This is a genomic window from Wocania arenilitoris, from assembly GCF_021728535.1.
Taxonomy (GTDB): domain Bacteria; phylum Bacteroidota; class Bacteroidia; order Flavobacteriales; family Flavobacteriaceae; genus Wocania_A; species Wocania_A arenilitoris.
Genome location: NZ_JAKKDU010000008.1, coordinates 1 through 57,671, shown reverse-complemented (window position 1 = coordinate 57,671; position 57,671 = coordinate 1). Strand labels below are relative to the sequence as shown.

The 57,671-nt window shown below is 32.3% G+C and carries 46 protein-coding genes, 1 tRNA gene and 1 pseudogene (1 of these 48 running past the window's edge); 36 read left to right on the top strand and 12 right to left on the bottom strand.

Going from position 1 to position 57,671, the window contains the following annotated elements; translation table 11 throughout:
• The 3 genes in view from L3X37_RS08025 to L3X37_RS08015 are tightly spaced (at most 38 nt apart) and all read left to right on the top strand, a layout consistent with a single transcriptional unit that may run on beyond the window.
• Window positions 1–542: the 3' portion of a PhnA domain-containing protein gene (locus L3X37_RS08025; protein WP_237239655.1), read on the top strand. Its footprint begins 37 nt before the window's first position; the window shows 542 of its 579 coding nt (coding positions 38–579); the start codon falls outside the window, past its left edge; its stop codon occupies window positions 540–542.
• Window positions 543–580: 38 nt separating this feature from the next.
• Window positions 581–1,165, top strand: coding sequence for a hypothetical protein (locus L3X37_RS08020; protein WP_237239654.1), 585 nt, complete (start codon window positions 581–583; stop codon window positions 1,163–1,165).
• 16 nt (window positions 1,166–1,181) lie between these two features.
• The gene (locus L3X37_RS08015; protein ID WP_237239653.1) at window positions 1,182–1,775 is read left to right on the top strand and encodes a hypothetical protein; all 594 of its coding nucleotides are present in this window, start codon (window positions 1,182–1,184) and stop codon (window positions 1,773–1,775) included.
• 69 nt (window positions 1,776–1,844) lie between these two features.
• Here the strand turns inward: L3X37_RS08015 and L3X37_RS08010 are convergent, their stop codons facing one another.
• Complete coding sequence (locus tag L3X37_RS08010; protein ID WP_237239652.1) at window positions 1,845–2,693, bottom strand: AraC family transcriptional regulator; 849 nt, start codon at window positions 2,691–2,693, stop codon at window positions 1,845–1,847.
• Window positions 2,694–2,772: 79 nt separating this feature from the next.
• Here L3X37_RS08010 and L3X37_RS08005 point away from each other — a divergent pair, with 79 nt between their 5' ends.
• The 6 genes from L3X37_RS08005 (at window position 2,773) to L3X37_RS07980 (ending at window position 8,610) form a co-directional block, all read left to right on the top strand.
• Window positions 2,773–3,786 carry a dihydrodipicolinate synthase family protein gene (locus L3X37_RS08005; RefSeq protein WP_237239651.1) on the top strand — a complete coding sequence of 338 codons (1,014 nt, stop codon included), beginning with the start codon at window positions 2,773–2,775 and terminating at the stop codon, window positions 3,784–3,786.
• Between the two features lie 220 nt (window positions 3,787–4,006).
• Window positions 4,007–4,273, top strand: a complete 267-nt coding sequence (locus L3X37_RS08000) for a DUF1272 domain-containing protein (RefSeq protein ID WP_237239650.1) — start codon at window positions 4,007–4,009, stop codon at window positions 4,271–4,273.
• The gene (locus tag L3X37_RS07995; RefSeq protein ID WP_237239649.1) at window positions 4,270–5,853 is read left to right on the top strand and encodes an aldehyde dehydrogenase (NADP(+)); all 1,584 of its coding nucleotides are present in this window, start codon (window positions 4,270–4,272) and stop codon (window positions 5,851–5,853) included. Before L3X37_RS08000 ends, L3X37_RS07995 begins: the two co-directional genes overlap by 4 nt.
• Window positions 5,854–6,864 (top strand): 4-hydroxyproline epimerase, encoded by a 1,011-nt coding sequence (locus L3X37_RS07990; protein ID WP_237239648.1) that lies wholly within the window; start codon window positions 5,854–5,856, stop codon window positions 6,862–6,864.
• Window positions 6,865–6,982: 118 nt separating this feature from the next.
• Window positions 6,983–7,345: a four helix bundle protein gene (locus L3X37_RS07985; RefSeq protein ID WP_237239647.1), complete on the top strand. Its 363-nt coding sequence runs from the start codon at window positions 6,983–6,985 to the stop codon at window positions 7,343–7,345.
• Window positions 7,346–7,365: 20 nt separating this feature from the next.
• Window positions 7,366–8,610, top strand: a complete 1,245-nt coding sequence (locus L3X37_RS07980) for an NAD(P)/FAD-dependent oxidoreductase (protein ID WP_237239646.1) — start codon at window positions 7,366–7,368, stop codon at window positions 8,608–8,610.
• Between the two features lie 43 nt (window positions 8,611–8,653).
• Here the strand turns inward: L3X37_RS07980 and L3X37_RS07975 are convergent, their stop codons facing one another.
• The 3 genes from L3X37_RS07975 to L3X37_RS07970 all read right to left on the bottom strand — a co-directional run bounded on the left by L3X37_RS07975 (window position 8,654) and on the right by L3X37_RS07970 (window position 9,516).
• Window positions 8,654–8,791, bottom strand: a complete 138-nt coding sequence (locus tag L3X37_RS07975; RefSeq protein ID WP_237239645.1) for a GNAT family N-acetyltransferase — start codon at window positions 8,789–8,791, stop codon at window positions 8,654–8,656.
• A gap of 161 nt (window positions 8,792–8,952) precedes the next feature.
• Window positions 8,953–9,081: a hypothetical protein gene (locus tag L3X37_RS15250; RefSeq protein WP_262910797.1), complete on the bottom strand. Its 129-nt coding sequence runs from the start codon at window positions 9,079–9,081 to the stop codon at window positions 8,953–8,955.
• Window positions 9,082–9,084: 3 nt separating this feature from the next.
• Window positions 9,085–9,516, bottom strand: coding sequence for a YybH family protein (locus L3X37_RS07970; RefSeq protein ID WP_237239644.1), 432 nt, complete (start codon window positions 9,514–9,516; stop codon window positions 9,085–9,087).
• 309 nt (window positions 9,517–9,825) lie between these two features.
• Between L3X37_RS07970 and L3X37_RS07965 the strand changes: the two genes are divergently transcribed.
• A complete protein-coding gene (locus L3X37_RS07965; RefSeq protein WP_237239643.1) occupies window positions 9,826–10,134 on the top strand; it encodes a hypothetical protein in 309 nt (102 codons plus the stop codon).
• Window positions 10,135–10,138: 4 nt separating this feature from the next.
• On the opposite strand, the gene L3X37_RS07960 is transcribed toward L3X37_RS07965, so the two are convergent.
• The 5 genes from L3X37_RS07960 to L3X37_RS07940 form a co-directional block, all read right to left on the bottom strand.
• Window positions 10,139–11,239: a DUF4407 domain-containing protein gene (locus L3X37_RS07960; protein WP_237239642.1), complete on the bottom strand. Its 1,101-nt coding sequence runs from the start codon at window positions 11,237–11,239 to the stop codon at window positions 10,139–10,141.
• A 59-nt stretch (window positions 11,240–11,298) separates the two neighbouring features.
• On the bottom strand, window positions 11,299–13,134 hold the full coding sequence (locus tag L3X37_RS07955) for a M56 family metallopeptidase (RefSeq protein ID WP_237239641.1): 1,836 nt from the start codon (window positions 13,132–13,134) through the stop codon (window positions 11,299–11,301).
• A 3-nt stretch (window positions 13,135–13,137) separates the two neighbouring features.
• Entirely contained in the window at window positions 13,138–13,503 is a 366-nt protein-coding gene (locus L3X37_RS07950; protein ID WP_237239640.1) for a BlaI/MecI/CopY family transcriptional regulator, read from the bottom strand.
• An 82-nt stretch (window positions 13,504–13,585) separates the two neighbouring features.
• The gene (locus L3X37_RS07945; protein WP_237239639.1) at window positions 13,586–14,446 is read right to left on the bottom strand and encodes a DMT family transporter; all 861 of its coding nucleotides are present in this window, start codon (window positions 14,444–14,446) and stop codon (window positions 13,586–13,588) included.
• A gap of 172 nt (window positions 14,447–14,618) precedes the next feature.
• Complete coding sequence (locus tag L3X37_RS07940) at window positions 14,619–16,007, bottom strand: dipeptidase (protein ID WP_237239638.1); 1,389 nt, start codon at window positions 16,005–16,007, stop codon at window positions 14,619–14,621.
• Window positions 16,008–16,108: 101 nt separating this feature from the next.
• On the opposite strand from L3X37_RS07940, the gene L3X37_RS07935 reads away from it, so the two are divergent.
• Window positions 16,109–16,190 (top strand) — tRNA-Leu (locus tag L3X37_RS07935).
• 592 nt (window positions 16,191–16,782) lie between these two features.
• Here L3X37_RS07935 and L3X37_RS07930 read toward each other — a convergent pair.
• Complete coding sequence (locus tag L3X37_RS07930) at window positions 16,783–17,688, bottom strand: LysR family transcriptional regulator (protein WP_237239637.1); 906 nt, start codon at window positions 17,686–17,688, stop codon at window positions 16,783–16,785.
• Window positions 17,689–17,769: 81 nt separating this feature from the next.
• Between L3X37_RS07930 and hutH the strand changes: the two genes are divergently transcribed.
• The 10 genes from hutH to L3X37_RS07880 all read left to right on the top strand — a co-directional run bounded on the left by hutH (window position 17,770) and on the right by L3X37_RS07880 (window position 35,527).
• Window positions 17,770–19,260: a histidine ammonia-lyase gene (hutH, locus tag L3X37_RS07925; protein ID WP_237239636.1), complete on the top strand. Its 1,491-nt coding sequence runs from the start codon at window positions 17,770–17,772 to the stop codon at window positions 19,258–19,260.
• Window positions 19,261–19,267: 7 nt separating this feature from the next.
• Window positions 19,268–21,265 (top strand): urocanate hydratase, encoded by a 1,998-nt coding sequence (hutU, locus tag L3X37_RS07920; protein WP_237239635.1) that lies wholly within the window; start codon window positions 19,268–19,270, stop codon window positions 21,263–21,265.
• Window positions 21,265–22,503, top strand: coding sequence for an imidazolonepropionase (gene hutI, locus L3X37_RS07915; protein WP_237239634.1), 1,239 nt, complete (start codon window positions 21,265–21,267; stop codon window positions 22,501–22,503). The genes hutU and hutI overlap by 1 nt, the downstream gene beginning before the upstream one ends.
• Before the next feature lie 9 nt (window positions 22,504–22,512).
• Complete coding sequence (hutG, locus tag L3X37_RS07910) at window positions 22,513–23,511, top strand: formimidoylglutamase (RefSeq protein ID WP_237239633.1); 999 nt, start codon at window positions 22,513–22,515, stop codon at window positions 23,509–23,511.
• Between the two features lie 221 nt (window positions 23,512–23,732).
• Window positions 23,733–27,776: an FG-GAP-like repeat-containing protein gene (locus tag L3X37_RS07905; protein WP_237239632.1), complete on the top strand. Its 4,044-nt coding sequence runs from the start codon at window positions 23,733–23,735 to the stop codon at window positions 27,774–27,776.
• 172 nt (window positions 27,777–27,948) lie between these two features.
• On the top strand, window positions 27,949–29,325 hold the full coding sequence (locus L3X37_RS07900) for a TlpA family protein disulfide reductase (protein WP_237239631.1): 1,377 nt from the start codon (window positions 27,949–27,951) through the stop codon (window positions 29,323–29,325).
• Window positions 29,326–29,342: 17 nt separating this feature from the next.
• Entirely contained in the window at window positions 29,343–29,867 is a 525-nt protein-coding gene (locus tag L3X37_RS07895) for a protein-disulfide reductase DsbD domain-containing protein (protein WP_237239630.1), read from the top strand.
• 17 nt (window positions 29,868–29,884) lie between these two features.
• Entirely contained in the window at window positions 29,885–31,372 is a 1,488-nt protein-coding gene (locus L3X37_RS07890; RefSeq protein WP_237239629.1) for a hypothetical protein, read from the top strand.
• 280 nt (window positions 31,373–31,652) lie between these two features.
• Complete coding sequence (locus tag L3X37_RS07885) at window positions 31,653–32,612, top strand: hypothetical protein (protein ID WP_237239628.1); 960 nt, start codon at window positions 31,653–31,655, stop codon at window positions 32,610–32,612.
• Between the two features lie 128 nt (window positions 32,613–32,740).
• The gene (locus L3X37_RS07880; protein WP_237239627.1) at window positions 32,741–35,527 is read left to right on the top strand and encodes an alpha/beta hydrolase family protein; all 2,787 of its coding nucleotides are present in this window, start codon (window positions 32,741–32,743) and stop codon (window positions 35,525–35,527) included.
• A 30-nt stretch (window positions 35,528–35,557) separates the two neighbouring features.
• On the opposite strand, the gene L3X37_RS07875 is transcribed toward L3X37_RS07880, so the two are convergent.
• Window positions 35,558–36,208 carry an RNA polymerase sigma factor gene (locus L3X37_RS07875; protein ID WP_237239626.1) on the bottom strand — a complete coding sequence of 217 codons (651 nt, stop codon included), beginning with the start codon at window positions 36,206–36,208 and terminating at the stop codon, window positions 35,558–35,560.
• Between the two features lie 97 nt (window positions 36,209–36,305).
• Here L3X37_RS07875 and L3X37_RS07870 point away from each other — a divergent pair, with 97 nt between their 5' ends.
• The 4 genes from L3X37_RS07870 (at window position 36,306) to L3X37_RS07855 (ending at window position 43,959) form a co-directional block, all read left to right on the top strand.
• On the top strand, window positions 36,306–37,487 hold the full coding sequence (locus L3X37_RS07870; protein ID WP_237239625.1) for a FecR family protein: 1,182 nt from the start codon (window positions 36,306–36,308) through the stop codon (window positions 37,485–37,487).
• 113 nt (window positions 37,488–37,600) lie between these two features.
• Window positions 37,601–41,236 (top strand): SusC/RagA family TonB-linked outer membrane protein, encoded by a 3,636-nt coding sequence (locus tag L3X37_RS07865; protein WP_237239624.1) that lies wholly within the window; start codon window positions 37,601–37,603, stop codon window positions 41,234–41,236.
• 12 nt (window positions 41,237–41,248) lie between these two features.
• Complete coding sequence (locus L3X37_RS07860; RefSeq protein WP_237239623.1) at window positions 41,249–42,688, top strand: RagB/SusD family nutrient uptake outer membrane protein; 1,440 nt, start codon at window positions 41,249–41,251, stop codon at window positions 42,686–42,688.
• A gap of 92 nt (window positions 42,689–42,780) precedes the next feature.
• Window positions 42,781–43,959: a TlpA disulfide reductase family protein gene (locus tag L3X37_RS07855; RefSeq protein WP_237239622.1), complete on the top strand. Its 1,179-nt coding sequence runs from the start codon at window positions 42,781–42,783 to the stop codon at window positions 43,957–43,959.
• Between the two features lie 216 nt (window positions 43,960–44,175).
• On the opposite strand, the gene L3X37_RS07850 is transcribed toward L3X37_RS07855, so the two are convergent.
• Complete coding sequence (locus tag L3X37_RS07850) at window positions 44,176–44,862, bottom strand: MORN repeat-containing protein (RefSeq protein WP_237239621.1); 687 nt, start codon at window positions 44,860–44,862, stop codon at window positions 44,176–44,178.
• Window positions 44,863–45,206: 344 nt separating this feature from the next.
• On the opposite strand from L3X37_RS07850, the gene L3X37_RS07845 reads away from it, so the two are divergent.
• The 11 genes and pseudogenes from L3X37_RS07845 to L3X37_RS07800 all read left to right on the top strand — a co-directional run bounded on the left by L3X37_RS07845 (window position 45,207) and on the right by L3X37_RS07800 (window position 57,582).
• The gene (locus tag L3X37_RS07845; protein ID WP_237239620.1) at window positions 45,207–48,017 is read left to right on the top strand and encodes a M16 family metallopeptidase; all 2,811 of its coding nucleotides are present in this window, start codon (window positions 45,207–45,209) and stop codon (window positions 48,015–48,017) included.
• 144 nt (window positions 48,018–48,161) lie between these two features.
• Window positions 48,162–50,150, top strand: coding sequence for a protein-disulfide reductase DsbD family protein (locus tag L3X37_RS07840; RefSeq protein ID WP_237239619.1), 1,989 nt, complete (start codon window positions 48,162–48,164; stop codon window positions 50,148–50,150).
• Between the two features lie 6 nt (window positions 50,151–50,156).
• Window positions 50,157–50,492 (top strand): hypothetical protein, encoded by a 336-nt coding sequence (locus tag L3X37_RS07835; protein WP_237239618.1) that lies wholly within the window; start codon window positions 50,157–50,159, stop codon window positions 50,490–50,492.
• Between the two features lie 313 nt (window positions 50,493–50,805).
• The gene (locus tag L3X37_RS07830) at window positions 50,806–52,191 is read left to right on the top strand and encodes a DUF2705 family protein (RefSeq protein ID WP_237239617.1); all 1,386 of its coding nucleotides are present in this window, start codon (window positions 50,806–50,808) and stop codon (window positions 52,189–52,191) included.
• A complete protein-coding gene (locus L3X37_RS07825) occupies window positions 52,188–53,492 on the top strand; it encodes an ABC transporter permease subunit (protein ID WP_237239616.1) in 1,305 nt (434 codons plus the stop codon). Before L3X37_RS07830 ends, L3X37_RS07825 begins: the two co-directional genes overlap by 4 nt.
• A gap of 3 nt (window positions 53,493–53,495) precedes the next feature.
• Window positions 53,496–54,197 carry an ABC transporter ATP-binding protein gene (locus L3X37_RS07820; RefSeq protein WP_237239615.1) on the top strand — a complete coding sequence of 234 codons (702 nt, stop codon included), beginning with the start codon at window positions 53,496–53,498 and terminating at the stop codon, window positions 54,195–54,197.
• A 25-nt stretch (window positions 54,198–54,222) separates the two neighbouring features.
• A complete protein-coding gene (locus L3X37_RS07815; protein ID WP_237239614.1) occupies window positions 54,223–55,713 on the top strand; it encodes an aminotransferase class V-fold PLP-dependent enzyme in 1,491 nt (496 codons plus the stop codon).
• Between the two features lie 11 nt (window positions 55,714–55,724).
• On the top strand, window positions 55,725–56,675 hold the full coding sequence (trxB, locus tag L3X37_RS07810) for a thioredoxin-disulfide reductase (RefSeq protein WP_237239613.1): 951 nt from the start codon (window positions 55,725–55,727) through the stop codon (window positions 56,673–56,675).
• A gap of 123 nt (window positions 56,676–56,798) precedes the next feature.
• Window positions 56,799–56,948: pseudogene (locus L3X37_RS15525) on the top strand (IS982 family transposase); the annotation flags it as partial.
• Window positions 56,949–57,107: 159 nt separating this feature from the next.
• Window positions 57,108–57,269, top strand: a complete 162-nt coding sequence (locus tag L3X37_RS07805; RefSeq protein WP_237239612.1) for a hypothetical protein — start codon at window positions 57,108–57,110, stop codon at window positions 57,267–57,269.
• Between the two features lie 16 nt (window positions 57,270–57,285).
• Window positions 57,286–57,582 carry a hypothetical protein gene (locus tag L3X37_RS07800; RefSeq protein WP_237239611.1) on the top strand — a complete coding sequence of 99 codons (297 nt, stop codon included), beginning with the start codon at window positions 57,286–57,288 and terminating at the stop codon, window positions 57,580–57,582.
• Window positions 57,583–57,671: the final 89 nt, after the last annotated feature.

Here is a 57,671-nt window from a genome sequence, read left to right as displayed (position 1 = left end):
TAGTTTGTGAGTTATGTTCATGTGATGAAAACCTTCAAGTGTATCTAGTGCCTCCATTAAAAGACGAGAATTTAGAAAACGCACTTATGGTTTGTAAAACTTGTGTTGAGCAAATAGAAAATCCAGAAGCTACAGAAGCAAACCATTGGAGATGCTTAAACGATAGCATGTGGAGCGAGCATAAACCAGTACAAGTAGTAGCTTGGAGAATGCTTTCTAGATTACGAAAAGAAGGTTGGCCACAAGACCTCTTAGACATGATGTATTTAGATGAAGAAACCCTTGCATTTGCAAAAGCAACAGGTGAAGGTGAAGACGACCCAAATAAGATAATACATCGTGATGTAAATGGTGTGGTTTTAGAAGCTGGAGATTCTGTGGTGCTTATTAAAGATCTTAAAGTAAAAGGATCAAGCATGATAGCTAAACAAGGTACCGCTGTTAGAAACATTCGTTTAGATAAAGATAACGAAAAATACATCGAAGGAAAGGTGGGTCCAACGCAAATCGTTATTATTACAGATTACGTTAAAAAGCTTTAAACCTTCCTCAACTTTATTTTATATAATTATTTATTTTTATGAGAAAATCAACACTAGTAACTTTTTTAATAATCTTTTTTATATCTGTTAACATATATTCTCAAGACAAAACCTTTGCAATAAAATTTGGATATGGCATATCTAATGCCTATGCACCTAATGGTGAACTTCTTTTATATACGGATGGAAGTGCAGGACAAGGGAATGACTCGTTCGAATATACTTCAGGTTTTCAAGTAGGGGTATCAAAATTACTTTTTTTGAAAAGTGAAGAAAACTACCTGTCAATTAATGCCCAATATGTAACTAATGGATATAAAGATAATCTATACACCATTGATCTTGACTATATTGAATTAGATGCTACTATAATTAATGAATTTGGAAGAAACTATGATTTTTTTGTAGGAATTGGGGGAGGCCCAGCTTATCTAGTAAATCATAGTGAAGAAATTGACGTTAAAAACAATCTAGACCTTAGAATAAATTTAATGCTTGGTTACAAGATATCAGAAACTTTAAAACTATATTTTCAAGGTAAAGCGGGATGGATTGGGTTATCTAAAGATAATAAAATTAAAAGTTACATGATAACTTTTAATACAGAGTTTATGTTGTTTTAGGTAAAAATTATATTCAATGAAAAAGGTAATTCTTATTTCTTTTCTTTTTATAAATACTCTTATTTACGGTCAGACTATCATTTCCAATAGCGCAACAGTATATCTTAAAAACAAAAAGGTGCTAAATGGTGAAATGAGAATGGGACTTAAAGGTCTTAGAATTAAACATAATTCCAAGAAATTTAAAGTCTATATGGGTAAAGAAATTGATAGTGTCCATATTTCAACAGAAAATGAAGTATACAAGTTTGAATACATTCCTCTAAAACATTCTAAAGGTAACTTTAAAGATTACAAGCTCATGCAACCTGTGTTTGTAGGTAAAAAGATTACTCTTTACAATTATAGTGAAGCTGTATACATGAGCAATGGATTTGGTATGTATGGAAAAACAGGTGGTAGTTTCTCATTTTTATATGCTATTAGGAATAATGAAAAGATACCTACTCGCATAGGAAGTAATTTCGGTTTCCACAAAGGTTTTAGAAAAGAAGGACCTAAGTATTTTAAGGATTGTCCGGATTTAGTATCTAAGATTAATAATGATATTTTTACAAAAGAAAATATTATAGACGCTTTTAAATTTTATGAAACTACTTGTGCTAAGTGAATTTAAACGGTAGCTAAACATTAATCTAGGTCAGAATATTTTCGTTATGCTTAACTTATTTTCTTTTTCTTATCGATAACTGTCTTTCTTAAATAATGAAGGACTGTTTTTTTTCACAACCTTAAACTGTCTATTAAAATTTGACATATTATTAAACCCCGATTTTTCAGCAATTTCTATAATGCTCAAATCTTGGTTTGATAATAAAAGTTTACAAGCATTTTCAATACGTAACTCGTTTAAAAATGTAAAATAAGTTTTGTTAGTCCGCTTTTTAAAGTATTTACAAAATGCATTTTTAGTCATAGCCGACACTTGAGCAACATCATCTAGACTAATTTGTTGATTATAGTTTTGCATGGTAAAATCCATAACATCTCGCATGCGTTTTCCTTCACTATCCGTGTATTTTTTGTCATAAATAAAAGAAGATAAAGGTTGAGTTTTCGATTTAGAAAGCGCTTTTAAAACTTCCAGTAGTAATATAAAACGTTGCAACTTACTACTTTCATGCAATTGCTTAAAAAGCGTTTCAATTTTTTTTGATTTTGGAGATACCTTAAAACCATAATTTACCTTTTTGAAAAAAGGTCTTAGTTCCCTTAATTCTTCCAATTCAAAAAAAGTTGAACCAAATGCATCATTTGAAAAAAAAAGTGTCAACATTTCCGATTGGATATTAGTACTTATATCGCTTTTAAAAACATGAGGTAGATTACTTCCAAGGGCAATTACATCGCCTTTTTTATAGTAATTAATAGTATCTCCAACCACAAGAGCGCCTTCGCCTTCAGCGATAAAACTCACCTGAATTTCTTCATGTTGATGAAACTTATCATAGAATATTAATTCCTTATCTTCTTGATAAATTAGAGCGTCATGCTCAGGTTTTGGTATTTGAAATGGTAAAACTTTCATATAACAAATATGCAAATAATATTCAATATATTATTTATTTAACAAAAAAAGGATAATATAATACAATATATGGATAAAAATGCATTATTTTCTAGCTGAATTCTGTATTACTTTTATCAAAATAAAATTAATTACAATGAGTTTAAAATGGGAAGGCGTTATGCCAGCTGTGTTTACATGGTTGAAAGAGTCAAAATCTGGCGCTCTTGAAATGGACCCTGATGCAACACAAAAATACGCCGCAGGGATTTTAAAAGTTCAAGGAAAAGGCGGAAGCAGAATGAACGGACTTGTTGGTTCTGGAACTCTGGGTGAGAATAGCTACTTGAGCACAAAGCAGCGTCTTTCCTTACTTAAAGCCCTTTCTGAGGTTGCTAAAGAATACAATGTCCCGTTGATTAGCGGAGCTGCGGCAGAAACAAAGGAAGAGCTTGCCAAAATCGTTGAAGGACTTGCTAAAGTTGGGGTGGATACCGTAATGGTTATGCCGCCAAAAACTAAGGAACTTCCTTCTGATGAAGACATGTATTCGTACTATGAGCTTGCAGAATTCACTGCAAGAGGTGCAGGTGTATCAGTAATGCCTTATAACAATCCTGATGCAGCTGGTTATCATGCGCTTTCAACCGAGCTTCTTCTAAAACTTGCTGAACTACCCAATATAAATGCCCTTAAAATATCTACAATTGATGTTTCAATTATTGAAACGATGATGTTGGCAAACAAAGATTTAAAAATTTTGGCAGGTGTTGATACCGTAACGGTACATGCAGGACTTGCTGGTGCATGTGGTGGAATTACAGGAGTTGGTTGTATCTTTCCAAAAGCTAGTGTTAGCATGCAGGAATATGTTTCAAACGGACAATGGGCTGAAGCAAATAAAATTTCTCAGGCAATGAATTCCATCTCGTATTTAGATGCTCAGCCATTACTTATGGAATATCTTAAGCTTGCTATGGGAATTCATCATAATGATGTTGCTGGAGGACTTCGTACCTTTGGTAAGAAATTAACTCAACAGCAAATTGATGATGTCCATACAAGATATATTCTGGCAAAAGAAAGACTTGAAATTCTGGATTTAATAGATTAAGTCCTTTAAATATTAAAAAAGAGAAAGCTTCTTTTTTATAGAAGGTATAATAAAAACATTTAAAAAATATGTGAAGATGATTACAGGAAAAAACCAGATAGTAAATGCGCTTTTGCTAGGCCAAAGAGCTTCAACAGAACCTCAATCACTAACACAGAAATTTCTGCGAAAATAAAAATTTCAATAACTTTAAAACGTATTTGAAAACGATATAATATACATGCTAGAAATAAGACCAACATGCGAACATTGCAACAAATCATTGCCACACGATTCTAGTGAGGTAATGATTTGTACGTTTGAATGTACTTTTTGTAAAAACTGTGTTGAAAATGTATTGAAGCACATTTGTCCAAATTGTGGAGGTGGTTTTGAAAAACGACCAATTAGACCAAAAAATTTACTCGAAAAATATCCAACTTCAATAAAAACAGTTCATAAACCTGTCGATATTGAAACTCACCTAAAAAGAATTGAAAATCAATGATTACAGGAAAAAATTATATAGGAAATCAATTATCAGCCAAAGGAAGCAAAACGTTCAAAACGTTTAATCCTTTATTGAATATAGAAAATCAATGGGAAATCACTGAGGCTTCTCAAGAAGATGTTAATCAAGCTGCTGAATTAGCAGCAGAAGCTTTTAAAACATACTCCAAAACTTCAGGAGTAAGAAAAGCTGAATTTCTGAGAGCAATAGCAGACGAAATAGAAGCACTAGGCGATGAATTATTACAGGTTTATTCTTCAGAAAGTGGGTTACCAAAAGGAAGAGCCATGGGAGAAAGAGGAAGAACACTTGGGCAATTACGTGCCTTTGCAAATCATGTAGAAGAAGGCAATTGGGTAGATGCATCAATTGATACAGCTCAACCAGATAGAAAACCACTCCCAAAAGTAGACTTACGTAAAATGAATGTGGCTTTAGGACCAGTTGTAGTTTTTGGAGCATCAAACTTTCCATTTGCATTTTCAACAGCAGGAGGAGATACAGCAGCAGCCCTTGCAGCAGGATGCCCTGTAATTGTAAAATCACATCCAATGCATGCAGCAACAGGCGAAATGGTTAGTAGTGCAGTTGTTAGAGCTGCTGAAAAAACCGACATGCCTAATGGTGTGTTTTCTAATCTTAATTCTAGTGGAATAGAAGTTGGACAACAATTAGTAATGCATCCTAAAGTTAAAGCAGTTGGTTTTACTGGGAGTATTCGTGGTGGTCGAGCATTATACGATTTAGCTGCAAAACGTGAAGAACCAATTCCTGTATTTGCAGAAATGGGAAGTATTAATCCAGTTGTTATTTTGCCACAAGCATTAAATAATAGAGCTGAAGCAATTGCTAAAACCTATGCGGGCTCAATTACATTAGGAACAGGACAGTTTTGTACAAACCCAGGGTTGATTATTGCTGTGAAATCTGAAGGGTTGACTAGTTTTGTTAATACTTTAGCTGAAGAAATTGTAAAAGTTGAACCATCATGTATGTTGCACCCAAATATTGCAGGAGCATACGAAACCAATAAATCTAAAGCACTGTCACAAAGCGGAATAAAAGTATTGGCAGGTTATGAAAATGATGTAGAACCTAATTATGCCAGACAAGTTGTAACAACTGTTGAAGGTGATACGTTTTTAAATAATACAACATTGCATCACGAAGTTTTTGGACCATTTTCGTTGGTTGTACAGTGTGAAGACAAGCAACAATTAGAAAAAATCATTTCTAGTTTAGAAGGACAATTAACAGGGACAATAATTTCTGATGATAATGAAATAGCTAATCACGCTAATGTTGTTAATGCATTGCAAAATAGAGTTGGGCGAATTATTTTTAATGGAGTCCCAACTGGTGTTGAGGTTTGCCCTTCTATGCAACATGGAGGACCTTATCCTGCCTCAACAGACAGTCGTTTTACAGCGGTTGGTGTAGATTCAATCAAGCGTTTTGTTAGACCATTTAGTTTTCAAGATTGGCCAAACCACCTACTTCCAGATGAATTAAAAAATGAAAACCCTTTGGAGATTACTAGACTAGTTAATGGTGTTAAAACTTCAACTAAAATTTAAATGGCACGCACAAAATTTGTTTGCATAGATGCACATACTTGTGGTAACCCAGTGCGCGTAATTGTTGAGGGAAATCCAAATTTGGTTGGTAAATCCATGAGCGAAAAGCGCCAGCATTTTTTAAAAGAATACGATTGGATTCGAAAAGGCTTGATGTTTGAACCACGTGGTCATGATATGATGAGTGGTAGTTTTTTATTTCCACCTCACAATCCAGAAAACGATTTTGCCATTTTATTTATTGAAACTTCGGGCTGCTTACCTATGTGTGGCCATGGTACAATAGGAACTATTACTATTGCTATTGAAGAAGGTTTAATTACACCAAAAATACCAGGAAAAATTAGAATGGAAGCTCCTGCTGGTTTGGTTGAAATTGATTATCAGCAAACCAATGGAAAAGTAGAGTGGGTAAAACTTACTAACGTAAAAAGTTATTTGGCTGCTGAAAATTTAACTGTTGAATGCCCAGAATTAGGAGAAATTACTTTTGATGTAGCTTACGGAGGAAATTATTATGCTATTGTAGATCCGCAGAAAAACTTTTCTGGAGTACATGATTTTACAGCTTCAAAAATTATTCAGTATTCTCAGGTAGTACGAGAAAGAATTAATGAAAAGTATTTTGAAAAGTTTGTACATCCAGAAAATGAAACGATTAAAGATGTGACTCATATGTTGTGGACAGGTAATCCAATCGATCCAACTTCTTCTGGAAGAAATGCTGTGTTTTATGGCGATAAAGCTATCGATAGAAGTCCTTGTGGAACAGGAACATCTGCACGTTTAGCGCAGTTGTACACTAAGGGAAGGTTAAAGCTTCACGAGCCATTTGTACATGAAAGTTTTATAGGTAGTAGATTTATTGGTTGTGTTGAAAAGGAAACAACTTTGGATGGTAAATTAGCAATTATTCCTAGTATCCAAGGTTGGGCAAAAGTATATGGTTATAATACTATTTTTATAGATGATGAAGACGACCCCTATGCACATGGTTTTCAAGTCATTTAAAACATTGAAATAATGAAATAATGAGTTAATGAAATAATGAGTTAATGAAATAATGAGTTAATGAAACAATGAAAAAGTGAAATAATATAATGCCAATTGAATAATAAATTATTGAGGTATGAATAAATCTGAATTTGTTGAAACTTTAAAAAAAAGAACAAAAAAATTAGCCGTAGATATCATCTTGTTTTATGATAATATTAAAAAAACAGATACAACAAGAATTATTGGCAGGCAACTTATTCGTTCAGCTACTTCAACGGCAGCTAATTATAGAGCAGCTTGTATTGCGAGATCTCAAAAAGAGTTTTTTTCTAAAATATCAATTGTTGTTGAGGAAGCAGACGAAACACTATTTTGGCTAGAGGTTTTGAAAGACACGAAATTTGCTTCAGAAGAATCAATACAACTACTTATGAAAGAAACTCTTGAAATAGTGAAGATTGTATCAAAAGCCAGAAAAAATGTTGGTAATAATTAAATCATTTAATCATTAATTCAGTGAAAAATTGTATAATTATTGGTGGCGGAATTATCGGATTATGTTCTGCGTACTACCTTCAAAAAGAAGGGCATCAAGTTACTATTGTTGATCAGTCTAATCTGGACTCAGGTGCTTCATATGTAAACGCAGGCTATTTATCACCAAGCCATATTATTCCTTTATCTGCTCCAGGTGTTATGAAAAAAGGATTGAAGTGGATGTTTAATAAATCGAGTCCATTGTATATCAAACCACGACTAGATTTAGATTTTTTAAAATGGACTTTGGCCTTTAATAAATCGTGCAACGCAGCGCACGTAAAAAAGGCAATACCTGCAATTAAGGCCATTTCTCTTTTAAGTCAAGAGTTGTATGATGATATTAAGCGTGATGAAAACTTTTCATTTCATTATGAGAAAAAAGGTTTGCTCATGTTATGTCAAACCAATAAAGCATTAGAACAAGAAATACAAACGGCAAATTTGGCAAAAGCTGAAGGTTTAGATGCTAAAGAAATAAATCTTGAAGAACTAAAACAATTAGAGCCAAATACATTGCTTAACGTAAAAGGCGCAACGTATTACAAATGTGATTTTCATACAACACCACATGAATTTATGAATGAAATGAAAGCACATTTAAAAGCTAAAGGTGTTGTTTTTTATATAAATGAAAAGGTTGAAGATTTAGAGGTTAAAAATCAAAAAATTTCAGCAGTTAAGACCGATAAGCAACTATTAAATGCAGATGAAGTTGTTTTATCGGCAGGATCTTGGAGCTCTTTTTTAAGTAAAAAGTTAGGCTTAAAACTATTGCTTCAAGCAGGGAAAGGCTATCGAATTAATACTGAGAACGAAACAGGAATAACCATTCCAGCAATTTTAACTGAAGCTAAAGTAGCAGTAACGCCTATGAATGGTTTTACTAGGTTTGCTGGAACAATGGAAATAGCTGGTATAAACCACAATATAAATAAAACACGCGTTGAATCAATAGCTAATGCAGCAACTCGATATTATCCTCATGTTAATTTAACTTCTGAAGAAAAAAGTAATGCAGCAAGTGGTTTAAGACCTGTATCGCCAGATGGCTTGCCATATATAGGTAAATCATCTAAATGCAAAAATTTAACTATTGCAACAGGACATGCTATGATGGGTTGGAGTATGGGAACAGCAACAGGTAAATTGGTTTCGGAAATTATTTCGGAACAAAAACTATCATTAGAGTTAGCTAATTACAATCCTGACAGAAAGTTTTAAAATAGTTTATAGTCCCAATTTTCAATATTTAAACACATATTGATCATATGTTTTTAAAACCTGCTTTTTTATAGGCTTTGATTGCTGATGGGTTGTTTTCGTAAACATCTAGTCGTATTTCGTTTATGTTTTTAGTCTTACACCATTTTAAAAGAGCATTTATAATAAGACTATTATGCATTACCTCTATGTTTTTCTGGAACAAACATAAAACCTAAATACCCTTGTTTAGTGTGCTTTAAGTAATGCCTATCTTTTTTAATTTTGGCATAGCCAGATGCAACAATTTCTGAGCTATTTAATTCAACAACTAGTAATTCATAATTGTCGTTTTTTATAAATTCAGTAATAGTTTATTTTACCTTCCTTAATGGTAGAGTCCATAGGTCGTTCAGCCTCAATAAGTCCTTGTTCAAACTTTAATAAAACAGGAATGTCTTTTAAAGTCGCTTTTCTAACTACAGGATGCATAATTTAACTAGAAGTATCGGCAATAATTTTCCACTTGCCATTAATTTTTTTGAAAACAAGCATAAAAATACCAGTGGCATTTCCAACATTCCGTTTTAAATGATATTCGCCCAAAACAAAGTACGCACCTTCGTTTATTTTAGAGATATCATTAATTTTAAAACTTAAAGTTCCTGTGTGATCTTCAGTTGGATATGCTTTTTTGTAACGATCTAAAGTGTTTTGCCAACCATAAGTAACACCATTACTACCATAAAATTTAAGCGAATCACTTTTCCAGTAGCCTTCCATAAATTCTTCAATATTATTTTTAGACCATGCAATTCTTTGCTTTTTTAAAACTTTCTCGATATTTTTTACGTCTTGATCTTTATTTGTTTGCGCAGTGCTGTAACAAAATGTAGTTAAAAATAGAAGCAATATAAAGTGTTTCATGTGTTTATATTTATTTTTTTTATTGGTCACATGCAGCTTCCATGTAGTCATTCCCTAAGGTATCGAGATTTCGTTATGGAAGTTTCATAATAGTATCTTACTGTATAAGATAAAAGTAAAAATAGCAAAATCTTAGTTTAATTGAGGTCGCTCATCGATTAATTTGACATTTAATTTTTTTTATCTAAAGTTAAAATCTATTCATCGATTAAATGATACAAAGTTGTTTTATTTAGATACTTTTATTGTGTAATCTATATGATTATTCTCCCTCAAATTTATTGTTTAACCATTTAATACCTTGTAATTATGGAATTAGAAATTACCGGCTACAATAACTTTTTTAAAATGAAAGGCATTCTAAGCAAACGCAATTTGGATGTTTTTAAGAATGAATTTAAAAATGTTTTTGATAGATTAGATACTCTTACTATTAGCATTGAGAATATTGAGTGGATGGATAAATATGGTGTAGATGCCTTTGCAGAATTGCATTACGAAGCCTTATCTAAAAACAAAAAAATGGCTGTAATTGGTTTAGGTTGTAAGGAATTGTACGAACATTTTAAATCTTCTGATGTAACGAATACTCAAAGTAAGTCATTTACTGCTGCATAGATTATTATAATGCATTTTTTTGATTCTTTAAAAAGGCATCTGCTTGAAGTTGCATAAGTTCCCTCGCTTTTTTGCGCTTATATGTATATAATTCTTCCTCGTTTTTTAAATCGCTATAAATTTTGTCGTTAATAGCATGATCTGTTTTTAATAGGGCTTCTCTTTGGTTTTTATTTTGAAGTACTGTTGTTTTTATAGCGGTTTCCTGATCTTCAAATTTAAAATCGTACGCGCCTTTTGGTGATAATAATTTGGCAAAAATAGGAGAGGTTTCAATAGCTAAAAACAACAGAAATATAAAAAAAGAAGGTAACCAAGGTAGTTTGCCTAAAGCGTTTACACGTGCCATTAAGCCATCAAAATTGCTAATTATGGGTTGCGTATCTACAATTTGTTTTTCGTAATCGCCTTTTAGTTTGGCTATTTCGTTTTCTGTGGCTGTAATTTTGGCTTTGTTTTCAGCTTTTAATTCTTGTAATTCGGCTAATAAAGCGTCATGTTTCTCTCTTTTTTCTTTATAAACAGGTCCTTTGCCCAAAAGTTTTGTGCCTGCTGTTCCTTCGGCTTCTGCTATGTAGGTGTCGTAAAGTGCGTTAACCTCTGCTTCTTTGGTGTCTATTTGTTGTTGTAAACTTGTTATTTCACTTTCGAGGGAAGTGATGTTTGGTGTGAATTGTTCTGCTATTTGGTTTTTATTGGCTAAAGTGAGTTCATTTTTTTGTTCTAATAATACTTGATTAATTTCTTTCTCAAAAATCTTTAATTCTAAAGGTTTTGAAATTACAACGGCTATAATTATGGCTAAAATTATTCTGGGTGACGCTTGAATGAGTTCGTCAATAACATTCCCTGTTTTTTTGATTGTTGAAACGATATAACGATCTAAATTAAAAATAAGTAAACCCCAAATAACACCAAAGAAAATGGCTGTATAAAGATTATCGAAAACTGTGTAAAGGGCATGGCTAGAAGCAATAAAAGCCATAACAGCAGTAAAGAAAACGGTGGCGCCAACACCAGCATATTTATTTTGTTCACCTATCGAACAGGTTTCTAAAATATCGGTATCAGAACCTGAACAGATAATAAAAAAACGCTTTAGCATAATAAGATTGATTTTGATTGATTGTCTATTAGAACGCTAAAAGTATGATTTTGTTACAATTATTTTTTAATTAAAGGATTATCTGAAAGTTCAACAACATAATTGTTATTATTTGAACGTCTTGTTGAAATAATATTTTTTTTGTTTTTGGTTAAAATATTTTTAGCTTTTTTGGAAGATATTTCCTTTTTGTTGTAAAAAAATTTTGCTCCTTTTTTTGCCATATCATTAATATAGTCAATCGGGTTTTTAGATGGTAATGGCGGTGCTGGAGTTTCAACAATTTCTATTAATTTAGGCGAAGGTTCTTCAACAATTTCAATAACCTTTATAGGTTTTGGTGCTGGGTTAGGCGAAGATACTTCGATTACTTCAACAATTTCAACAGGTGTTGGCTCAGTCTCAAGAACTTCAACTATTTCTATTTTTACAGGCTCTGGAGGCGGAGATACATTCACTTCAACTACTTCTATTGGCGTAGGTTTTTTAGCAGGTGGTGGCGGTGGCGGTAATAAAGATAAATCTGGATAAGATTCTGCTTTTTTCTTTTGGCTATTACTCATTAATTTATAAAGTAGTTTAAGCCGCATTATCTGTTTGAGCTTAACCATACCTTTATTTGCTATTTGCTTTTTAATGTGTTTTGCAAGCTTGTTATATTCTGCGATTTGTTTTGGAGTTGCTTGTTGTTGAATATTTGGTTTTTTGTGATTAGTGTTCCACCCTAATTTATCTACGTTTTTGGTCTTTAAAGTTCCAAAACTATTTAAAATATCTATAGCTAGAGAAGTATTACTTTTAGAACTCTTTTTGTGAATTAATAGTTCAATTTCCGTTGAATCAGATTTAGCTTTGTTGTGAAATGCATTAAAATTGCGTTTTAGGGTAGAAACAGAATACCATCCATTAGGCAATAATACCAAGCCATCTTTATCTAAAAAAGTTATTATTCTATAATGTTTCTGGGGTTTAATGTCTGCGTCAGTAGCAATTTTGTTTGGCTCTATTTTTACAATTTCTTTTTCGCTAAAACCATAAATTAATATAGCTAGAATGGGTAAAATAAGTATCCCTTTAAGCCAATAGACTTTTTTTGATGTTTGTGTTTTCATAACTGTAAATCGTTTTTTGATTAATGAATAATTGATGGCATTTGCTAGCTGATTAGTTCTAGCATCCTGATAGCTATCGGGAGATGAGTATGCGAGTAATATATTTTGATAGTTTTTGGTATTAATGCCATGTTTTAAAACCGCTTGATCTGCTAAAAACTCATGGTTTAATTTGACGTCTTTTTTTATAAAATAGAGTAACGGATTAAACCAAAATACAATTTGAAGTACTTCTAAAAACAAAATATCTAATGCGTGTTTTTGTTTGGCATGGGTTTGCTCGTGTAATAAAACTTCGTTTGGGATAAGGTTGTGTTCGTATTTGGTTTTGTTTAAAAAGATGTAATTAAAAAAAGTGTGTGGATGTATTAAATCGATTAATAATACATTGATAAAGGGTTGATTTTTAAACTTAGGATTGTTCTTTATTTTTTTAATTAATTGAACAATATTTTTTATAAATCTTATTGAAAACACAATAAATCCTAGCGCATAAATACTCCATAAAATAGTTGGGATATAATCTTGCCATGTTGTTGTTACTTCTTGATTTAAAACTTCTGAATTTGAAGGTTCTAAATATTGAAATGGAATAGAATTTTGAGTAGTTTCAACTTCAATATATTGTGTAAAAGTTATAAACGGAATAACTATAGAAACAAATAAAGCCCCTAAAAGATAAAAGCGTTTAAAGTGATGAATGCTTTCTTTTTCAAGAAATAACTTGTAAAACAACATAAACACAGCTAAACATGCACTGGATTTTAAAATGAGCAATAACATAACTTATTTCTTTTTAATTTCGTTATCAATAAGAGTTTTTAAATCCTCTAATTCTTCTTTTGTAAGGTTAGTTTCTTTGGTAAAAAACGATGCAAATTGACTTGCGGAATCGTTAAAAAAGTTTTTTATGAGTCCGTTTACATGTTTAGAGAAGTAGTCTTTCTTTTTAACCAAAGGATAGTATTCGCGAGACTTTCCGAATAAATTGTAAGCAACAAAGCCTTTGTCGGTCATTCGTTTTAAAAGTGTAGCAATAGTAGTAGTTGCTGGCTTTGGTTCTGGATATGCCTCAAGTAAATCTTTCATAAACCCTTTTTCAAGTTTCCATAAATGATTCATTAAATCTTCTTCGGTTTTAGATAGTTTCATGCGCTACATTATTAGAATTAACTCTACAGATGTAGAATAAATATTTTAATTCTACAAACGTAGAGTAGTTTTTAAGAAATAATTATGATTTTCTAGATCGAATACTTTCTATAACAACGGTAGAGAGAATTATAAGTCCACCAAAAAAAGTATTCCAAGTAGGTATTTCGTTTAAAAATAAAAAGGCAATTATAATACCTAATATGGGTTGAATACTACTAATTATACTTGCCGTACTTACCGAAAAATGTTTTAAACTATTAACTAACATGGTATGCCCAATGGCTGTGGTAACTACTGCTAAAATAATAACATATGGAAACTGACTAGAAATACCCGATGTATCCATTAAAAACATCACAGGTGATAACACAATGCTAATAATACCAATTTGATATAGCATAATGGAGGTACTATTGTAGTTGCTAACAAGTTGTTTTGAAATGATATTACGAAGAGCGTAAAATAACGCCGAGGCTAACCCGAATAAAATACCTTTTACATGAGTACTTTCTAAACTAAATTCTGGTGCTAATATGTAAATGCCTATTAATACCATAACACCAAGAAGAATATAAATAGGATCGAATTTTACTTTAATAAATAAAGGCTCTAAAAAGGCGGTAAATATTGGGTAAACAAATAGCGAAAGCATACCAATTGCTACGTTTGATAGTTTTAATGCATAGAAATAAGTAATCCAATGTACAGCTAAAAATAGACCACTAATTATAAAAGGAATGATTTCTTTTTTTGATTTTATTTTAAGATTAATTTTTTTATATCTGCAAAAGGCATAGAGTAAAACGGCAGCAATAATAGAGCGCCACCAAATAATAACTGGAATAGACATGTTGATGTATCTGCCTAAAGCTCCAGAGGTACTTATAAAAAGGGTTGCTAATAAAAGTAATAAAAGGTGTTTGCTGTGTTGATTGTTCATTTAGTTACGCCTTTTGTGTTAGCGATTGAAACGGTTAGCTTTTGGCGAGGCGAGCATCGAGCCAAAACTAGTAGTGAAACATTTATGTTCATGAATTCCAATTTATCAAATAATAAATTATGAATAAAAGCGCGACCCCGCCATTAAAAGGGGGGGGTAAACACCCAAAAAATTACTTTGAAAGCTCTGTAAAATATTTATAAAATAACGGAATGGTTTCGATACCTTTTAAGTAGTTGAAAATTCCGAAATGCTCATTGGGAGAGTGAATAGCATCGCTATCTAGCCCAAAACCCATTAAAATGGTTTTACTTTTAAGTTCTTGCTCGAATAGCGATACAATTGGAATACTGCCGCCACTACGTTGTGGGATTGGGGTTTTGCCAAACGTGTCTTTGTAAGCTTTACTTGCTGCTTGATAGCCTATGCTATTTATGGGTGTAACATAACCTTGCCCACCATGATGAGGTTTTACTTTTATGGTAACTCCATCTGGAGCAATACTTTCAAAATGGGTTTTAAATAATTGGGTAATTTCTTCCCAGTCTTGATGCGGAACTAAGCGCATAGATATTTTGGCATAGGCTTTACTTGCTATAACGGTTTTTGCGCCTTCTCCTGTGTAGCCGCCCCAAATGCCGTTAACATCTAAAGTTGGACGAATGGAATTGCGTTCGTTTGTGGTGTATCCTGCTTCGCCGTAAACGGCATTAATATCTAATGCTTTTTTATAGTTTTCTAAACTGAAAGGTGTTTTAGCCATGTCAGCACGTTCTTCTTTTGAGAGTTCTTCCACTTTATCGTAAAATCCAGGAATGGTAATGTGATTGTTTTCGTCGTGAAGCGATGCAATCATTTTGGCTAATATGTTTATAGGATTTGCTACAGCACCGCCATATAAGCCAGAGTGCAAGTCGCGGTTTGGTCCTGTAACTTCAACTTCTACATAACTTAACCCTCGTAATCCTGTAGTAATAGAAGGAACGTCTGAAGCTATCATTCCCGTATCAGAAATAAGAATAACATCATTTTTTAACTTGTCTTGATTTTCTTTTACAAATATGGCAAGGTTTGAGCTTCCTACTTCTTCTTCACCTTCTATCATAAATTTCACATTGCATGGTAGCTGATTGGTGCTCGTCATAAATTCCAATGCTTTTACGTGCATATACATTTGCCCTTTATCATCACAAGCACCACGTGCAAAAATGGCACCTTCAGGATGTTTTTCGGTTTCTTTTATAACAGGCTCAAAGGGTGGTGAGTGCCATAAATCTAACGGGTCTGGTGGTTGTACATCGTAGTGTCCATAAACTAAAACTGTTGGTAGATTTTTATCTATTATTTTTTCGCCATAAACAATAGGGTAGCCATCGGTTTTACAAATTTCAACATGGTCGCAGCCCGCTTTTTTCAAGCTAATTTTAATCTCATCAGCAGTTTTTAAAACATCATTTTTATAAGCTGAGTCTGCACTAATAGATGGGATTTTTAATAGCTCAATGAGCTCGTTTAAAAAGCGTAGTTTATGTTCTTTAATGTATGAATTAACGTTGTTCATGGTGAATTTATAAAGTTCTTACCAAAAGTATAAAAAAAGAATGTTTTTAATGATAAACAGGTTTGCAATTTAAAAATGTTGTTTATATTTGCAGTCCTTTAGCGGGCGTGGTGGAATTGGTAGACACGCTAGACTTAGGATCTAGTGCCGAGAGGTGTGGGAGTTCGAGTCTCCCCGCCCGCACAAAAAGTCGAAGAGAAATCTTCGGCTTTTTTTGTTTAAAATCGTTAACAATTTTCATTCAGGTACAACATTAGGTACAACATTTTGCTATTTTCGCTGACTTAATTTGAAATGATGAGTTTTTAATATATTTAATATCAAAAACTAATATCTTATTCTGCTATTGATATTTTTTCGAAAAATTAGAGTTTTTCTTCGTATCAAACTCTTAAATTTAGTAGCTCAAATATTTTATGGTTTATAACTAATTGAAAGTGTTAAACTCATAACCCGAAGGTTACTGGTTCGAGCCTAGTTCCCACTATTTGTAGAACCTTCTACCTTTTAGGTTGGAGGTTTTTTGTTTTTCAGTTGGTTCAGATAAATTTCGTTAAATGTTTCACTATTATTTCACTTAATTAAATTAGTATTTGAAAAAGTAAAGTAAATGGTGGTATAATGGAAGTGGGTTTAAATCTGGGGTGAATTTATAGCTTTTACAGATGGGAGAGATGGAAAGATACGGTTTAAACGTCAACATATCCATAAGGAAAAATACTCAAACCTAAAAAGGGTTTAATGATGAAGAATTGCGCTTCAATTTTGCTAGTCTTTACTGCAAATTGAAACCTTTATTTTGATTAATGGTTTTTAAAAAAGGTGCAAGAGATGGGTTTCTGTTTTTTTTATTCCATACTGCTGAAAGAATAGTTTGATGTTTAATATTTTTGAGCTCAATAAATTTAACCTTCATGTTATAGCCCATTTGCAATGATTTAGGAACTATTGAAATACCAAGATTGTTCTCAACTAATCTATATATAGAACTGGCATGTATGGTGTTATGTGAAACAATAGGCGTAAACCCACTATCATCAAAAATTTGCATAACTTTTTCGTAGTATGATGGACTATAAGAGGGGTCAAACATAATAAAAGCTTCGTGCTTTAATTGACTCATGCTCTTAAAATTCTGGGGATCTATAGAATGGTTTTTAGGTAATACCAAACAAAAATTTTCCTTTAAAACAGGAAGTGATTTTAAGTTTTTAGGAATTCTTTCCAATCGCACAAAACCCACATCAATGTCTTTAGATAACAATCCATCAATTTGTCTATGATTATCCATTTCTTTTAAATCAAAAACAATAGTTGGATGCTCTTTTTTAAATAGCAATAATAAATTTGGAATTAGCTGTTGTATGGCAGAACCTACATATCCTAAGTTTAAATTTCCATCAATGCCATGATGCAATAATTTTCCATGATTTAATATATGATTTAACTCTTTTAAATTGCGAGAAATTTCAGCTTTTAGATAAGCTCCTGCTTTCGTTAATTCTACTTTTCTATTATGCCGCTCAAACAAAACAACTCCTAAATCATCTTCCATTTGTTTTATTTGCCTACTTAATCCTGGTTGAGATATAAACAATTTTTCTGCTGCTTTTCTAAAATGTAACTCATCTGCAACAGCTAGAAAATATTTGAGATGACGTAACTCTAATTGATGACTCATGGTTATTAAATGTTATATATAATGATATTATAAAGCATCAAAATTAATGATAACTTTACAGAAAGTAAAATTAAAAATAAAATGTTTGCATACGGAACAGAACAACTAACAGTAGCTAAAGTAATTGCGATAGCTAAAGGAATTTTAAAAGCAGGTTTAACACCAGAAGTTATAGATAAAGTAAACGCCTGTAGAAAAAAGGTAGAAATAATGGCCGCTTCAGATAAAGCGGTGTATGGTATCAATACGGGTTTCGGACCTTTATGCGATGTTCAAATAACACCTGAGCAAACGAGTAAACTACAAGAAAATTTATTAATTACACATGCGGTAGGTGTTGGAAATCCGATAGAGAAAGAATTGTCTAAAATCATGATGATATGTAAAGTACATGCTTTATGTCAAGGTTTTTCTGGAGTACGACTTGAATTGATAGAACGTATCCTTTATTTTATTGAAAACGATTTACTTCCTATTGTTCCTGAGCAAGGTTCTGTAGGTGCCTCTGGTGATTTAGCACCATTATCTCATTTATTTTTACCGTTACTTGGTGAAGGCGATTTTTGGATTGGAGATGATATTATTCCTGCAAAAGAAGTGCTCGCTAAACACAATTTACAACCTATGCAATTACAAGCTAAGGAAGGTTTAGGTTTAATAAACGGAACACAATTCATACTTGCGCACGCGATCAAAGGCTTGCATAAAATGGAATACTTGCTTGACTTAGCAGACGTTTCTGGTGCAATGAGTTTGGAAGGTTTTCAAGGAAGTTCATCGCCATTTAAAGAAGCATTGCATACAATTCGTCCGTTTAAAGGGAGTTTAAAAGTAGCAGAACGTATACGTATGTTATTGACAGATTCTCAAAATGTAGAAAATCATTTAGATTGTGAAAGAGTTCAAGATCAATACTCTATACGTTGTATGCCACAAGTACATGGAGCTTCGAGAAATGCATACTATCACTTAAATGAATTAGCAGAAATTGAAATGAATTCAGTAACGGACAATCCTATTGTACTAAGTGAAACCGAGGCGATTTCTGGCGGAAACTTTCATGGACAACCTTTAGCAATGGCATTAGATTACGGTTCAATTGCTGCTTCAGAATTAGGGAATATTGCAGACAGACGCTGTTATTTGTTATTAGAAGGAAAGTACGGATTGCCAAGGTTATTAACTTCTGGCGGTGGATTAAATTCTGGTTTTATGATTCCACAATACACAACAGCGGCTTTGGTTACAGAAAATAAATCTTTGTGTTTTCCTCCTTCTGCAGATAGTGTTCCAACATCTTTAGGACAAGAAGATCATGTTTCTATGGGAAGTATTTCTGGGAGACAGTTCAATCAAATATTAGGAAACATTGAAAAAATATTGGCCATTGAATTGATGTATGCTGCACAAGCATTGGAATTTAGAAGACCAAATACTTTCTCTGGTATTATTGAAGAAAACTTCAAAATCATCAGAGAAAAAGTAGACAAATTGGAAGATGATAGAATATTAAAAGACGATATCTACGCAATGATCACTTTAGTAAAAAACAAATCTTTAATAGTTAAATAAAAGAGATATGACATTTAAAGAACAAATCATACAAGGAATTCCAACTAAATTACCATTGAAAAGAGAATATCCTGCAAATGTAAATAGAGCTCCTAAACGAAAAGATATATTATCAAAGGAAGAAAAACAATTGGCAATTAGAAATGCTTTACGCTATTTTCCTATAGATTGGCATCAAGAATTGGCAGTAGAATTTTCGGAAGAATTAAAAGGTTATGGGCGCATCTATATGTATAGATTCAAACCAGATTACAAAATATATGCAAGAGATATTGCTGAATATCCTGCTAAATCAACTCAGGCAGCAGCAATTATGTTAATGATTCAAAACAATTTAGATCCTAAAGTTGCACAACATCCAGAAGAATTAATTACCTACGGAGGAAATGGTGCTGTATTTCAAAATTGGGCACAATATCTATTGGTAATGCAATATCTAGCAACCATGACCAATGAGCAAACTTTGCATATGTATTCTGGACATCCTATGGGGCTGTTTCCATCTTCAAAAAATGCTCCAAGAGTTATTGTTACAAACGGAATGATGATTCCGAATTACTCTCAACCAGACGATTGGGAAAAATTCAATGCCCTTGGTGTTACACAATACGGGCAAATGACGGCAGGTTCATTTATGTATATTGGGCCACAAGGAATTGTACACGGAACAACGATTACTGTAATGAATGCTTTCCGTAAAATATTAGCTAAAAATGAATCTTCTAAAGGAAAAATATTTTTATCAGCTGGTTTAGGAGGAATGAGTGGAGCACAACCAAAAGCAGGAAATATTGCAGGTTGTATTACTATTTGTGCCGAAGTAAATCCTAAAGCGGCAACAAAAAGGCACGAACAAGGTTGGGTAGATATTTTAATAGATACTATAGATGATTTATTAATTAGAGTACGACAAGCACAAGCAAATAGCGAAGTAGTTTCTATTGCCTATATTGGTAATGTGGTTGAAATTTGGGAGCGCTTTTATGAAGAAAATATCTTTATTCATCTTGGTTCAGATCAAACTTCATTACATATTCCTTGGACTGGTGGGTATTATCCTATTGATATTTCTTATAAAGAATCCAATAGATTAATTCGAGAAGAACCAGAGATATTCAAACAAGAAGTACAAAAAACATTATGTCGTCATGCAGCAGCTATTAACAAGCATACAGCAAGAGGAACTTATTTCTTTGATTACGGAAATGCCTTTTTACTGGAGGCTTCCAGAGCTGGTGCAGAGGTAATGGCAGAAAACGGTATAGATTTTAGATATCCATCTTATGTACAAGATATTTTAGGCCCTATGTGTTTTGACTATGGTTTTGGTCCTTTCCGTTGGGTTTGTGCTTCAGGAAAATCAGAAGATTTAGATGCTACTGATCAAATTGCTGCGGAAGTATTGCAAGAAGTTATGGAAAATTCTCCTGAAGAAATCCAGTTGCAAATACAAGATAATATCACTTGGATTAAAGATGCCAAGAAAAATAAAATGGTTGTAGGTTCACAAGCACGAATTCTATATGCTGATGCTGAGGGTCGTTCCAAAATTGCAGAAGCGTTCAATAATGCGATTGCCGTGGGAAAAATAGGACCTATCGTTTTAGGTAGAGATCATCATGATGTAAGCGGAACAGATTCTCCATATCGTGAAACTTCTAATATTTATGACGGTAGTAAATTCACCGCAGATATGGCAATTCACAATGTGATTGGAGATAGTTTTAGAGGTGCAACTTGGGTTTCTATTCACAATGGTGGTGGCGTAGGTTGGGGCGAAGTCATGAATGGTGGGTTTGGCATGTTACTAGATGGAACTCCAGAAGCCGAAGTACGTTTAAAATCGATGTTATTTTATGATGTAAATAACGGCATAGCTCGTAGAAGCTGGGCAAGGAACCATGAAGCTTTATTTGCAATTAAAAGAGAAATGGAAAGAACACCAAGTTTAAGGGTCACCATTCCTAATCTTGTCGATGATGAAATTATAAATAATTTATTCTAATGGCTACACTTTTTAAAAGCATAAAGGAGTTAATTCAAGTTCGTAATGAACCTATTTCTTTTATTTCTGGAAAAGAAATGAATGTGTTACCTACCATTGAGGATGCTTTTCTTGTGGTAGAAAATGGATTAATAGTCAATTTTGGATCTATGGACGACTGCCCTACTGATTCTTATGATAATATCATTGATGCCACAGGTAAAATGATCTTACCTTCTTGGTGTGATTCTCATACACATATTGTCTATGCTGGAAATCGCGAAGGGGAATTTGTAGATAGAATTAATGGATTGTCATATGAAGAAATTGCCAATAATGGTGGCGGAATTTTAAACTCGGCTAAAGAACTACAAGAAACCTCAGAAGAAGGTCTATACCAACAAAGTAGCAAACGACTTGAAGAAGTAATTCAACTCGGAACTGGTGCTATAGAGATTAAATCTGGATATGGATTAACTACGGATGCAGAAATAAAAATGCTACGGGTTATCAAGCGACTAAAAGAGAATTACCCAATTCCTATCAAAGCAACATTTCTAGGTGCACACGCAGTTCCAACAAATTTCAAAAACAATAAAGAAGGCTATCTACAATTATTAATTGATGAAATTATGCCAAAAGTAGCAGATGAAAACCTAGCTGATTATGTTGATGTATTCTGTGAAACAGGTTATTTTTCAGTTGCAGATACTGAATTAATTTTAAAAGCAGGAAAACAATATGGACTCGTACCTAAAATTCATGTCAACCAATTCACAGCAATTGGTGGTGTTAAGACAGGAGTTAAATACGATGCACTTTCAGTAGATCATTTAGAAGAAATGAGAGAAAAAGATATTGCTATTTTAAAAGGAACAAAGACAATGGCCGTAGCTTTGCCAAGTTGTTCCTATTTTTTAAGCATTCCGTATGCGCCTGCACGCAAGATGATTGACGCTGGACTTCCACTAGCATTGGCAACAGATTATAATCCAGGATCTACACCTTCAGGAAATATGAATTTTGTGGTAGCAACAGCGTGCATAAAAATGAAAATGACACCAGAAGAAGCGATCAATGCAGCAACGATTAACGGTGCGTATGCAATGGGCCTTGAAAAAGAAGTTGGTTCAATTACCAAAGGAAAACGTGCCAATTTACTATTGACAAAATCCATTAATTCTTATGGTTTTATTCCGTATTCATTTGGTGCACATCAGATAGAAAAAGTATACTTAAACGGTGTAGAAATAAAATAATTTTTAGATTTGAAAAAAAACAGCTATCAACAAACAAATATTGATTATCAATCTGGACAAAAAATCTATTGGACTGGAAGAAAATCAAATCCAGATTTAGGGAAACAATATTGGCATCAAGAGATCGAGTTAATCGACTTACATCACATAAAAAAAGAAAACAATATCGATATTGCTTTATTAGGTTATGTGTGTGATGAAGGTGTACGACGAAATTTAGGAAGAATTGGTGCCGCACAAGGTCCAAAAATGCTAAGAGAAAGTTTAGCAAAATTGCCTATTCATTTTGACGGAAAACGTGTAGTAGATGCTGGAGATATTATTTGTATTGAAGAAGATATGGAATCTTGCCAACAAGCATTTGCCAATACCATTTCCCAATTAATCTCTCAGCAAATTTTTCCTATTGCAATAGGTGGAGGACACGATATGGCTTATAGTCACTTTATGGGAATTCGTGATGCTGTAAAAAACACTTCCAAAAAGAAAATTGGAATCATCAATTTCGATGCACATTTTGATTTACGTCCTGTTGAGAAAAAATCAAATTCAGGAACACCTTTCAACCAAATTATTTCTGAATTAGAAGCAACTAATGAATCTGTAGATTATTTTGCAATTGGAATTCAGAGACAGTCAAATACCAAAGAACTGTTTGAAATTGCAAAAAACGAGAAAGTAGATTACGTCGTCAATTATGATTGTGAATCTTCCTCTGAGGAAATGAAAGTATTGAAGGAACGATTGATTCCATTTATTGCAAATAATGATTATTTATACATTACCATTGATATGGATGGGTTTTCATCGGCCTATGCTCCTGGCGTTAGCGCTCCTTCTCCATTGGGTTTTACGCCATATTTTGTGTTTAAAATGTTACTTTTTTTATTCGATACCAAAAAGGTGATTTCATGTGACATTGCTGAATTGAACCCTACATTGGACAGAGATAATGTAACGGCTAATTTGGCAGCGAAATTGGTGGATTTTATTGTAATGCATAAATAAAGGAACTGTCATTAATGAAAAAGAAAAAATTATCATTTAAAAATTGAAAACACCGACCAAAAAGCTTTTAAAAAAAATCAACCCTTTGGAGATGATACAGAGGCGTATCTGTAATAGAATAAATAAGTTTATTGTAATTTGTTATTGTTTTCAATCTTTTACTAGGGTAAACATCATTTATCGCGTAATATTATTGTAATTAAATAGTTTCAAATTGAATTATGAGTCATTATAATATCAAACCTTTTCTTATTGGTACAATAATATTTCATTTTTTCATCCTATTTGGGTACGCACAAACTTTCACTAAAACAAGTAACAGATTTGGTGGTGCCGAATTCGAGGACAATGTTGGGGTTTCTGTTGCTGATTATGATAATGATAATGATTTAGATTTATTTGTAGTTTCCAGTTCTTTAGATGAGGATGGAAAACCATTTACACATAGTAGATTATTTAAAAATAATAACAATGGCACATTTTCAGACGTCACACTCGAAGCCAGATTAAATAATTTATATAGCGAAGCTATAGGTGAAGTAAATCAGATACCTGCATATATAGGATACAAGTTTGGTGCTTCATGGGGTGATTTTAACAATGATGGATATCCAGATTTGTTTTTAACGAATGCTTACAAAGTACAATTGTATAAGAATAATGGGGATGGAACATTTGCAAATGTTACCACCAGTGCAGGTTTCCCATCAATTGACAACTGTGCAAATACTACCGCCACTTGGTTTGATTATAACAATGATGGATTTTTAGATATTTACATAGCAGACTTTAAATCTGGTTGTGGCAACAGGTTGTATAAAAACTTAGGTAATGAAACATTTGCAGAAACTACTGAAAATGTTAACCTGCATAATGAAGACAAAAACTCTTTTATGGCTATTCCTATTGATGTTAATAAAGATGGTTATATGGATTTATACGTTACAAATGATTTTTCCCAAGGAAATGATTTATACATAAACTATAATGGCAGTTGGTTTATTGAAAGTTCCAGTAGCTATGGGTTAGACATAAATATTGATGCCATGGGAATTGCCGTTGGAGATTATAATCTTGATAATATTTTAGATTTTTATATCACAGACACTGTAACAAACACAATTGTTGAAGGAAATTCAGATAACACTTTTCAATATTTCGGAACTTCAAATATTTATTTGCCTACAGATTGGGCTTGGGATACTCGATTTGCAGATCTTGATAATGATGGCGACGATGACCTTTTAGTATGTACTGGAGAAACAATACTTGGAGAAAAGGTAAATGTAATTTACAAAAATTTATACGCAAACGGTGTAAACAGTTTTGAAAACATTACAGCAGCATCAGGTATAGGTATTGAAAAAACAGTATCATATTCCTCAGAAGTTTTCGATTATGATAATGATGGTGACCTTGATATATTTTTTTCAAATAGTTACTTCAATACTCCTTCTTCATTTTATGACAATAAATTGATTAATGGTTTTCAAGAAACAAATTTAAATTGGATTAAAATTAAACTAAAAGGGGTTTCTTCTAACAGAGATGGTATAGGTACCAAGTTAAAAATAACAACAACTAATGGCTCTTTTATAAAGTACTACTCAGGCATGGGATTGTATTCTCAGAGCCTACAATCTATTCATTTTGGTTTGGGAGAAACAGAACAGGTAACTTCTTTAAGTATTGAATGGCCTTCGGGAATTATTGATAATTATTCTAACATTAATGCTAATTCCCATATACAGGTTACCGAAGGAGTTGATTATCAATACTTAGGAATAACACCTAGTATAAAAACCATCGGTTGTACCGACCCAAACAGTTGTAATTATAATCCATTAGCCACATTAGAAGATGGTTCTTGCTCTTATTTAGAATCTAAATTAATTACAGGCAGTGATACAAGTTATTTTTTAAGTGAAGAAAATTACACCTATCCACTAGGTTCAAATTCTACTATAGTATGGCAAGCAGAAGGAGGACACATACTAGAAGGACAAGGAACTAATACTGTAAAAATCAAATGGAACGTTGCCAGTACGGGTAAAGTAATAGCTACAGAAACAGATGGCTGTTCAACTTTGCCAATAGAATTGAATGTTTCATTGTCTTCTGCAAATGTATCGGTTAATGGAAATGCATCTGTTGCAAGACTTTGGAACGAAGTCTTACTTGAGGCCATAAGAAATGATTATGCTAGGCCAACTGTACATGCCAGAAATTTATTTCATGCCAGTATTGCTATGTACGATTCTTGGTCTGTTTATGACACTTCAGGAAGAAGTAAAACCTATATGTTGGGCAATCAATTAGGTAATTATACTACTTCTTTTGCCGGATTTACGAATACAGGTAATCTTGATGAAAATAGGCTAAAAACATTAAGTTATGCCATGTATCGCCTTTTAAAACATCGTTTTGAAAATTCGCCAGGAGCAGATGAATCATTTATTTTATTTGATTTACTTATGGATGAAATGGGCTATGATAAGGCATATACATCTACAGACTATAGTACCAACGATGCTGCAGCACTAGGTAATTATATTGCATCAAATCTTATTAATTTTGGTTATGTAGATGGATCTAGAGAAACAACAGGCTATGACAATGCATATTATGCACCAGTAAATCAACCTTTACCAACAGACCTACCAGGAAATACAACAATAACAGACCCTAATAGATGGCAGCCATTAAGTTTAGAAACATTTATTGACCAAAGCGGGAATTTAATTCCAGGATCTACACCAGATTTTTTGAGTCCAGAGTGGGGAAATGTTGTTCCGTTTTCATTACAAAATAGCGATAAAAGTGTGTTTTCAAGAAGTGGGTCATCTTACAATGTGTACCACAACCCAGGAACACCTCCTTTACTAGATATTAATACCGAAACCGTTTCTGGAAATAATTATAAATGGGGATTCTCTTTAGTCTCTATTTGGGGATCACATTTAGACCCAACAGATGGTGTTATGGTAGATATTTCACCAAAATCTTTAGGTAATATCGCTATTAGCCAACTCCCTACAAATGTAAATGATTATCCAGATTTTTACAACACGTTTAACGGTGGTGATATAGGTAGTGGCTATGCAATAAATCCACATACAAATGCGCCATATACAGAACAACTTGTACCAAGAGGAGATTATGGAAGAGTTCTAGCTGAGTTTTGGGCAGATGGTCCAGATTCAGAAACACCACCAGGGCATTGGTTTACACTTTTAAATTATGTAAGTGATCATGAGTTATTAGTAAAAAAGTTTGAAGGTGAAGGTGAGGTGCTTTCAAATTTAGAATGGGATATTAAAAGTTATTTTACGTTAGGAGGCGCTATGCATGATGCAGCTATTGCAGCATGGGGAATAAAAGGTTGGTATGATTATTTAAGACCAATTTCAGCGATTAGATATATGGCAGAAATGGGGCAAAGCACCAATAATGCCTTAAGCAATTTTAATGTTGCTGGAATTCCTTTAGAAGATGGTTTTGTTGAAATGGTAGAAACAGGAGATCCTTTAGCAGGAAATAATAATGAACATGTTGGAAAAATTAAATTATTTACATGGAAAGGACATAGTTTTATTGCAGACCCAAGTACAGATATTGCAGGTGTAGGATGGATTTTAGCAGAAAACTGGATGCCTTATCAGCGCCCAAGTTTTGTAACACCACCATTTGCTGGTTATGTATCTGGGCATTCAACATACTCAAGAGCAGCAGCAGAAGTTTTAACAAGAATTACAGGTGACGCTTATTTTCCTGGAGGTATGGGAGAGTTTGTTGCTAAAAAAGATGAATTTTTAGTTTTTGAAAATGGGCCTTCTCAAGATGTTACGCTACAGTGGGCAACTTATAGAGATGCTTCAGATCAATGCAGTCTATCTAGAATTTGGGGAGGCATTCATCCACCAGCTGATGATATTCCTGGTAGAATTATTGGAGAGCAAATTGGGCTAGATGCTTTTGATTATGCCAAGGGTTATTTTGATCATACCCTTTCAACCAATAATTATAATGTTATAAAAAGAAATGTTTTTCCAAACCCTGTTATAGAAGATTTTATAAGGATTAGTAATACATTAGAAACCGATAAATTTTCTTTGGTAGATGTGAACGGAAAAAGTATTAAAATTCCTCTTAAAGAATATAACTCATCAAACAAAATAACAGAAATGCACATACCAAAAAGCCTATCTAAAGGTATCTATTTTTTAAGTGTAAATAAAGAGAAATATAAAATTATACTCTTATAAAATAAAAAAAAGAGGCACTATACTTAAAATAAGTATAGATAGATTAAAATTAAAACAACATTTTCTATTCTTTAAAAAGCCAATTTTATGTTAAAGAATAAAATTTTAATAGGGTAAACATGTTGTTTTTTGTAATAAAAGCATAAATAATTAAAAATAGATACTTACCAAAATGAAAAACTTACTCTTATTTCTATCAGCAATTGTATTAATTACATCATGTAAAAAAGAAACTCCCATTGATTATGCTATTATTTCTGGCAAAATTTTAAACTCTGATGCTAAAGAACTTTCAATTTCTAGTGCAGACAGAAAAATAAAAAAGAAGCTTAAAATTGATAGCGAAGGAAATTTTAAAGACACTTTAAAAGTAGATGCTGGAATGTTTAGTTTCTACGATTCTAAAAATTACAATAGCTTTTATGCAGAAGCAGGTAATACTATACAAATAAATTATGATGCTAAAGACTTTAAAAACTCTTTAAATTTTTCTGGATCTGGTAGTGACGTTAGTAACTATTTAATTGAAAAAAACAAAATATCTTCAGAATTAACAGGAGAGAGGAAAGAGTTGTTTATATTAGAAGAAGCCGCATTTAAAGCTAAATGTAACGAGGTTAAAAAAAGTTTAGAAAATTTACTTTCAACTACTAACATTGCTTCTACATCTTTTAAAGCTAATGAAATAAAAGATATTAATTATAACTATTTGAATTATATAAGCATGTATGAAAGATCGCATGCGTACTATGCTAAAATAGAAGACTTTAAAGTATCTGAAGGCTTTGAAGATGAATTAAAAAATATAGATTATAATAACGAAAATGATTTTAAATTTTCTTCTATATATAAAGGTTTAGTAAGTGCTCATTATAGAAAATTAAATTCAGATTTAATAAAGAATGACTCTGTAGACAGAACCCTTTCTTATTTAAAAACAGTTTCAAAGGCTCCAAATGAAAACATTAAAAACACTTTATTGTTTGATGAGGCTGTATATAGCATAAAGTATGCAGACGACGTTGAGACATACTATAAAATATTTACAGAAGCGTCTACAGACACAGAAAACAATAAGACCATAACAGAAATTTACAATAATTTGAAGCATTTATCTAAAGGGAAAGTGTCTCCTAAATTTGTAAATTACACGAATTATGCAGGAGGAAGAACATCTTTAGATGATTTAAAAGGAAAATATGTTTACATAGATGTTTGGGCAACATGGTGTGGGCCTTGTAAATATGAAATTCCCTTTTTAAAGGAAGTTGAAAAAAAATATCATGGAAAAAATATTCATTTTGTAAGTCTTTCGGTTGATAAAATTAAGGACAAGGAGAAGTGGATGAACATGGTTAAAGATGAAGAGCTTACAGGCATCCAATTATTGGCTAATAATGATTTCAATTCAGACTTTGTTAAAGGCTATATGATTAATGCTATACCTCAATTCATTTTATTAGATCCTGATGGTAATATTGTAGATAAAAATGCACCAAGGCCTTCTAGCAGCCAATTAACTGAATTATTTAATGAGCTAAATATATAGTAAGGAATTTATTGATAATGGTTTTTAAGACAATTAACAGATATAACTTTTTAATCCTTGCCCTGATTACTCAAATAAGTTTTGCTCAAAGCACAAATATATCTTCAGAGTTTAAGAAGAAAGTGGAAGTAGCTTCATCCGAGCTTTTTACATCACCATCGGATCCTATGAATCCTGTATCTGTAAATGCCACACTTGTTTGGTCTGAAGACAAAACGCAAGTAGCTATTGTGCTGAAAGCTAATATAGGTAATGAGTGGCATATTTATGCATATGTTCCAGAAAACCAGCCATATATTGCATCTAGATTAGAATTAGAACTTCCTTCTGGAATTAAAGCTATAGGTGAATGGGAAAAACCATATAGTGAATCTTATGGTGATGATATTTATGTATATCGTGGAGCACTGGTTTTTGTGCAATACTGTTCTGTAGGTTATTACACAAAAGGTTCTAAAATTAATTGCGGTCTGCATTATCAAACCTGTAACCTTAGAAAGTGTTTTCCGCCACAAACAAAATCAAAATCATTTAAACTATAATTTAACAATAAACAGAAATGAGGCGTCTTTTTAAAAGTGTAATTTTAATAACCTTAACAATTACAATAACTGTACCTTCATTTGGGCAGGACAAAAAATCTGATTTAAAAATTTTATATGTTGGTGCTAATCCTGACAAACCTTTATCTGAAAGAGAAAAAAGGTATGCACTCAATCCAGAAAGAAAATTGGAACTCCAAAAAAGAAGGGCAACAGATTTTAACAATTTTCTAAAACAATACTTTCAATTTGTAACTGTGATTTATGGAGATGAATACACAGAAACTATGTCGGCTGATTTTGATGTAACAATAATTGACACTTACCTAAAGCATTATGGAGGGGGCTATGAAAGAGATTCAACAGGACAAGTAACAGGTTATAAACCACGAAAATATTTAACAGAGAACTTTGACTATGCGACCATTATGATAGGAGAGCCTTCGGCTTTTATAGGTGAAGGCCGACAACTTAAAATAGATCATTTATGTCTTTGTTTAGATGCTCATGCTCATAGCATGAAAACAGAGCATGTAATTTTCAACAAGCCATTTAAAGTTGATATTTCTTATGAAGAACGTGAAACACCTGGAAGTTTCAAAGCAAGATATAGTGGAAGAAATTTAGGAAAAAAAATGAAAATGTGGCGCATTCAAACCGAAGGGTATTTAGACGGTAAAGGATTTCCCATTGGTTTGGTATCAACAGGGTATGGTTTTGAAAATGGTATAGATGCAGAGTGGATTTCGGGAGGTGTTAACTCCAAAGGAGTAATTGCAACTGCACTAGGGCGTCATGCTAATTTCTTTCATTGGGGATTTGCTGCCGCACCAGAGTATATGACTTCAAGCGCTAAACTTGCTTTTATAAACGCTATACACTATATCGCACAATTTAAAGGTGAGCAACAAATTACTAGAAAAATAAAAATGATGCCGCTGCGTCAATACGAAAGAGAGCAACAATGGACAGTTTCTGATCGTGGTTCTGAAGCTTGGTTACATTACGTTAATAAAGATACCCTTAGACAACGCCTAAATAAAGAGAAGGCACAAAAGAAGCAAAAAGCCGGCGAGAAACTGAATGAATTAGAAAAAATACACTTACAAATGCCTATTAGAAAAGAAACTCGTGAGTGGACCATTCGCCATGAACCAGATAAAAGAAAAGAAGCTTTTGGCAAAGACTGGGTGAAGTATGAGAATTTCTATAAAGAGAATATGGGGTACTTATATCCAGTAACATATAAGCACTATTATAAAACTGATGTTGATAAAGACGCCAAGGCTTTAGGAATTCCAAATAATGATATTAAACTTCTAGATACAGCTGTAAACATGCTACTAAAAGGTGATCGTGTAGACATGGCAAAACGTCTGTTAATAAGGTACACCGGCGAATCTTTTGAATCGGTCAATGATTGGGAAAAATGGCTTAAAAAGAACCGCAGTAGGCTTTATTTTTCTGAAGGTGATGGCTACAAGTACATTGTTCTACCAGATTAAAACCCCTTCAAAAGTAAATGCAAAATATAAGTTGGTAGAACAATGTACTTGTAGCTAAAAGTTATGGGGTTCCTCATTTACCAACTACATTTTTGATAGATAATAACAACACCATTCTTTTAAGAAATCCAACCAAAGATGAATTGGATACTAAGTTAAAGAGGGTCTTCGGATATTAATGAAGAAAAAAACAAAAAATCTTATAGGGTATTTTAAAATTCTACGTATTTATAATAATAAACCACAGAACAACATAAATTAACAACTAACAATTCTAATTATGAAAAGAGAAATAATTTTTAAATATTTTTTATTTTTTAGTGCCATTTTTTTACTAAACTCTTGTGATGAAAGTGATGATTCAGTAATTGAAGAAGTAGTTAACTGGAAAGAACAAACGAGAATTGCGTTCACTCCAGTTGAAGATAAAGAAACTTTTATTTGGTATCACGATTTGCTAACAAATGAAGACTATTGGGCAACCGATGAAGTAGAAATAAACATGAGTCTAAAATCTAATGTTTCAGCAGAAAACTTTTCAAAAGTAGATTTTTATCTTACTGTTGAAGAAAAAGATGGTTATAATTACACCGCTCCATTTAATACAACTGGTAAGATGATAGGCTCAGTAAATGTTCCAGAGTCAGGAGAATTTACCTTTAATATTAAAGGTGATGATGCTTACGGACTATATTTAAATGACTTTAAAAATAGTAGATCTAGTGTTTTAGCTAGAGAAGGTGATATATTTTTACTATATTATGTGATTACAGCCAAGGATGGTACTACATTAGATTCTAGAAAATCCACTAAAGTGGGTAACCGATTTGGAATGAAAGTTAAAGTTGAAGATTACGCACCACCAGTATGGGAAGGGACTTTTGATTTTGAATGGATTGAAGTTAGTGGAGGAGCCGCAACTTATGGAGGTGTTTTTGTGGGTAAAACAGGATCTGTTAATATAACCCATTTGGGCAACCAAGTTTATAGTATGTCAAATCTTTTGTGGGACTATAAATATGGTACCTCAGGTAAAATATTCTTCGACTTTTTATCTGGAGAAACCTATGTTTCAGGTAACTCTTCAGAGCATTGGACGATTTCAAATATCAATGGCTCTTCTATGGATATTGAATTTTGGTATTCTTACTCCGATGACTATGATGAAACAGGAACAGTTAGATTTACAAGAACTGATGGAGCGGATTGGCCTTCTAACATCTATTCTAGATCTAGATAATAGATTAAGATATTAATTATCATATGGGGAGCTATTATCTCCCCTTTTTTTATACTCAAATTTCAAAATTAAAAGCTTACCAAAATAAAGTTGTAAACCTATAAATAAACCATTAAAATAAAAACATTATGTTTAACAACACACCTCTAAAGTTATTGATTTTTAATTTATTAGTACTTATATCTATTGGTAACTTTACAGTTATCGCTCAAGAAATTAAAAAAGATTCTTTAAAAACGCTTACACCAGATGATTACGGTCAATGGGAAAGTTTAAGTGGTGTTTCTATTTCAAAAAACGGGAATTGGGTTACATACAAAACAGTGACTCAAGATAAAGATTACATAACCCAAATTTTCAACACGCAAGATAAAGCAACCCAGGCATTTCCCAACACCACAGCCGCAACTTTTTCTAATGAAGGTGAATGGGTGAGCTTAACAAAAGTACCCACAGGCAAAGAAGCTAAAAAGCTGTCAAAAAACAAAAGTAAAGACAAAAAGAAGCAACCTACGAAGTCTTTAATCTATAATTTAGTTAGTAAAGATACTCTAGAGCTTGAAGGGTTTCAATCTATTACTTTTTCTAATACAGGATCATATGCAGCTATGAAACGTAATGAAGGTAATACCCTTATTATTAAAAACCTTAAGTCAGGTCATGAAATAAGTTTCGGTAATGTTAAAACCTATAGTTGGCAAGAAAACAATGCTGTTATAGCTATGATAATAGATACTAAAGACAAGATTGGTAACGCTATTCAAATTTACAATACTAAAACAGAAGTATTGAAAGTTTTAGACCAAAAAAATGCAGCCTACGTTAGTTTGAAATGGTTGGAAGACAGTGATGAATTATTTGCTGTGAGAAAACATGAAGATGAAAATTACGAGAATGAAACGTATCATTTATTATTATGGAAAAATCTGAATTCTAAAAAACCCTCATTTTATGTTTTTGACCAATCTCAATTTAATAATTTTCCAATAAACACTAGAGTCTTAAATAGTAGAATTACTGTTTCTAAAAATGCCAACTCTATTTATTTCACAACTTTTAGTTGGCAAAAAACGAAATCTGAAGAGGAAAAGAAGTCAATAAAAAAAGATACTCTTTCAAAAGAAAAAGAAACTCCTAATAAAAAAGAAGAGGCTCCCGATGTAGAAATCTGGAACAGTAAAGATTTGGTTATTATCCCAGCTCAGAAAAAAAGTAAAATGAAAGGTATAGAGCAACCTTTAAATGCTGTTTGGCATATTAATGAGAATAGATTTGTTGTTTTGGGAGACGATTTAGTTGAAACTATTCAGGTTCAGGCTGACAATAAAATTGTTATAGGTTTGGATGGGACCCCTTATGATTTTGAAGCCATGTTTGGCAGACCGAGCTATGATATATATACTGTTAATAACATTACAGGTGAGAAAAACAAAGTACTTGAGAACGTCACTAAAGTTTGGAGTGTAAGTCCAAACAATCATTTTTTCAGCTATTTAAAAGAGGATAATATTCATTTGTATGATATTACTAAAAAAACATCAACAAATATTACTAAAAACTTAGATGGAGTATTTATAAATTTTGATGACGACCATCCGTTACCCCAAAAATCTGCATATGGCTTTGAGGTTTGGAGTAAGGATAGTAAAAGTTTCTTTATCTACAGCAAGTTTAATGTATGGCAGATTTTCACAAATGGTACCCCTTCAAGAAAAATAACCCATGGAGAAAAAGACAGTATAGTTTATAGAATTATAAAACTTGACAGAAAACAAAAAGAACTAAATGTTGAGAAACCAATGTATTTCTCAATGTATGGTTTGTACACAAAAAAAACAGGATATGCTAAGGGAATCCCTGGTAAACCAATCAAAATGCTCATCTATGATAATGCTAGAATTTCATTGGCTTCTTCAAAATTAGAAGATTCAGGTAAAATGCTAATAACAAGACAATCTTATAAAGAATCTCCAAATCTTTTCTTAACAAATACCTTATTTAGATCTCCTGTTAAAATTTCCAATACCAACGCATTCCAAAAAGATTATGCTTGGGGCAGAGCAGAATTAATTGAGTTTGAAAATGCTCTAGGAAAGAAGTCTCAGGCCATATTATATTATCCTGCTAATTATGAAAAAGGTAAAAAATACCCTATGATTACCTATGTATATGAAAAACTAACCAATGGCTTTCACAGATATAAACCTCCATCTAAATATGATTATTACAATACAACCGTATGGACTCAAAATGGTTATTTTGTTTTAAACCCAGATATAGATTTTATTACAGGAGAACCTGGAACATCATCAACAACTACATTAGAAAATGCTGTAAAGACGGTAGTTGAAATGGGAGATGTAGATGCTAATAAAGTTGGTTTGATTGGTCATTCATGGGGTGGATACCAAGCAGGTTTTGTACCAACTCAAACCGATATTTTTGCCGCTAGTGTGGCTGGAGCAGGATTAACAGAATTAATTGCTATGAACTTAGCCGTTACACCTGCCTTTGGTGGAAGACCTGAGAATGATCATTTTGAAGTAGGTCAAGAACGAATGGGGTCTGCTCCTTGGGTTTCACCTAAAAACTACATAAGAAACTCATCTGTTATGCAAATTGAAAAGCTAAATACACCATTGCTTTTTGAGGTCGGAGATAATGATATGAACGTAAATTGGTCTCAAGGTATTGCATACTATAATGCAGCTAGACGAGCTAATAAACCTTTTGTATTATTAGTTTATGAAAAAGAAGGGCATGGACTAAGAAAAGACAAGAATAGACATGATTATCAGCAACGTATTTTGAAATGGTTTGGACATTATCTCAAAGGGGAAAAAGCTGAAGATTGGATTATAGAAGGCATCCCCTATGATGAACAACAGAGAAGACTAAAGAACTGGAAGGAATAGCAGTAGCTATTTTCAAGAAAAAAACCTCTTTTAGAAAGTTTTAAAAGAGGTTTCCTTTGAATATTTAAACCACTTAACATATGGCTTAGGCATCAAATTATTTACTAAGAAGTTCAAAAACAACAATAAAGGACCATTTTTGCTTATTGCGTTTCTTATTTTTTTGAATGCAATTGACATTTGAGACTCAACAGCTTTTTCCGTTATTTCTAGCATTTGCGCAATTTCGTAATATTTGTATCCTTGCAGCTTACTCATTTTAAAAATCTCCTTGCAACGAGGAGGTAAGTTTTCTATCGCGGTAAAGACTTGTTTTAATCGCTCCTCTTTTATATCATTACTTGTATCGTCTTGTACATCAGTTAATGTTTTATAGGTTAAAGAATCTATCATTTCAGATTTTTTTTTATTTCTCCTATAATCGTTAATATAAGTATAATAACCAATCTTATACAAATATGCAGACAAAGACTTTTCACTGTTAATACTCTTTCTCGCATCCCATAGTTTAACAAATGCATCTTGAACAATATCTTGTGTTAGCACTGAATCATTTGTATAACTATTTATAAAGGCAGTAAGTCCAGCTTGGTGCTTTTCAAACAAAGTCTTAAATGCTAAAGAATTACCACTCTTAAAGTTTTGTATTAATAATAAGTCGCTTTCGTCGTAAATTTTCATTAAATTGATACTAAAATTGTAAAACTATAAAAAAAAAACAAGAATTATACTAGGGTATTTCTAAAACCAATTGTACAACTAATATATTAAAAGATTTATGATTAAAAGTAATATAGAAAAGCTGATAATTAAGTATTGCATCAATCAGATTAATTCTGATGAACTAGACATACTAAATAGTTGGTTGAATGAAAAAGAAAGTAATAAAATTATTTTCAAACACTACATTGTTACAAATTATAGCATAGAACACTATAAATCTGTAAATGCTAGTAATCTTAAGATTACGTGGAGTACCATCGAAAGTAAAATTAAACCTAATAAAAGAAAAAGGTCTTACTGGAAATATGCTGCTGCCGCATCTGTAATGCTATTCATAAGTTTATCTATTCTGTTTATAAAAAATAGAGAACAAGATATACCTTCCAATATCATTACAACTACACCTCCAACTTTAATTAATAATGATATTGAAATTGGATCGAAGAAAGCAACATTGACTCTAGAGGATGGATCCAATATCTTTCTTGAAAAAGGAAAAGACTTTGTAAGCAATAACCTAAAAGCTGATGATAAAGGTATAGTTTACAAGGGTGCTAAAGTTTCAAAAAATAAAATTCAATACAATTATTTAACTATCCCCAGAGGTGGTGAATTTTCTATAAAATTACCTGATGGCTCACAGGTTTGGTTAAATTCTGAATCTCAACTTAAATATCCTGTTGCTTTTGCTAAAGGAGAACCCCGTAAAGTAGAGTTGGTATATGGAGAAGCCTATTTTAAGGTGTCTCCTAGTACTAATCATGATGGCTCAAAGTTTATTGTTAATACGCAAATGCAAGAAATTGAGGTCTTAGGTACTGAGTTTAACATTAATGCTTATAAAGACGAACCATATATTTATACAACTTTAGTAGAGGGTAGCATTGCAATTAACAATAGTTTAAACATGGCTATTTTAAAACCCGGGGATCAGTCTGAAATAAATATTGCAGACCAAAATAGCACAATTAACATTACTCAAGTTAATGTGAAAAAAATTATCTCTTGGAAAAAAGGAATTTTTACATTTTCTAACCTACCCTTGAAAGAAATAGCAAAAGTCCTATCTAGATGGTACGATGTGGATATAATTTTTGCAAACAAGGAGTTAGAAGACATTCGCTTTAATGGAGTGTCGAGTAAAAAACAAAATATAGAAGAAATATTAATAAATATAAGGAACACTAATTTTATAAATAATTATAAAATAGATGGAAAGACAATTTTTATAAGGTAAAAAGCAAAAGGAAGTAAAGTTTTATACTTACCACAGAACAACCCTTTATCTTCCTTTTATATATGTGTCATTAATTAATTAAATATTAACTAACCAATTAACAATGTAAATTTATGGAAATTAAATTAAAAACCCTTTTTTTCTTTTATAGAAAAAAATTACTAAAAATAGCTATGAAGAGTTTTGTATTCTTGTTTTGCTCTTTGGTTTTTGGCGTCTCGCCTTTGAACGAGGTGTTTTCTCAAAACACCAAAATAAAAATTGATTCAGATAAAGTATTAACTGTAGATCAAGTATTTGAGCTTATTTCAGATCAAACAGACTATACGTTTATTTATCAAGTCGATATGTTTAAAGACTTCCCTAAAGTAGATATTAAAAAAGGAAGTATTTTAATTAACAAATTACTTCAAAAGAGTTTGTCTCAAGGCGAATTTCAAATTGAATTATCTGCAAATTCAAATAATGTTTTAATTAAAGAAAAGCCTGCACCAGACACCTTACAAGGCATGACTGCAACTGGTACAATTACCGACAAAAATGGCATGCCTATTCCAGGATTAAGTGTTTATGTAACAAAAGATGCTTCTGTTATTGGAGAAAATGTTATTAGAGGAACAAGTACAGATTTTGATGGTAAATTCACATTATCTGTAAGTCCTAATGATATCTTGGTGGTAACTGGTATTGGGTACGTAACATCTAAACAAATTATAGCGTCTGGGAAAACGATTTACGACTTTATTTTACAAGATGATGTTAACGAGTTACAAGAAATTGTAATAACAGGATACCAAAAAATAGCAAAAGAGCGTTCTACTGGAGCTTTTACAACTGTTAAGAAAGAACAAATTCAGAATACGGTAACACAAAACATCGGGTCTGTTTTACAAGGTATAGCACCAGGTATACAAGTTGTAGAAGATGCAGATGGAAGAATTAACTTGGACGATATAGCTATTAGGGGTGTTGGAACTATTTCTTCAAATAGGGCACCGCTTTTAGTAGTTGATGGATTTCCAATAAATGTAACCAACTTTAATACCATTAACCCTAACGATGTTGAAAGCATAAACATTCTTAAGGATGCTGCTGCAGCTTCTATATGGGGAGCAAGAGCTGCAAACGGTGTCATTGTAATTACAACAAAAAAAGCCAAGAAAGGTAAGTTACAGGTAGGTTTTACATCTTCAGTTAAAATGCGTCCCAAAATGGATTTAGATCGCAATATTACAACTGCTGATTCCAAAACACAATTAGCATATGAGGCTACCGTATGGATACCTGGCGGACATGGTACTAGTAGTAGTTTTATGTTGCCTTATCCTGCTCCAAATACATTGTTTGACAGACAAAATGTTAACAGAAATGGAAATACAGCTTATTCTCAAGGGGCTAGAGCTTATTTTGACGCTTATAATGGCAACATAACCCAGGCAGAGTTAAATACCATTATTTCTAGGCTGTCTAACAATAATAGCCTTTTAGATGCTAAGCAATACTTATTAGAAGCTCCTATTCAAAAACAATATAATTTGTCTTTTGGCACTTCTACTGAAAATAGCAATACTAGGTTATCTGTGTTATATAACGATAATACAGGTGCATTTATAGGGACTGAAGACAATCAATTATTAATTAACCTTAACAACCAGTATAAAATTTCAGATTGGTTAACATTAAACATTAGTGGAATGTTAGATAAATCTAGAAGAGAAACTGCGGGTATTGGGTTTAATACAATACAGAACTTACAACCCTATGATCGATTGATAAATGAAGATGGCACTTATGCTTCCGTATATCATCCTACATATGATGCCAAGTACTTAGAAATTTTTGCTAATAGTGTTAATGGCTTGCCTTATAACGATATTACTTATAACCCGCTTAGGGATGCCAGAGATACAGAATTTGTTACTAAGGAAACTAATTTTAGAGTTAGTGCTGGATTAGACATTAAAATTTTAGATGGATTGATGGTTAAACCAAGTTTTACCTATCAGAAATATGATACCAATTCTAATAACTATAATGGCCCTGAAACGTCTTATGTTAAATTTCAAGTCATTAATGGATTCGAAATACCCAATTATGACCCAGTAACAGGTAATTTGGGAGAGTCTCGTATTCCTACTGGAGCCATCTTAGACAATTCCTTTGGTGAAACCGATTATCTTTCTTTAAGAAACTTAATAACTTACGATAAAATGTTTGGTAAACATTACATCACCGTTTTAGGAGGTATAGAAAGAACTTCTAGCACCACTAAATTTACAGGTGGGGTAAGGACCTATGGCTTTAACAAAGATAACTTCACTTATGCTGTTCCAAACAATCAACCTTGGCAACCAATATGGGGTGCCGGTGGAGTTGGTGATGGCAGAGCTTTCAGAAAAAGTGATGATCGTTATTATTCATATTTTGGAAATTTTGCATACACCTATGATGGCAAGTATACCATTTCTGGTAGTGCACGTTCTGATGGAGCTAACTTTATTGTTGAAGATAAGAGCCAACGTTATAACCCTATGTGGTCTATTGGAGCTAGCTGGAACATTAGTGAAGAAAACTTCTTAAGAGATGTTGACTTTGTTAATCGTTTAAAACTTAGAGTTACCAATGGCCAAAATGGTAATGTTGTAAATGCAGAATCTACAATACCTACTATAAGCTTGAGTCCTTCTTTTAGTCCTGTTCATGGAGGTTTTAGAGCTTTTCTTAATGGTTTAGGCAATCCGGATTTACGTTGGGAACGTGTTAGTACTTATAATATTGGTTTAGACCTTGATTTATTCGATAGTAAATTATATGGTTCAATAGATTACTATAATAAAGCTAGTAAAGATTTAATTGCTAGTGTAGATACTTCTCCTACTACAGGTTTTAGTTCAGCTAGATACAATGTAGCAAGTATGCTTAACAAAGGTATTGAGTTTGATTTGAGTTCAGACATCAGACTGTCCAGTGAGACTAGTTTTACAACTAATGTTGTTTTTGCTTTTAATGATAGTGAAGTGACCTCATTAAAAGATATTCAAATCTTTCCTCGTTCCCTTCCTAATTTCCCATATATTGAAGGAAAACCATATCAACCTATCTATTCCTTTGTATATGGTGGTATGCAAACCATACCTTCACAACCCAAACCATACCCAACTATAATTGGAGAAAATGGAGAAACTTATGGAATGGATCAAAACATTGGGCAAAATGGAGAAGAAGGAAGAGATGTTCTTAAATTCATGGGTACTAGAATAGCACCAACTGTAATAGGATGGAACAATACTTTTAGATTTAAAAACTTTACATTATCTACCAGAATGACAGGTAAATTTGGACATAAATTTGTTAGGCCTACTTTCGATTATCCAGTATTCTTGCAAAAAGGAGGATTTCATGAAGATTTAGCTGGTTTATTAACTGGTAATCATGACGCTATGGGACTTCCCAAATTAGAAACTGAGTGGGAATTATGGAGTTATAGATGGGGCTGGTACACACCAAATTTAGATACTTTGGTAGAAGATGCGGCACATATTCGTTTAAGACAAGTGTATTTTGCATATGATATGCCTAGAGATGTACTATCAAAAATAGGAATTTCAAGTTTGAGGTTATTTGCTCAAGCCGAAAACTTAGGTAATATATGGAAAGCCAATGATTATGGTATAGACCCAGAATATATTGAAGGGGTAACTAGAGCTCCTGAGAAAACATTTTCATTAGGTCTAAATATCGAATTTTAAAAAAAACAAATTATGAAAAAAGTATTTTTATTTATATTATGTAGTGCCCTTTTTGTAGCCTGCTCTGGAGACCATTTAGATGTTAATCCTAATGTCAACACAGATGTTGTAATACAATCGGTTGATGATCTTGATAGATTATTTTATGGAACTATTGCTACCAACGGAACAGAACATCAAGCTAATGTATGGTGTACCGATAATGCGTCTATGCCTCAAGAGATTTTAGATGAGACTTCTTCTTTTTCAGATGAACAACAAGAACATTATACCTTTTCTACTATCATGGGTAGTAGATCAAGTGATCAGACTTGGAGGAGTTATTATGGTCAAATGTTAGTAGTATCAAATTTAGTATTAGAGCAACTAGAAGAAGGACAGATAAAGGGTATAGAAGATCAGGCATTAGTTGACCTATTAACTGCTGAAGCCCATTTTTATCGGGCCCATAATCATTTTAATGTAGCACTTACATATGCCTTGTACCCTAATGAGGCTAATAATGACGAGCTAGGTATTGTTATAAAACAAACAAGTTCTGTCACAGAGAGTCAAGAAAGAGCCACAGTTAAGGAAACTTTTGATTTTATTTTAACTGAATTGGATGAAGCATTAAAATACCCAAATACTGAAAAAAAGGGTCGCTTTCGTATAGGAAAACCAAGTGTACACGCTCTAGCGGCTAGAATACATTTATATTTGGGTAATTATGACAAAGCTAAAACTCATGCCGATACTGCATTAAGTGGTTTTAGCACCATGATAAATTTTGAAAATAGTATTAGTATTCTTCCATATACTTTATGGTATGGTCCATATGTTTATCCAAATACTGCACAATTGGCTTCTTGGCAACAAGCTGGTTCAGACTTTTATAATGACCAATATTGGTATTTCTATGAAACTAATGGATATTGGAATACAAGCCCCAGCCAAGAATTGTTAGATTTATATGATCCAGCAGATATACGTAATGTGTTTTATATTGACGGTTGGTTTTCACGCAATGGTGCTACCACTAACACTTGGACCAGTTATATGAATATGGGGCCTGGGGATACTTATGCTGGACCTAATGTTGCTGAAATGTATTTAACAAGAGCCGAATGCAAAGCTCGGGATAATGATTTTGCAGGTGCCATGGCAGATGTTGAAATGGTTCGTATTAATCGTTTTGCAGTAGCTGATTACTCACCACTGTCTATACCAACTTCAGATAAAGATGCAGTAAATGAAGTCCTTAACGAACGTAGAAGAGAAGCCCCATTTACTTTACGTTTTATGGATATTAAGCGCTTAAATAATGACCCATTAACAGACCCAATAGTAATAACTAGAAACATTAATGGTGAAACCATCACCATCCAACCAGATTCTAGATCTTGGGCTAGACCTATTGGTGATGAAATTATAATTTTAAGTGGTGGTGCTACCGTACAAAATCAATACTAATTTTTTTAGAAAAAGTACTTCAAAATAATTTATTATTTTGAAGTACTTTTTAACTCTATAATACAGATTAACATTAAAAAACAATTTAATTTATGATGAGATTAAAATTTATAATATTAGTATTGACGACTTTTATATTCTCCTGTAAAAGAAATCATGAGGGGGTTGAATCTTTACCTACAACCTTTACAATAAAAGGTACTATTGAAGGTCTAGGAAATAATAACTTATATTTTAGATTACCTAATAAGGATTATGAAAACTTAGGATATAGAATGGATTCCTTAATTGTTACAAACGGGAATTTTAGCCTTACAGATTCAATTCAAGGTCATCACTTTGTATCTTTTTTTTCAAGGATGAAAGAGCTAAGTAAATCAACACCTAGAGGGTTTTACCCTGCACAATCTGGATATCTTAATGTTATTCTTTATCCTGGTGCTAACATTAAGGTAAGTGGTAGTATTTCTGATTTTATGGACGCCTATCCAACAGATAGTGACAGCATAAATAATGAGTTAGGAATATTTCATAAAGAAATTTATCCATTTATGAACGAAAGCCTTAATTATAGAGTCAAATCAGCTTATGAAGAAGATAATGAAAAAAAGAAAGTGTTTGAAGCAAAAGCAGATTCAGTAGGTAATATTGTTAAATCCATTAAAAAAGATTATGTATTAAAAAACGCCTCTTCTGTAGCTTCGCTTTATTACTTAAATGATATGTTATCTCGTAGTCAAATAAATAACGATGATGCGATTAAAGCTTATAATAATCTCGATAGCTCTTTAGTTAACCTATCTTTCTATAAAGACCTGTCTTATAGGGTTAATGCAATTAACAATACCAAGGAAGGCGCTATGGCTCCAGCCATTAAGACAACATCTACCCTAGATGGTTTTGAGTTTGATTTGGCCTCTTATAGAGGTAAATACGTTATGATAGACTTTTGGGGTATCTGGTGTGGGCCTTGTGTCTCCGAAATGCCTAAAGTAAAAGAGTTTAGTAAAAAATATAATGATCGTTTAGAAATATTGGGCGTAAATTCTGGTGATAAAAAGCAAAGAATAATAGATTTTGTTACTAGAAATGAGTACAACTGGAAACAAGTTATGGATGTTAGGGACAGTGAGGTAGATAACTTTGTTCTTCGCTATAATGTTAGTGCATTTCCAACAAAATTTATTATTGATCCTGAAGGCAAAATAGTAAAAAAATATGTTGGTTCTGGAGAAGAAGCTTTTATCTTACTTGAAGAGTTGCTTAAATAATCTTTCATAAACTTTATTATATAGTTGTTTTTGAGTTAGTTACCAATTAAAATGAAAGAGAAAAAAGGGAAGTTAAAGCTTCCCTTTTTTTTAATATATAATCAAATGCATTATGTTCTTTTCCTTCTATAAGAATTAATGAGGAGTTAGATATCTGATAACAGCATTGTATCGTCATTATTAACAAATTAGTTGACAATAACAACGGAAGTACTATTAAATATTAATATTCACCTCAACGACCCACTCACCAGGTTCTAAAATAATAAAATTAAAATTAACAATAGTAGTTCCAGGGTTACCTATGTTATTAACCGTAAAATTCATGCTGCCTTCAAAAGGTGTATTTGTACCTGTAAAAATACCTAAATTTTGATCAACTCTATAATTTCCACTATCACCTATAAGAGTATTTGGCATCCTTAATCTCTCTCCATTTCTTTTCACCTCTACAGTTACTTGGTTAACTGCATCATCAACTTTTCGTATTTTATAATTACGAACACCCATATCCGTAACAACCTTATACATTTGAGATTTCTTTTTTCCAATATATTTATCGCCTTTCCATACACCATTCTGTTCTATCTCTTGGCCATCAATTTTTGCTGTGTAAACGCCATTACCATCACGTTTACCTTTTTTCCATTTACCCGTATAAATAGACCCATTAGCATAAGTCATAGTGCCATTGCCATGAGGATAACCTTTTTTAAACTCACCTTCAAATGAATCTATTCCTTTTGCTATCCCATTACCATTGGCAACTCCTTTTTTGCATTCACCTTTATAGGTGTCTGAAATGTTCTCTAACAACACTTTACAGCCTTCTTGCGCTGCTACTAAAGATGAGTTTAATGTGAAACAACAAATTAGTCCAAGTAATAAAAAAATATTTTTCATAATAATAGTATTTAAAATTATATATATAATACGTAAAAAAATTACTTTACCCTACTACTTTAAATAACTAATTTGGAGTATTATAAAGTAGTTAGTTAATACTTAAAGGCTATGACACCATACATAATTTTTAGTAATTAAATTATTTTTATTACGCTTTACTTTAAAAAACATCTAAGACTCAGAATCAGGAATTTACTCAGTGTTTACTTATAGTCTTTAAATAATTTGATATTTTCCTTGCAGTAAATTAAGAGAGTTTTAACATAAGTTTTACTAGGGTAAATACTATAAATTGAGACATATAATTAAGAATAGTGAAATAAACTAAAAAATAAACATTAATGAAACGTATTTTATTCCAATTATTTGCTATTGCATTTTGTCTAAATACAAGTGCTCAATCTCTAAATTTAAGCCAGTCATTGCCAGAAGACCAGAGTATTCGTAAAGGTGTTCTTTCAAACGGGATGACCTATTATTTGCATAGTACAGATGTAACAAAAGATGTAGCATCTTACTATATTATTCAAAATGTAGGATCCATTTTAGAAAACGATAACCAACAAGGTTTAGCGCACTTTTTAGAGCATATGGCTTTTAATGGTACAAAAGCGTTTCCTGGAAAAGGCATTTTAGAAACGCTTCAAAAAGAAGGTATTGTATTTGGTAAAGACATCAATGCATATACTTCTTTTGATGAGACTGTCTATAATGTAGATAATGTGCCAACAAGACCAGAACTTATTGAAACGGGTTTGCAAATATTACACGATTGGTCTAACTATTTATTGTTAACTGAGGAAGAAATTGATGCAGAAAGAGGCGTTATAAAAGAAGAATGGAGAACTAGGCAAAATGGAGGCATGCGTATTTTGCAAAAAAATATTGGTGCAATGGTAAACAACTCTAAATATGCAAATCGTTTACCTATTGGTTTAATGGATATTGTTGAAAATTTTGAATATAAAGCTCTTCGCGATTTTTATCATGATTGGTATCGAACAGACTTGCAAGCTATTGCTGTAATAGGTGATTTTGACATCGATGAGATGGAAACTAAAATTAAAGCTAAGTTTTCTTCGATTCCTGCAGTAAAAGATGGTCCAGAACGTTTTTCGGTTAAAATAGATGATAATGAAGATATGATTTATGCCATTGCTATGGATAAAGAAGTTGCTACTTCAAACATATCTTTTAGTATTCGTCATCCTAAATCGTTAGAAAACGAAACTATTGGCGATTTAAAAGAAAATCTTTTAAATAATATGGTAAATTCTATATTATCTACAAGGTTTCAAGAAATTTCACAACAACCAAATGCACCATTTATGGGTGTTCGAGCAGGGTATTCTGATGATGGATTTGCCAGAAATCATAAATCTTTTGCACTTGGAGTATATCCGAAGCCTAACATGCAACAAGAGGCTTTTAAATTAGCTATTACAGAAGTAAATAGAGCTGTTAAATTTGGTTTTACTAATGCAGAGATTAATAGAGTTAAAGCTGAATTTGGTAACTATTACGAAAATCAAATTTCTAAACTAGACGATAGATCTCATCGTGCAATTGTTAGAACAATTCAAAAGAATTATTTAAAAAATGCCTCAATGAAAGATGTTAAGGCAGAATATGAGTTGGTAAAAATATTCTTTAGTCAGTTAACTCAAGCTGATTTACTAGTGCAAATTAAAAAAATGTACACTCAAAAGAACAGGTCTTTAATTGTAACGGGTGTAGATGGTAATAATAATTTAACAAAAGCAGATGCATTAGCAATTATTAAAGCCGCAGAGAATGATACTACTTTAAAACCTTATGAAGAAGAAGAAGAAGCAAAAGAATTAATGTCTGGTGTTACTCTTACTAGTGGTAAAATAGTATCAGAAGTTAAAAACCAAGTAATAGGTTCTACAGAGTTTACTTTAAGTAATGGTGTTAAAGTACATTATAAGTTTGTAAATAAAAATAAAAACAAAGTAAGCTTACAAGCTATTAGTGATGGTGGAATGTCTTTAGTCTCAAATGAAGATTTACCCTCTGCAAACTTATTAGGACAAGTTATAGAGATGTCTGGTTTAGGTGAATTTTCTGCAACAGAATTACCAAAAGTTTTAGCAGGTAAAACGGCTAGAGCAAGTACTAGAATTAACGGAATTACAGAATCTGTTTCTGGTTCGTCTTCAACAAAAGATGTAAAAACAATGTTACAATTAGTGAATTTACGTTTTACAAAGCCCCGATTTGATAAAGATGGTTATAATGTATTCATGCAAAATGTAGATAATTTTTTAATTAGAAAAAGTAAACAAGTAAGTTCTAAAATGAATGATAGTATTACAACTATTCTTTATGGGAAAAACCATCCTAAAGAACGTTTGTTTGATAAAAATTATGTTTCAGAAGCTTCGTTTGATAAAATGAAATCAATTTACAAGACTAGATTTGCTAATGTGGCAGACTTTACTTTCTTTATTATTGGAGATGTTTCTAAAGAGGATTTAAAACCATTGTTAGAAAATTATATAGCAAGTATTCCAGCAAATGATATTAAAGAAAATTGGAAAGATACATCATCATCTTGGATTAATAAAACCACTGATAAAGATGTATATTTAGAGATGGAAGACCCTAAAACTTCTGTAAGATTGTCTGTAAAAAATGATATGGAATACAGCCTAAAAAACATGTATTTAATGAGAACTTTAGGAGATATTTTGCAGTTGCGTTATACAGAGTCTTTAAGAGAACAGGAAGGCGGTACTTATGGAGCAAGTTCTAGAGGAAGTTTGTCTAAAGAGCCTAAGGAACAGGCGAGACTATCAGTTAGTTTTGATTGCAACCCAGATTTAGCGGAAAAATTAATAAGTATTGTGCATAATGAAATGGAAGCCATTAAAAATGGTACAATTCAACAAAAAGACTTAGACAAAACATTAGCTAATTATTTAAAAGAAAGAGAAGAAAGTCAAAACTATAATGGTTATGAAATGAGTCTTTTAATGAATTATGTGTTAGAAGGTTATAATATGAATGATCCTAAAAATTTCGAGGATATTATAAAGTCTATTACTGCAACAGATATTCAAAGGGTAATGGGTACACTTTTAAAGGATGCTGAATCTTATGAAATTGTATTTAAACCAAAGAAATAAATAATTATATCATCTTTAAATTGTTCTCTGTTTTCATAGTTAATAATTATTTTGAATTAGTCACTCAATAAAATAATAAAGATGAAAAAAGGGCTGTAAAGCAGCCCTTTTTAAAACAAACAAATACACTAACAAACCATCATTATGAAAAAACTAATTTTAATAGTTGTTTTAACCTTTTCCACGATTGGCTTTTCACAAATATTTGAACCAGTAAAATGGTCAACCTCTGTTGAGAAAATTTCAGATACAGAATACAAGTTAATTTCAAAGGCAAGTATTGAACCCGGGTGGCACTTATACTCACAAAATGTTCCTGAAGATGGACCAATTCCAACAACTTTTACTTACGATGATGCCAATGGTGCGTTTAAAATAGTTGGTAATACCTCTGAAGGAGAAGGGCATACAGTAGACGACCCTGTTTTTAAAATGAAGATTAAATTTTTTGAAGGCAATGCCGTTTTCGAACAGAACATAGAAGTTTTAGGAGATAAAGCAGCAATAGAAGGTTTTGTGGAATTCATGGTTTGTAATGATGAGCAATGCTTACCGCCTACTGAAGTAGATTTAGTTTTTAATCTATCAAAAGAGAAGGCTGCAGTAGTTAAAATAGTACCTGCAAGTGATAGCGAAACTTCAGCCGCTTTATCAGAACATAAAGTAGATACATCTAAAAGTGGTGAATCTAAAAGAAGTTTGTGGGGAACATTTATTTTGGCCTTTTTATTTGGGTTTACTGCTTTACTAACACCGTGTGTGTTTCCAATGATTCCTATGACAGTAAGCTTCTTTACCAAACAAAGTAAAAATAAAAGTGAAGGTATTAGGAATGCAATTATTTACGGAGTTTGCATCATAGTGATTTATGTTTTATTGGGAGTATTTGTATCTGCTATTTTCGGTCCAAGTGCATTAAATGCATTAGCGACTAATATTTGGTTTAATATTATATTCTTCTTACTATTAATAATATTTGCAGTGTCCTTTTTAGGGGCTTTCGAGATTATGCTACCTAATTCTTGGGCTAATAAAGTAGATTCGCAAGCGGATAGAGGAGGTTATATTGGGATTTTCTTTATGGCTTTGGCTCTAGCAATAGTGTCTTTTTCTTGTACAGGCCCAATAGTGGGAACTATTTTAGTTGAGGCTGCTGCTGGCGGTGATAAAATTGGGCCAGTAGTAGGGATGTTTGGTTTTTCATTGGCTATAGCATTACCTTTTGCATTATTTGCGGCATTCCCTGGTTGGTTAAATTCATTACCTAAATCTGGAGGTTGGCTCAATACCGTAAAAGTAGTTTTAGGGTTTTTAGAATTAGCATTGGCCTTTAAATTTTTATCACAAGCCGATTTGGTATTGCAAGCACACTTTTTAGAAAGAGAAGTTTTTATAGCCATTTGGATTGCGATATTTGGAGCTTTGGCATTTTATCTTTTCGGAAAAATACAGTTACCACACGATTCGCCTTTAACTCATATTTCAGTAGGTCGTTTAAGTTTAGGTTTAATTGTATTATCATTTACAATATACATGATTCCAGGGCTTTGGGGAGCGCCTCTTAATTTAATTAGTGCATTTCCGCCACCACAGGAGTACAGCGAATCTCCTTATGGTGTAGGGTTTAGTAAAGTTGGAGGCGGTTCAGTTTCTGAAAATCATAATAATTTACCAGAAGGTGCTCATTTATTGGCACCACACGATATTTTAGCTTTTAATGATTATGATAAAGGTTTAGCTTATGCTAAAGAAGTAGGTAAGCCGGTAATGATTGATTTTACAGGTTGGGCATGTGTAAATTGCAGAAAGATGGAACAAAATGTGTGGCCAAAACCGGAGGTTTTACAAATTTTAAAGAATGACGTCGTTTTAATTTCTTTATATGTAGATGATAAACGTAAGTTAGAAGCTGATGAAGTTGTAGATTCAAAATTGAAACCAGGCAAGAAACTAAAATATATAGGTCAAAAATGGAGTGAGTTACAAACTATTAAATACAAAGCAAACTCTCAACCATTTTATGTTCTTATGGATCATAATGAAGATAATCTTATAGATCCAGTAGCTTATACGCCAGATGTTGATGAATACCATACTTGGTTAAAAGAAGGCGTGTCAAAATTTCAAAAATAAACTATTATGAAAGATTATTCTACAAATTGGATCAAAGATGAATTTTTAACGTATTTGTTTATCTACTGTATAAATGCTGATTACAAGGAATCAAAAAAGGAAATTGCATTAGTAAAAACAAAAACGTCTTATGCTTTTTTTGATAAAATGCATGATGAATTTGAACTAGACAGTGACTATGCTAGTCTACAAAAAATTATTGGTGCTCATAATAGGTTAGGATACTCAAGCGAAAATACAGAGGAGCTTTTCAATAGTATTAAAGAATTATTCCTTACGGATGGCAAATATGATATAGAAGAACGAAACTTATTAATGTACTTAAAACACCTTTTAAAATAGTTTTCTTAGCTATGTTAAAGGTTGTGCAAAGACAATCGATGGTGCTTATTCATTAGAACCAGATATGAATTGGTATTATGCCTGTTTAATAGAAAACATAAGATATTTAAAAAATAAAGAGTTCATCCGATAATTTGTTTTAGTGTTAAAGTAATTAACAAAGGATGATTTTTTGATTGATGTCACTCCGGCTGGTTACCGGAGTGATTACTTAAAAAATAACTTTAAATGTTTACAACACAAAGAATAAAAAGCAAAAATTAGAAAGCTATTTAAACCTTTCAGAAAGAATTTTATATATACAAATTTTTCTATGATATTATTAATCGCCAAAAAAGAAGTTAAAGAGCTTTTACGAAATAATAGGTTTCGTTTAATCAGTATTACGCTTTTAATATTACTCGTATTCTCAATGTTTATTAGTTGGAAAACGTACAAAAAAGTTCAACAAGAACATCAAACTGCTCAAAATTTAGCAAGAGATCAATGGGAAGGTCAAGGCAAAAAAAGCGCTCATTCTGCAGCGCATTACGGCACTTTTGCTTTTAAACCTATTCCCACACTTTCTTTAATAGACAATGGATTAAATAAATATTTAGGGGTTTCTATCTTTTTAGAGGCACATCGTCAAAATTCGGCATCATATAAGCAAATTAGGGATCAAAATGACCTGGCTAGATTTGCAGATTTAAGTCCCGCTTTTGTTTTTATATTTTTAATGCCATTACTTATTATTTTATTAGGATTTAATAGTTTTACTACAGAGAAAGAAAGTGGCACACTTCAACTTATACTTAGCCAAGGCGGATCAAAAAGAAAATTAGTTTTAGGTAAAACCATTGGAATATGGTTAGCGTTACTTTTATTATTAGTACCTGTTTTTTTATTAGGATTTTGTTTTATTGCTTTTTCAAATTACGAAAATGGAGACTTTTTACGTTATGGGTTTGTTTTAATTAGCTTACTACTATACTATGGAATATTTATACATCTTTCTATAGCAACATCAGTATGGGCAAAAAGCAGTAATTTCTCTTTAATTATTTTACTAAGCTTTTGGATGATTTCTGCTTTGCTTATGCCCAAATTAACAGCAGATATGTCAAAAAAAACGCATGAAACACCTTCTGCGATATCGTATCAAGAAAATATAAAAAAAGAATTAGCAAGCGGTATTAATGGACATGACCCTTCCTCGGAAAAAGCCGTTGCTTTTAAGGATAGCTTACTAAAAAAGTATAATGTAAAGAGTATCGAAAAACTCCCTGTTAATTTTTATCAATTGCTTATGCAAGCAGGAGAAAAACACGAGACTACGGTATATAAAAATGCAATGACTCAATTAAACAATATATATATTGAGCAATTGAAAATCCATCAACTAAATGCATTCATTTCTCCAACAATTTTAATGAGAATGCTTTCAATGCAATTTGCAAACACAGATTTACAATCACATTACAACTTTACCTATCAAGCCGAAGAATATAGAGGCGCTTTAATTAGCAGTTTAAACAATGGTCCAAGAGGCGCAGTAGACGCAGATTTTTTCAAGAAAAACATAAAGTTTGAATACCAACCAATCACGCTTTCACAAACTATAGAAAAAAACTCTAGTAACTTAATGTATTTAATTATATGGTGGTTATTAAGTGGTCTTTTGGTAATTCTATCTGTTCAAAAAAATAAATTGAAATGATAAAACTAGAACTTAAAAATATAATAAGAAACCCTTTAGTATTAACATTAGTACTATTTCTTTTTATTTTCATTTTGTTTGCTTCTAACAATGGTAAATCAAGAGTTGATAAACAATTAGAAGGTATAGAACTAGTGAAAAATAACGAGAACACATTTTATACTAACCATATAAACAGCCTTGATTCTATTGAAAAGGGCACAAAAGAAGCTCCCAAAAGAGTTTTTGAAGACCCTACAAACCCAGTAGCTATGGGTAATTATTACGGTGGTACTTATTTAACAGTAACTCCAGCGCCACTTTCTCTTATTAGTAACGGTCAAAGTGATATTTTTCCTTATTTCAGCAAAGTAAATATTGGAGGCACCAATGCAGAAAAAGATAATGACAATTTTGAAAACCCAATGAATATCGCTACCGGAGGTTTTGATTTAGCCTTTGTATTTGTATTTATTTTACCGCTTTTAATTATTGCTTTTAGTTATAACATTCTTTCGTCAGAAAGAGAACAAGGCACACTTAGACTGCTACTTTCTATGCCAATTAATATAAAGACATGGTTATTAAAAAAAATAGTATTTCGTTATTTTTTCCTAGTATTATTAATAAGTGCTGTATTAACTTTATCGTTATCTATCATAAATATTAATTTCTTAAACACATCTTATTTAGTTTTACTATTAAGTATTGCTTTATATACTTTGTTTTGGTTTGGTTTGGCTTTTTTAGTAAACTTACTTAACAAGTCTTCTTCTCAAAATATCATTTTACTATTAGGTACATGGTTACTTTTCGTATTGATTATACCAAGTTTTGTAAATATTTTAGCAAGCAGTGTATACCCTTCTCCATCTAGAGTTGAATACATCACTTCAAAAAGAGCTATTGAAAAAGAATTCGAAAAGAAAGAGGAAGCTATTTTACATAAGTTTTATGAAGACAATCCATCAGAAAAGGATAAAGAAGTTGATGCAAATAATCGCTTTAGAATCTATTGGAATAAAAACTTTATTCTATTAAATGAAAAAAATAAATTTATGGATGCGTTTGAAAGCAAGTTTGAAAATCAATCCATGAATCAACGTGAATTTGCAAATAAACTTAGTTGGTTTTCTCCTTCTATACTATTTCAAAACACAATGAATGAAATTGCTGAAACCGATACTCAACACTATTTGAGTTTTCAAAATTCAACAAAAACATTTCAAAAAGAATGGACAGCCTATTTTTATAACAAATACAAAAACCATCAAAAATTAACAGTAGAAGATTTCAATAATTTCCCAAAAAAAAATAATTAAGATATGTTAGAAGCAACTAATTTAAGTAAAGAATATAATAACTTTTCTGCTCTTAATAATTTGAATATTAAAGTTGAAGCAGGCGATATTTATTGTCTATTAGGCGCCAATGGTGCTGGTAAATCGACTACCATTAATTTGTTTCTAGGGTTTATTGAAGCAACAAAAGGAAGTGTTAGCATAAACGGATTAGATGTTAGCAAAAAAAACATGGAGACAAAAAAATATTTGTCATATATTCCTGAAAACTTGATGCTCTACCCTACTTTAACTGGTTTAGAAAACCTAGAGTATTTTGTTGGTTTAGCAAAGAAAAAGTATAATAGAGCAGAGTTTATAGATTTTCTAACAGAAGCTGGATTACAAGCTAATGCACATACCAAAAGAGTGTCTGCATATTCTAAAGGTATGCGCCAAAAAGTAGGCATTGCTATTGCTTTAGCTAAAGATGCTAAAGTGTTGCTTTTGGATGAACCTACATCTGGATTAGACCCAAGGGCAAGTAATGAATTTTCTAATTTGCTATTAACCCTTAAAGACAAAGGGGTAGCAACACTTATGGCAACTCATGATATTTTTCGTGCAAAGCAAATTGCAACACATATTGGAATTATGAAAGAGGGACGTTTAGTTGAATCTTTTAAAAGTGAAGATATAAGCCTAAAGGAATTAGAAGATTTATATTTAGAAACTATTGATTCTTAAGAAGAATAATTTAAACAACAAAAATATGTTAAGAGTTAAAGTTGAATTTGATAGTTTAGAAAAGTATTTTAGACCATTTAGAGAACATATTGTGGGTGTAGATCAATATTTTGATTCGCCTTACGGCAGAAAAAAAATTATTTATGCAGATTGGACAGCCAGTGGTAGACTATATCGACCTATCGAAGAAAAATTATTAAATGAAATAGGGCCTTATGTAGCGAATACCCATACCGAAACATCTATTACGGGGTCTACCATGACTTTGGCTTATCACGATGCCAGAAACATTATTAAAAACCATGTAAATGCTTCTAAAGAAGATGTGTTGATTACTGTTGGTACTGGCATGACAGGAGCTATTAATAAGTTTCAAAGGATCCTTGGATTAAAGGTGAATGAAAGCTTAAAAGATTATACCACAGTTCCAGAAGAAAAGAGACCCATTATTTTTGTATCTCATATGGAGCATCATTCCAACCAAACTTCATGGTTAGAAACTATAGCTAGGGTAAAAGTAATTCCTTCAAATGAAGCAGGTTTACCCTGTATTAATCAGTTACAAGAATTAATAAAAGAGAACAAAGATTGTCCGATAAAAATAGCAGCTATTACTGGGTGTTCTAATGTTACAGGTATCAGAACAAATTACCATGACGTTGCAAGCGTGATGCACCAAAACAATGGTTTGTGTTTTGTAGATTTTGCGTGTTCTGCCCCCTATGTAAACATCAATATGCATCCAGAAAATGAGGATGAATATTTAGATGCTATTACATTTTCACCTCATAAGTTTTTAGGAGGACCGGGGTCTTCGGGTGTTCTTATATTCAACAAAAAACTATATAAAAACTTAGTGCCAGATAACCCAGGTGGTGGTACAGTATCTTATACGAATCCTTGGGGAGATCACGATTATATTGATGATATTGAAACCAGAGAAGACGGTGGTACACCAGGTTTTTTACAGGCTATTAAAATAGCGATGTCTATCCAGCTTAAAGAAAAAATGGGTGTACAAAACATTTTAGATAGAGAGCATGAACTAAATGATATTATTTTTAGAAACCTTTCTAAAATTGAAAATCTAAAAATTTTGGCTCCAGAGCATACCGAAAGACTAGGCGTATTTTCATTTTATATTGATGATGCACACTATAATTTAATAGTGAAACTTTTAAATGACCGCTTCGGTGTTCAAACACGTGGAGGTTGTTCTTGTGCTGGCACATATGGGCATTACTTATTAAATGTAAACGAGTCAACATCGAAATCAATAGAAAAAAAGATACTCGATGGCTGTTTAATAGAGCGTCCAGGTTGGATTCGCATGTCCATACATCCAACCATGACAAATGAAGAGGTTAACTTTATTTGTGATTCAGTTAAACAAGTTGCTGAAAAATTTAAGGAGTGGGGAGATGATTATAAATATGATGCGGTTAAGAATGAGTTTGTTCATAGAGGTAATGAAGTTATCGAAAAAGAGATTACTAAAAATTGGTTTAAAATTTAATACAAAAAATAATGTCAGATACAATAGAAAAAGTAAAATGCTTAATTATAGGGTCTGGACCTGCAGGTTATACGGCGGCTATTTATGCTGCAAGGGCCAATATGAAACCCGTTTTATATCAAGGCACACAACCAGGTGGTCAATTAACAACAACCAATGAGGTCGAGAATTTCCCAGGGTATCCAGATGGTGTCACCGGACCGGAAATGATGATGCAACTACAGGCACAGGCGCAACGTTTTGAAACCGATGTGCGTGATGGCTGGATTACCAAAGTTGACTTTTCGGGAGATGTACATAAAGTATGGGTAAACGATACCAAGGAAATTCACGCAGATACAGTAATTATTTCAACAGGGGCAAGCGCCAAATACTTGGGTCTGGAATCTGAACAAAAATATTTGAAGCTTGGCGGCGGTGTATCGGCCTGTGCTATTTGTGATGGGTTCTTTTATAGAAATCAAGAGGTTGTTATTGTAGGCGCCGGGGACTCTGCTTGTGAAGAAGCACACTACTTATCTAAATTGTGCAAAAAGGTAACTATGATTGTAAGAAGAGATGTTTTTAGAGCTTCTAAAATTATGGCTGCCAGAGTCAAAAACACCCAAAACATCGAGATTTTATTCAACACTGAAACTGATGAGGTTCTAGGAGATGGGCAAGTAGTGACTGGAGTTAGAGTTTTTAATAATAAAACTGGTGAAAAACATGAAATTCCTGCAACAGGTTTCTTCGTGGCTATTGGACACAAACCAAATACTGATATTTTTAAGGGCTATTTAGATTTAGATGAAACAGGGTACATTATTAATGATATACCAGGGACTTCAAAAACTAATATAGATGGTGTGTTTGTATCTGGAGATGCAGCCGACCATGTTTACAGACAAGCCGTAACAGCAGCAGGAACAGGTTGTATGGCGGCTCTGGATGCCGAACGTTATCTGGCGGCTAAGGAATAAAGCATTTATTAAAATTGGGGTGTTAAAATTTTTATAAAACCCGTTGTGCATTATGATTAAATAGAAAAAAGTTGTTCATTTTACTGACAATCAGTAATTTGTTTTAGCGATAAAACATTAATAATGAACAACCTAAATGCAAATTACGAAAGAATATTTGAAGTATTACGAAGAATATCAAAAGAACAGCTTTTGACCTACCAAAGGCGCCAACCAAAACTTATCGATTTAGAACTTCTTAGTTTGAGTTTAAATGCTGAATTTATGGGAATAGTGCAAAGATAAACTCGTAAAATACACCCATCAAAAGACTACGGCATAAGGCCGTTGCGCTTATCCCCTTCCTCATTTATTCCGTTTCCTTTTGAGCTGAGATTTTAGCTTCCGTTTAGGTACTGCTCAAATATTGTTTAATCAAAAAATTTTAGAATTATGAAACAAGTGTCTGAAAAATTCAACATGTCATTACAAGAAGTAGAAGAACATTACCGATTAAGTAGTGAAAATTACGATGTCGATAGTGGAGAAAGTCATTTAGCTTATTACAGAGATAAGCATCCTGTGAATTATCAAGTATTATTAGATAGCGTTTAATTTAAAGTCTCACATCATGGAAAATTTAAAAGTAGTTCAGTTCGATTTTGGTTTTGAGTGTAAACCTATATCAGCAAAAGAAAAAGTATTAAAACCAACTAAAAAGGATAAGAGTGATTTTGTCTTCGATTTTATGGATTGCCTTGCGAGTCCAATCATTGTTTTTAAATCGGCTTGGCAAGATACCATTCCAAAAGACATTCTTGGTAGAATAAAATTATCAAGAATAATTTGCTCAATGACAGGAGATAAAATGGCATCATTAATAGAGACTTTAGCCTGTTTAACGTCAGCAAAAAGTGAACTTTTATAGGTTGATTTTTAAGAGAGAAAAAAGATTATAATTTTAACCTTAAAAATCATTACAATGAACAGAGAACACAATGCAAAATCATTAATCAA

Coding starts and splice junctions, on each gene's coding strand:
- L3X37_RS07875 (WP_237239626.1), bottom strand. CDS start 36,208: ATGAAAATTTACGACGAAAGCGACTTATTATTAATACAAAACTTTAAG.
- L3X37_RS07815 (WP_237239614.1), top strand. CDS start 54,223: ATGTTAAGAGTTAAAGTTGAATTTGATAGTTTAGAAAAGTATTTTAGA.
- L3X37_RS07890 (WP_237239629.1), top strand. CDS start 29,885: ATGAGGCGTCTTTTTAAAAGTGTAATTTTAATAACCTTAACAATTACA.
- L3X37_RS07855 (WP_237239622.1), top strand. CDS start 42,781: ATGATGAGATTAAAATTTATAATATTAGTATTGACGACTTTTATATTC.
- L3X37_RS15250 (WP_262910797.1), bottom strand. CDS start 9,081: ATGCATCCTGTAGTTAGAAAAGCGACTTTAAAAGACATTCCTGTTTTA.
- L3X37_RS08015 (WP_237239653.1), top strand. CDS start 1,182: ATGAAAAAGGTAATTCTTATTTCTTTTCTTTTTATAAATACTCTTATT.
- L3X37_RS07945 (WP_237239639.1), bottom strand. CDS start 14,446: ATGAACAATCAACACAGCAAACACCTTTTATTACTTTTATTAGCAACC.
- L3X37_RS07940 (WP_237239638.1), bottom strand. CDS start 16,007: ATGAACAACGTTAATTCATACATTAAAGAACATAAACTACGCTTTTTA.
- L3X37_RS07985 (WP_237239647.1), top strand. CDS start 6,983: ATGAATAAATCTGAATTTGTTGAAACTTTAAAAAAAAGAACAAAAAAA.
- L3X37_RS07970 (WP_237239644.1), bottom strand. CDS start 9,516: ATGAAACACTTTATATTGCTTCTATTTTTAACTACATTTTGTTACAGC.
- L3X37_RS08000 (WP_237239650.1), top strand. CDS start 4,007: ATGCTAGAAATAAGACCAACATGCGAACATTGCAACAAATCATTGCCA.
- L3X37_RS07870 (WP_237239625.1), top strand. CDS start 36,306: ATGATTAAAAGTAATATAGAAAAGCTGATAATTAAGTATTGCATCAAT.
- L3X37_RS07955 (WP_237239641.1), bottom strand. CDS start 13,134: ATGTTATTGCTCATTTTAAAATCCAGTGCATGTTTAGCTGTGTTTATG.
- L3X37_RS07825 (WP_237239616.1), top strand. CDS start 52,188: ATGATAAAACTAGAACTTAAAAATATAATAAGAAACCCTTTAGTATTA.
- L3X37_RS07860 (WP_237239623.1), top strand. CDS start 41,249: ATGAAAAAAGTATTTTTATTTATATTATGTAGTGCCCTTTTTGTAGCC.
- L3X37_RS07840 (WP_237239619.1), top strand. CDS start 48,162: ATGAAAAAACTAATTTTAATAGTTGTTTTAACCTTTTCCACGATTGGC.
- L3X37_RS07805 (WP_237239612.1), top strand. CDS start 57,108: ATGAAACAAGTGTCTGAAAAATTCAACATGTCATTACAAGAAGTAGAA.
- L3X37_RS08010 (WP_237239652.1), bottom strand. CDS start 2,693: ATGAAAGTTTTACCATTTCAAATACCAAAACCTGAGCATGACGCTCTA.
- L3X37_RS07830 (WP_237239617.1), top strand. CDS start 50,806: ATGATATTATTAATCGCCAAAAAAGAAGTTAAAGAGCTTTTACGAAAT.
- L3X37_RS07880 (WP_237239627.1), top strand. CDS start 32,741: ATGTTTAACAACACACCTCTAAAGTTATTGATTTTTAATTTATTAGTA.
- L3X37_RS08020 (WP_237239654.1), top strand. CDS start 581: ATGAGAAAATCAACACTAGTAACTTTTTTAATAATCTTTTTTATATCT.
- L3X37_RS07975 (WP_237239645.1), bottom strand. CDS start 8,791: ATGCATAATAGTCTTATTATAAATGCTCTTTTAAAATGGTGTAAGACT.
- L3X37_RS07995 (WP_237239649.1), top strand. CDS start 4,270: ATGATTACAGGAAAAAATTATATAGGAAATCAATTATCAGCCAAAGGA.
- L3X37_RS07885 (WP_237239628.1), top strand. CDS start 31,653: ATGAAAAGAGAAATAATTTTTAAATATTTTTTATTTTTTAGTGCCATT.
- L3X37_RS07800 (WP_237239611.1), top strand. CDS start 57,286: ATGGAAAATTTAAAAGTAGTTCAGTTCGATTTTGGTTTTGAGTGTAAA.
- L3X37_RS07905 (WP_237239632.1), top strand. CDS start 23,733: ATGAGTCATTATAATATCAAACCTTTTCTTATTGGTACAATAATATTT.
- hutH (WP_237239636.1), top strand. CDS start 17,770: ATGTTTGCATACGGAACAGAACAACTAACAGTAGCTAAAGTAATTGCG.
- L3X37_RS07895 (WP_237239630.1), top strand. CDS start 29,343: ATGGTTTTTAAGACAATTAACAGATATAACTTTTTAATCCTTGCCCTG.
- L3X37_RS08005 (WP_237239651.1), top strand. CDS start 2,773: ATGCATTATTTTCTAGCTGAATTCTGTATTACTTTTATCAAAATAAAA.
- hutU (WP_237239635.1), top strand. CDS start 19,268: ATGACATTTAAAGAACAAATCATACAAGGAATTCCAACTAAATTACCA.
- trxB (WP_237239613.1), top strand. CDS start 55,725: ATGTCAGATACAATAGAAAAAGTAAAATGCTTAATTATAGGGTCTGGA.
- hutI (WP_237239634.1), top strand. CDS start 21,265: ATGGCTACACTTTTTAAAAGCATAAAGGAGTTAATTCAAGTTCGTAAT.
- L3X37_RS07845 (WP_237239620.1), top strand. CDS start 45,207: ATGAAACGTATTTTATTCCAATTATTTGCTATTGCATTTTGTCTAAAT.
- L3X37_RS07990 (WP_237239648.1), top strand. CDS start 5,854: ATGGCACGCACAAAATTTGTTTGCATAGATGCACATACTTGTGGTAAC.
- L3X37_RS07930 (WP_237239637.1), bottom strand. CDS start 17,688: ATGAGTCATCAATTAGAGTTACGTCATCTCAAATATTTTCTAGCTGTT.
- L3X37_RS07835 (WP_237239618.1), top strand. CDS start 50,157: ATGAAAGATTATTCTACAAATTGGATCAAAGATGAATTTTTAACGTAT.
- L3X37_RS07820 (WP_237239615.1), top strand. CDS start 53,496: ATGTTAGAAGCAACTAATTTAAGTAAAGAATATAATAACTTTTCTGCT.
- L3X37_RS07850 (WP_237239621.1), bottom strand. CDS start 44,862: ATGAAAAATATTTTTTTATTACTTGGACTAATTTGTTGTTTCACATTA.
- L3X37_RS07900 (WP_237239631.1), top strand. CDS start 27,949: ATGAAAAACTTACTCTTATTTCTATCAGCAATTGTATTAATTACATCA.
- L3X37_RS07865 (WP_237239624.1), top strand. CDS start 37,601: ATGGAAATTAAATTAAAAACCCTTTTTTTCTTTTATAGAAAAAAATTA.
- L3X37_RS07960 (WP_237239642.1), bottom strand. CDS start 11,239: ATGCTAAAGCGTTTTTTTATTATCTGTTCAGGTTCTGATACCGATATT.
- L3X37_RS07965 (WP_237239643.1), top strand. CDS start 9,826: ATGGAATTAGAAATTACCGGCTACAATAACTTTTTTAAAATGAAAGGC.
- L3X37_RS07950 (WP_237239640.1), bottom strand. CDS start 13,503: ATGAAACTATCTAAAACCGAAGAAGATTTAATGAATCATTTATGGAAA.